Annotated in this window: 55 protein-coding genes (1 of these 55 running past the window's edge); 24 read left to right on the top strand and 31 right to left on the bottom strand. The window is 70.4% G+C overall.

Annotated elements, in window-relative coordinates:
• On the top strand, positions 1-36 hold the end of the coding sequence (locus CF165_RS03800) for a type II toxin-antitoxin system VapC family toxin (RefSeq protein WP_093946007.1). 369 nt of this gene lie to the left of the window's left edge; 36 of the gene's 405 nt are visible here — the last part of the coding sequence; its start codon lies beyond the left edge, outside the window; its stop codon occupies positions 34-36.
• A gap of 46 nt (positions 37-82) precedes the next feature.
• Here CF165_RS03800 and fbaA read toward each other — a convergent pair whose 3' ends face one another.
• The gene (gene fbaA / locus CF165_RS03795; protein ID WP_093946006.1) at positions 83-1,114 is read right to left on the bottom strand and encodes a class II fructose-bisphosphate aldolase; all 1,032 of its coding nucleotides are present in this window, start codon (positions 1,112-1,114) and stop codon (positions 83-85) included.
• Positions 1,115-1,323: 209 nt separating this feature from the next.
• A complete protein-coding gene (locus CF165_RS03790; protein ID WP_093946005.1) occupies positions 1,324-2,145 on the bottom strand; it encodes an LLM class F420-dependent oxidoreductase in 822 nt (273 codons plus the stop codon).
• 63 nt (positions 2,146-2,208) lie between these two features.
• On the opposite strand from CF165_RS03790, the gene CF165_RS03785 reads away from it, so the two are divergent.
• The 4 genes from CF165_RS03785 to CF165_RS03770 all read left to right on the top strand — a co-directional run bounded on the left by CF165_RS03785 (position 2,209) and on the right by CF165_RS03770 (position 6,136).
• Positions 2,209-3,123: an aldo/keto reductase gene (locus tag CF165_RS03785; RefSeq protein WP_093946004.1), complete on the top strand. Its 915-nt coding sequence runs from the start codon at positions 2,209-2,211 to the stop codon at positions 3,121-3,123.
• A gap of 71 nt (positions 3,124-3,194) precedes the next feature.
• The gene (locus CF165_RS03780) at positions 3,195-4,106 is read left to right on the top strand and encodes an SDR family oxidoreductase (RefSeq protein ID WP_093946003.1); all 912 of its coding nucleotides are present in this window, start codon (positions 3,195-3,197) and stop codon (positions 4,104-4,106) included.
• 2 nt (positions 4,107-4,108) lie between these two features.
• Positions 4,109-4,582 carry a pyridoxamine 5'-phosphate oxidase family protein gene (locus CF165_RS03775; protein ID WP_093946387.1) on the top strand — a complete coding sequence of 158 codons (474 nt, stop codon included), beginning with the start codon at positions 4,109-4,111 and terminating at the stop codon, positions 4,580-4,582.
• A gap of 81 nt (positions 4,583-4,663) precedes the next feature.
• Entirely contained in the window at positions 4,664-6,136 is a 1,473-nt protein-coding gene (locus tag CF165_RS03770; protein WP_093946002.1) for a flavin-containing monooxygenase, read from the top strand.
• Positions 6,137-6,706: 570 nt separating this feature from the next.
• Here the strand turns inward: CF165_RS03770 and CF165_RS03755 are convergent.
• Positions 6,707-6,985 carry a YciI family protein gene (locus CF165_RS03755; RefSeq protein WP_093946001.1) on the bottom strand — a complete coding sequence of 93 codons (279 nt, stop codon included), beginning with the start codon at positions 6,983-6,985 and terminating at the stop codon, positions 6,707-6,709.
• 200 nt (positions 6,986-7,185) lie between these two features.
• Between CF165_RS03755 and CF165_RS03750 the strand changes: the two genes are divergently transcribed.
• From CF165_RS03750 to CF165_RS03735, 4 genes are all read left to right on the top strand, one after another.
• Complete coding sequence (locus tag CF165_RS03750; RefSeq protein ID WP_167441363.1) at positions 7,186-7,758, top strand: SigE family RNA polymerase sigma factor; 573 nt, start codon at positions 7,186-7,188, stop codon at positions 7,756-7,758.
• 91 nt (positions 7,759-7,849) lie between these two features.
• Positions 7,850-9,001 carry an N-acetylglucosamine-6-phosphate deacetylase gene (gene nagA / locus CF165_RS03745; RefSeq protein WP_093945999.1) on the top strand — a complete coding sequence of 384 codons (1,152 nt, stop codon included), beginning with the start codon at positions 7,850-7,852 and terminating at the stop codon, positions 8,999-9,001.
• 25 nt (positions 9,002-9,026) lie between these two features.
• Positions 9,027-9,386: a hypothetical protein gene (locus CF165_RS03740; RefSeq protein WP_093945998.1), complete on the top strand. Its 360-nt coding sequence runs from the start codon at positions 9,027-9,029 to the stop codon at positions 9,384-9,386.
• 44 nt (positions 9,387-9,430) lie between these two features.
• Positions 9,431-10,132, top strand: a complete 702-nt coding sequence (locus CF165_RS03735) for a DedA family protein (protein WP_093945997.1) — start codon at positions 9,431-9,433, stop codon at positions 10,130-10,132.
• A gap of 92 nt (positions 10,133-10,224) precedes the next feature.
• On the opposite strand, the gene CF165_RS03730 is transcribed toward CF165_RS03735, so the two are convergent.
• Complete coding sequence (locus CF165_RS03730) at positions 10,225-11,616, bottom strand: FAD-binding oxidoreductase (protein ID WP_167441345.1); 1,392 nt, start codon at positions 11,614-11,616, stop codon at positions 10,225-10,227.
• Positions 11,617-11,697: 81 nt separating this feature from the next.
• Positions 11,698-12,123, bottom strand: coding sequence for a PPOX class F420-dependent oxidoreductase (locus CF165_RS03725; protein WP_093945995.1), 426 nt, complete (start codon positions 12,121-12,123; stop codon positions 11,698-11,700).
• A gap of 189 nt (positions 12,124-12,312) precedes the next feature.
• On the opposite strand from CF165_RS03725, the gene CF165_RS03720 reads away from it, so the two are divergent.
• From CF165_RS03720 to CF165_RS03705, 4 genes are all read left to right on the top strand, one after another.
• Entirely contained in the window at positions 12,313-12,843 is a 531-nt protein-coding gene (locus CF165_RS03720; RefSeq protein ID WP_093945994.1) for a MarR family winged helix-turn-helix transcriptional regulator, read from the top strand.
• Entirely contained in the window at positions 12,840-15,428 is a 2,589-nt protein-coding gene (locus tag CF165_RS03715; protein WP_093945993.1) for an MFS transporter, read from the top strand. Before CF165_RS03720 ends, CF165_RS03715 begins: the two co-directional genes overlap by 4 nt.
• Positions 15,425-16,246: a YceI family protein gene (locus CF165_RS03710; RefSeq protein WP_093945992.1), complete on the top strand. Its 822-nt coding sequence runs from the start codon at positions 15,425-15,427 to the stop codon at positions 16,244-16,246. The genes CF165_RS03715 and CF165_RS03710 overlap by 4 nt, the downstream gene beginning before the upstream one ends.
• Positions 16,247-16,376: 130 nt before the next feature.
• Complete coding sequence (locus tag CF165_RS03705) at positions 16,377-17,045, top strand: DedA family protein (RefSeq protein WP_093945991.1); 669 nt, start codon at positions 16,377-16,379, stop codon at positions 17,043-17,045.
• 9 nt (positions 17,046-17,054) lie between these two features.
• On the opposite strand, the gene CF165_RS03700 is transcribed toward CF165_RS03705, so the two are convergent.
• From CF165_RS03700 to CF165_RS03665, 8 genes are all read right to left on the bottom strand, one after another.
• A complete protein-coding gene (locus CF165_RS03700) occupies positions 17,055-17,468 on the bottom strand; it encodes a VOC family protein (protein ID WP_020642322.1) in 414 nt (137 codons plus the stop codon).
• A 181-nt stretch (positions 17,469-17,649) separates the two neighbouring features.
• Positions 17,650-18,669, bottom strand: coding sequence for an isopenicillin N synthase family dioxygenase (locus CF165_RS03695; protein WP_167441344.1), 1,020 nt, complete (start codon positions 18,667-18,669; stop codon positions 17,650-17,652).
• Positions 18,670-18,741: 72 nt separating this feature from the next.
• Positions 18,742-19,482: an SDR family oxidoreductase gene (locus CF165_RS03690; RefSeq protein ID WP_093945990.1), complete on the bottom strand. Its 741-nt coding sequence runs from the start codon at positions 19,480-19,482 to the stop codon at positions 18,742-18,744.
• Positions 19,479-20,114, bottom strand: coding sequence for a nucleoside/nucleotide kinase family protein (locus CF165_RS03685; protein ID WP_093945989.1), 636 nt, complete (start codon positions 20,112-20,114; stop codon positions 19,479-19,481). Before CF165_RS03685 ends, CF165_RS03690 begins: the two co-directional genes overlap by 4 nt.
• Complete coding sequence (locus CF165_RS03680; RefSeq protein ID WP_093945988.1) at positions 20,111-20,938, bottom strand: PfkB family carbohydrate kinase; 828 nt, start codon at positions 20,936-20,938, stop codon at positions 20,111-20,113. Before CF165_RS03680 ends, CF165_RS03685 begins: the two co-directional genes overlap by 4 nt.
• A gap of 2 nt (positions 20,939-20,940) precedes the next feature.
• Complete coding sequence (locus CF165_RS03675; protein ID WP_013230844.1) at positions 20,941-21,750, bottom strand: ATP-binding cassette domain-containing protein; 810 nt, start codon at positions 21,748-21,750, stop codon at positions 20,941-20,943.
• The gene (locus tag CF165_RS03670; RefSeq protein WP_093945987.1) at positions 21,747-22,748 is read right to left on the bottom strand and encodes an ABC transporter permease; all 1,002 of its coding nucleotides are present in this window, start codon (positions 22,746-22,748) and stop codon (positions 21,747-21,749) included. Before CF165_RS03670 ends, CF165_RS03675 begins: the two co-directional genes overlap by 4 nt.
• Positions 22,745-23,761, bottom strand: coding sequence for a substrate-binding domain-containing protein (locus tag CF165_RS03665; protein WP_093945986.1), 1,017 nt, complete (start codon positions 23,759-23,761; stop codon positions 22,745-22,747). The genes CF165_RS03670 and CF165_RS03665 overlap by 4 nt, the downstream gene beginning before the upstream one ends.
• Before the next feature lie 106 nt (positions 23,762-23,867).
• Here CF165_RS03665 and CF165_RS03660 point away from each other — a divergent pair, with 106 nt between their 5' ends.
• Together CF165_RS03660 and CF165_RS03655 are read left to right on the top strand one after the other, a co-directional pair.
• Positions 23,868-24,905: a LacI family DNA-binding transcriptional regulator gene (locus CF165_RS03660; protein ID WP_093945985.1), complete on the top strand. Its 1,038-nt coding sequence runs from the start codon at positions 23,868-23,870 to the stop codon at positions 24,903-24,905.
• Positions 24,906-24,974: 69 nt separating this feature from the next.
• Positions 24,975-25,841: a LacI family DNA-binding transcriptional regulator gene (locus tag CF165_RS03655; protein WP_093945984.1), complete on the top strand. Its 867-nt coding sequence runs from the start codon at positions 24,975-24,977 to the stop codon at positions 25,839-25,841.
• 57 nt (positions 25,842-25,898) lie between these two features.
• Here the strand turns inward: CF165_RS03655 and CF165_RS03650 are convergent, their stop codons facing one another.
• Entirely contained in the window at positions 25,899-26,903 is a 1,005-nt protein-coding gene (locus CF165_RS03650; protein ID WP_093945983.1) for a glycoside hydrolase family 76 protein, read from the bottom strand.
• Between the two features lie 71 nt (positions 26,904-26,974).
• Between CF165_RS03650 and CF165_RS03645 the strand changes: the two genes are divergently transcribed.
• Positions 26,975-29,119, top strand: coding sequence for a molybdopterin-dependent oxidoreductase (locus CF165_RS03645; RefSeq protein ID WP_167441342.1), 2,145 nt, complete (start codon positions 26,975-26,977; stop codon positions 29,117-29,119).
• A 133-nt stretch (positions 29,120-29,252) separates the two neighbouring features.
• Positions 29,253-30,200 (top strand): cellulase family glycosylhydrolase, encoded by a 948-nt coding sequence (locus CF165_RS03640; protein WP_240521439.1) that lies wholly within the window; start codon positions 29,253-29,255, stop codon positions 30,198-30,200.
• A 3-nt stretch (positions 30,201-30,203) separates the two neighbouring features.
• On the opposite strand, the gene CF165_RS03635 is transcribed toward CF165_RS03640, so the two are convergent.
• The 6 genes from CF165_RS03635 to CF165_RS03605 form a co-directional block, all read right to left on the bottom strand.
• On the bottom strand, positions 30,204-30,854 hold the full coding sequence (locus tag CF165_RS03635; RefSeq protein ID WP_093945981.1) for a TrmH family RNA methyltransferase: 651 nt from the start codon (positions 30,852-30,854) through the stop codon (positions 30,204-30,206).
• 14 nt (positions 30,855-30,868) lie between these two features.
• On the bottom strand, positions 30,869-31,261 hold the full coding sequence (locus tag CF165_RS03630) for a DUF2784 domain-containing protein (protein ID WP_093945980.1): 393 nt from the start codon (positions 31,259-31,261) through the stop codon (positions 30,869-30,871).
• A gap of 348 nt (positions 31,262-31,609) precedes the next feature.
• A complete protein-coding gene (gene pyrE / locus CF165_RS03620) occupies positions 31,610-32,173 on the bottom strand; it encodes an orotate phosphoribosyltransferase (RefSeq protein ID WP_093945978.1) in 564 nt (187 codons plus the stop codon).
• A gap of 27 nt (positions 32,174-32,200) precedes the next feature.
• Positions 32,201-34,648: an FtsX-like permease family protein gene (locus tag CF165_RS03615; protein WP_093945977.1), complete on the bottom strand. Its 2,448-nt coding sequence runs from the start codon at positions 34,646-34,648 to the stop codon at positions 32,201-32,203.
• A complete protein-coding gene (locus CF165_RS03610; RefSeq protein WP_167441341.1) occupies positions 34,648-35,388 on the bottom strand; it encodes an ABC transporter ATP-binding protein in 741 nt (246 codons plus the stop codon). Before CF165_RS03610 ends, CF165_RS03615 begins: the two co-directional genes overlap by 1 nt.
• Positions 35,389-35,466: 78 nt before the next feature.
• Positions 35,467-36,234, bottom strand: a complete 768-nt coding sequence (locus tag CF165_RS03605) for an SDR family NAD(P)-dependent oxidoreductase (protein ID WP_093945976.1) — start codon at positions 36,232-36,234, stop codon at positions 35,467-35,469.
• Between the two features lie 70 nt (positions 36,235-36,304).
• On the opposite strand from CF165_RS03605, the gene CF165_RS03600 reads away from it, so the two are divergent.
• Positions 36,305-37,234 carry a hypothetical protein gene (locus tag CF165_RS03600; protein ID WP_093945975.1) on the top strand — a complete coding sequence of 310 codons (930 nt, stop codon included), beginning with the start codon at positions 36,305-36,307 and terminating at the stop codon, positions 37,232-37,234.
• Here the strand turns inward: CF165_RS03600 and CF165_RS03595 are convergent.
• The 4 genes from CF165_RS03595 to CF165_RS03580 form a co-directional block, all read right to left on the bottom strand.
• Positions 37,231-38,016, bottom strand: a complete 786-nt coding sequence (locus CF165_RS03595) for a TtfA family protein (RefSeq protein WP_093945974.1) — start codon at positions 38,014-38,016, stop codon at positions 37,231-37,233. The genes CF165_RS03600 and CF165_RS03595 overlap by 4 nt on opposite strands.
• Positions 38,017-38,180: 164 nt before the next feature.
• Positions 38,181-40,775, bottom strand: coding sequence for an ATP-dependent chaperone ClpB (gene clpB / locus CF165_RS03590; RefSeq protein WP_093945973.1), 2,595 nt, complete (start codon positions 40,773-40,775; stop codon positions 38,181-38,183).
• Between the two features lie 111 nt (positions 40,776-40,886).
• Positions 40,887-42,074, bottom strand: coding sequence for an MFS transporter (locus CF165_RS03585; protein ID WP_093945972.1), 1,188 nt, complete (start codon positions 42,072-42,074; stop codon positions 40,887-40,889).
• Positions 42,075-42,175: 101 nt separating this feature from the next.
• Positions 42,176-42,661: a MarR family winged helix-turn-helix transcriptional regulator gene (locus CF165_RS03580; protein WP_093945971.1), complete on the bottom strand. Its 486-nt coding sequence runs from the start codon at positions 42,659-42,661 to the stop codon at positions 42,176-42,178.
• A gap of 308 nt (positions 42,662-42,969) precedes the next feature.
• Between CF165_RS03580 and CF165_RS03575 the strand changes: the two genes are divergently transcribed.
• The 5 genes from CF165_RS03575 (at position 42,970) to CF165_RS03555 (ending at position 47,811) form a co-directional block, all read left to right on the top strand.
• Positions 42,970-44,145 (top strand): globin domain-containing protein, encoded by a 1,176-nt coding sequence (locus CF165_RS03575; RefSeq protein ID WP_205660756.1) that lies wholly within the window; start codon positions 42,970-42,972, stop codon positions 44,143-44,145.
• Positions 44,146-44,502: 357 nt separating this feature from the next.
• Positions 44,503-45,606: a globin domain-containing protein gene (locus tag CF165_RS03570; RefSeq protein ID WP_093946383.1), complete on the top strand. Its 1,104-nt coding sequence runs from the start codon at positions 44,503-44,505 to the stop codon at positions 45,604-45,606.
• Positions 45,607-45,680: 74 nt separating this feature from the next.
• The gene (locus tag CF165_RS03565) at positions 45,681-46,376 is read left to right on the top strand and encodes a dienelactone hydrolase family protein (RefSeq protein ID WP_093945969.1); all 696 of its coding nucleotides are present in this window, start codon (positions 45,681-45,683) and stop codon (positions 46,374-46,376) included.
• A gap of 167 nt (positions 46,377-46,543) precedes the next feature.
• Positions 46,544-47,290, top strand: a complete 747-nt coding sequence (locus CF165_RS03560) for a lytic polysaccharide monooxygenase (protein WP_093945968.1) — start codon at positions 46,544-46,546, stop codon at positions 47,288-47,290.
• The gene (locus CF165_RS03555; protein ID WP_240521438.1) at positions 47,287-47,811 is read left to right on the top strand and encodes a DUF305 domain-containing protein; all 525 of its coding nucleotides are present in this window, start codon (positions 47,287-47,289) and stop codon (positions 47,809-47,811) included. Before CF165_RS03560 ends, CF165_RS03555 begins: the two co-directional genes overlap by 4 nt.
• Positions 47,812-47,882: 71 nt before the next feature.
• On the opposite strand, the gene CF165_RS03550 is transcribed toward CF165_RS03555, so the two are convergent.
• The 7 genes from CF165_RS03550 to CF165_RS03520 form a co-directional block, all read right to left on the bottom strand.
• On the bottom strand, positions 47,883-48,308 hold the full coding sequence (locus tag CF165_RS03550) for a heat shock protein transcriptional repressor HspR (protein WP_093945967.1): 426 nt from the start codon (positions 48,306-48,308) through the stop codon (positions 47,883-47,885).
• Between the two features lie 5 nt (positions 48,309-48,313).
• A complete protein-coding gene (gene dnaJ, locus CF165_RS03545) occupies positions 48,314-49,483 on the bottom strand; it encodes a molecular chaperone DnaJ (RefSeq protein WP_093945966.1) in 1,170 nt (389 codons plus the stop codon).
• A 36-nt stretch (positions 49,484-49,519) separates the two neighbouring features.
• On the bottom strand, positions 49,520-50,227 hold the full coding sequence (grpE, locus tag CF165_RS03540; protein ID WP_093945965.1) for a nucleotide exchange factor GrpE: 708 nt from the start codon (positions 50,225-50,227) through the stop codon (positions 49,520-49,522).
• The gene (gene dnaK, locus CF165_RS03535; RefSeq protein ID WP_093945964.1) at positions 50,224-52,104 is read right to left on the bottom strand and encodes a molecular chaperone DnaK; all 1,881 of its coding nucleotides are present in this window, start codon (positions 52,102-52,104) and stop codon (positions 50,224-50,226) included. The genes grpE and dnaK overlap by 4 nt, the downstream gene beginning before the upstream one ends.
• 242 nt (positions 52,105-52,346) lie before the next feature.
• The gene (locus CF165_RS03530) at positions 52,347-53,789 is read right to left on the bottom strand and encodes an alpha/beta hydrolase (RefSeq protein WP_093945963.1); all 1,443 of its coding nucleotides are present in this window, start codon (positions 53,787-53,789) and stop codon (positions 52,347-52,349) included.
• A 66-nt stretch (positions 53,790-53,855) separates the two neighbouring features.
• A complete protein-coding gene (locus CF165_RS03525) occupies positions 53,856-54,089 on the bottom strand; it encodes a hypothetical protein (RefSeq protein ID WP_143268432.1) in 234 nt (77 codons plus the stop codon).
• A gap of 28 nt (positions 54,090-54,117) precedes the next feature.
• A complete protein-coding gene (locus CF165_RS03520) occupies positions 54,118-54,888 on the bottom strand; it encodes a DUF4097 family beta strand repeat-containing protein (protein WP_093945961.1) in 771 nt (256 codons plus the stop codon).
• A gap of 173 nt (positions 54,889-55,061) precedes the next feature.
• On the opposite strand from CF165_RS03520, the gene CF165_RS03515 reads away from it, so the two are divergent.
• A complete protein-coding gene (locus tag CF165_RS03515; RefSeq protein ID WP_093945960.1) occupies positions 55,062-55,595 on the top strand; it encodes a YbhB/YbcL family Raf kinase inhibitor-like protein in 534 nt (177 codons plus the stop codon).
• The last annotated feature ends 3 nt before the right edge of the window (positions 55,596-55,598 follow it).

The following is a 55,598-nucleotide window of genomic DNA, read 5'->3' as shown; positions in this document are numbered from 1 at the left end:
GGTCTCGGGAGCCTGCTGGAAGTCGTCGAGGTCTGAACACGACGAAGGGCCGCCACGAGAAGTGGCGGCCCTTCGCGCGTGACTACTTGAGCTTCGTACCCGCCGAGCCCAGCGCCTGGCAAGCCTCGACCACGCGAGCCGCCATGCCGGCTTCCGCGGCCTTCAGGTACGACCGCGGGTCGTAGACCTTCTTGTTGCCGACCTCGCCGTCGATCTTCAGCACGCCGTCGTAGTTCTTGAAGAAGTGGTCCACGATCGGGCGCGTGAACGCGTACTGCGTGTCCGTGTCGACGTTCATCTTCACCACGCCGTACGACACCGCCTCGCGGATCTCCTCCGGGAGCGAGCCCGAGCCGCCGTGGAAGACCAGCTCGAACGGCTTCGCGCCGCTGTCCAGGCCGAGCTTCTTCGCCGCCGCCTCCTGGCCGCCCTTCAGGACGTCCGGGCGCAGCTTCACGTTGCCCGGCTTGTACACGCCGTGGACGTTGCCGAACGTCGCGGCCAGCAGGTAGCGGCCCCTCTCGCCCGCACCCAGCGCGTCGATCGTCTTCAGGAAGTCGCCTTCGGCGGTGTACAGCTTCTCGTTGATCTCCGCCTCGACGCCGTCCTCTTCGCCGCCGACGACGCCGATCTCGACCTCGAGGACGATCTTCGCGGCCGCCGTCTTGGCCAGCAGCTCCGCGGCGATCTCGAGGTTCTCGTCGAGGTCGATCGCCGAGCCGTCCCACATGTGGGACTGGAACAGCGGGTTCTGGCCGTTCTTCACGCGCTCGGCCGAGATCTCGATGAGCGGGCGGACGAAGCCGTCCAGCTTGTCCTTCGGGCAGTGGTCGGTGTGCAGCGCGACGTTCACGCCGTACTTCGCCGCCACGACCTGGGCGAACTCCGCGAGCGCGGTCGCGCCGGTCACCATGTCCTTGACCTTCTGGCCCGACGCGAACTCCGCGCCGCCGGTGGAGAACTGGATGATGCCGTCGCTCTCCGCCTCGGCGAAGCCGCGGATGGCGGCGTTCACGGTCTCGGACGAGGTCACGTTGATGGCCGGGTAGGCGAACTCGTTCGCCTTGGCCCGATCGAGCATCTCCGCGTAGACCTCGGGGGTGGCGATGGGCATCGTTACTCCTCCTTGGCACAGGGTGGTCCCGACCGCATCGTACGAGGTCGGCCGCCGCCGCACACCGGTCCCCGGGCAGAAACTCGGACAGCGCAGCTCCGCTGCTCCGTTGAGGGTGGCGGCGGGGGCATGGATGGACTTCTCCGCACGTGGAATCGGTTCAGAAGAGAGGTGTCCGGCCGCCGGGCGCACCGGCGGCCGGACCGGGATCACAGCAGCTCGGAGGCCAGCGCGCGGTACGCCGGCCACGGGTCCTCGTTCAGCACCTGGACCACCACCTGGTCCGCCCCCGCTTCGAGGTGGGCCGACAGCCCTCGCGCCACCGTCGCGGCGTCGCCGTGCAACGCCAGCGCGTCGATCAGGCGGTCGCTTCCCTCGCCTTCCAGGTCGGAGTCCGTGAAGCCGAGCTTGCGCAGGTTGGCGACGTAGTTCGAGAGGCCGAGGTAGTACTTCACCGTCTGGCGGCCGATGCCGCGGGCCTTCTCGGTGTCGGTCTCGACGACGACCTTGTGCTCCGGGGCCAGCAGCTTGCCCGCGCCGAGGATCTCCCGGGTGCCGCGGGTGTGCTCCGGCGTGGTCAGGTACGGGTGCGCGCCCGCCGTGCGATCGCCGGCCAGCTTGACAACCTTCGGGCCGAGCGCGGCCAGCGCCCGGCCTTCGACGGGCACCCCCGCCTTGTCGAGGCCGTCGAGGTAGTCGACCAAGGCCTCGTACGGCTTCTTGTACTCCTTCGTCGCTTCGCGGTGGCCCGCGCCGACGCCGAGCAGGAAGCGGTCCGGGTACTTCCCCGCGATCCGCTCGTACGCCTTCGCGATCGAAGCCGGTTCGTCCTGCCAGATGTTCACGATGCCGGTCGCGATGACCAGCGAGTCCGTCGCCGCGAGCAGGTCGTCCACGGGCGCCAGGTCGCCGCTGGGCGAGCCGCCCAGCCAGATCGCGCCGTAGCCGAGCTTCTCCGCGTCGGCCGCGAACTTCGCGTCGACGTTTGCGTGGTACCGCCAGATTCCGAGTTTGCCCAGTTCGATTGCCATGGAACACTCCAACGCGTGGGACGGCGATTTTCCTCCCGGGATCGGCGAATTAGTGTCGGAGTCATGACCAAGCTCGGCAACACCGACCTCGACGTGTACGGACTCAACCTCGGCGGCAACGTCTTCGGCTGGACGGCGGACGAGCCGCAGTCCTTCGCCGTGCTGGACGCCTACGCCGCGGCGGGCGGCAACTTCGTGGACTCCGCCGACCTCTACGGCGGCGGCGGGGGCTCGGAGGAGATCCTGGGCAACTGGCTCGAAGCACGCGGCCGCCGTGACGACTTCGTCATCGCCACCAAGGTCGGCTTGTGGGAGGGCCGGCCGGGCCTGTCCGCGAAGAACATCCAGGCCGCCGCGGAGGACTCCCTGCGCCGCCTGAAGACCGACCACATCGACCTCTACTACGCCCATCGGGACGATCCGGACACCCCGCTCGAAGAGACCCTCGAAGCGTTCGACGCACTGGTCCGCGCGGGCAAGGTGCGCTACCTCGGCGCCTCGAACTACAGCGCCGAACGGCTCGCCGACGCACTGTCCATTTCGGACCGCAACGGGCTCGCGCGGTACGCCGTGCTGCAGCCGCACTACAACCTCGTCGAGCGGGACTACGAGCGCGACCTCGCCCCGCTCGTCGAGCGGGAAGGCCTGGCCACCCTGCCGTACTTCTCCCTCGCGAAGGGTTTCCTGACCGGCAAGTACCGCACGAAGGACGAGACCGGCGACAGCCCGCGCGCCGCCCGCGCCGCGTCCTATTTGGACAGCCGAGGCGAGCGCGTGCTGGCGGCGCTCGACGAAGTGGCGCGGGCGCACGGCGTTTCGGTCGCCACGGTGTCGCTCGCGTGGCTGCGCGTACAGCCGACGGTCGCCGCCCCGATCGCCAGCGCCCGGACGACCGAACAGCTCACCGACCTGATCGCCTCCGTGTCGCTCGACCTCACCGAAGCCGAGGTCACCGCCCTGGGTGACGCCGCGAGCTGAACATACCGACGGGTAGCTTACTGCGGGTAAGTTGAGGTACGGTGCCTCCGAAGCGACGTCTAGGAGGCACCGTGGCCAACCCATTTTCGCTGCTGAGCGGCACCAAGAAGGTCGACGGCAAGGTCGTGCTGATCACCGGCGCGGCCCGCGGCATCGGCGCCGGGCTGGCCGAGCGGCTCGCCGCCCGCGGCGCGAAGGTCGCCCTGGTCGGGCTCGAAGCCGAGGAGCAGCGGAAGGTCGCCGACCGGATCGGGCCGGACGCGAAATCCTGGGAAGCCGACGTCACCAGCTGGGACGCGCTCGAGCGCGCCACCGCCGGTGTCGTCGAGCACTTCGGCGGGATCGACATCGTCATCGCGAACGCCGGCATCGCCACCGCGGGCTTCGTCCGCTCGGTCGACCGGGCCGCGTTCGAGAAGGTCATCGAAGTCGACCTGCTCGGCGTCTGGCGCACGTTCCGCGTCACGCTCCCGCACGTCATCGAGCGCAAGGGCTACCTGCTGGCCATCTCGAGCATGGCGGCGATCGCGCACGCACCGGGCATGGCGAACTACGCCGCCGCCAAGGCCGGCGTCGAAGCCTTCTCGAACAGCCTCCGCGCCGAGGTCGCCCACCTGGGCGTCAAGGTCGGCGTAGCGCACCCGACGTGGATCCGCACCGACCTCGTCGAGAGCGCCGACGCGCACCCCGTGTTCGGCAAGCTCCGCGCGTCGATGCCCGGCCTGATCGGCAAGACCTACCCGCTTGACGTCGCCCTCGACGACCTCGAAGCCGGCATCCTCAAGCGCGCCCGGACCATCCACGTGCCGCGCTGGGTCGGCGGGCTCAAGCTGTTCCGCGCGTTCCTGCCGCCGGTCATCGAGCTCGGCTCGCGCGCCCGGGTACCGTCGGCGGACAAGGCCGCGCTGGCCGACATCGAGGCGCGCGGCGCGTTCGAATCGGCGGTCACCGGGCACGGCGGACGGGCCGCCACCAAGGGGTGAAGATGTCCCGTCGCGGCCAGATCACGATGACCGACGACGAGGTGCGGGCGTACCTGGCCGGGCAGAAGGTCATCAACGTCGCCAGCATCGGCCCGAACGGCCGCCCGCACCTCGCGCCGCTCTGGTACTTCCCGCACGAAGACGGCGTCGCGACCTGGACGTACGGCACGTCGCAGAAAGCGAAGAACTTCCGGCGGCTCCCTGAAGCGACCGTGCTGGTCGAGGACGGCGACAGCTACGAAAAGCTGCGCGGCGTCTCGTTCGAGGCCGACGTCGAGATCGTCGAGGACCTCGACGAGGTCACCCGGATCGGTACCGCGCTCCTGCAGCGGTACGCCGGAGCCAAGCCCGGCGACCCGGCGACCGCCGAGCTGGAGGCCTTCATCGCAGGCCAGGCCGCCAAACGCATCGGGCTGGTCTTCCGCCCGACCAAGGTCGTCAGCTGGGACCACAGCAAGCTCGGTGGGACGTACTAGCCAGTAAGGGGTACTTCCAAGTAACTGTTACTTGAGGTAACGTCATCTGGGCAGCACCCTCGACGCAGCGGAGGCCGACAGATGACCGAGCGGTTCAAGGTCGTGATCGTGGGCACCGGGTTTTCCGGGCTCGGCCAGGCGATCCAGCTCGAAAAGGCCGGCATCCGGGACTACGTGATCCTGGAGAAGGCCACCGAGGTGGGCGGCACCTGGCGCGACAACTCCTACCCCGGGTGCGCCTGCGACGTGCAGTCGCACATGTACTCGTTCTCGTACGAGCAGAACCCGGACTGGTCGCGGTCGTTCTCGCCGCAGCCGGAGATCTTCGGCTACCTCAAGGGCGTCGCGGACAAGTACCGCCTGCGCGAGAAGATCCGGTTCGGTGTCGAGCTGACCGGCGCCCACTGGGACGAGCAGGAGCGCCGCTGGACGGCGACGACCAGGGACGGCCGCGAATTCGTCGCGCAGTTCCTCGTCTCCGGCGTCGGCGGCCTGCACATCCCGCAGATCCCCGGCCTGTCCGGCATCGCGAACTTCCGGGGGCAGACTTGGCACTCCGCGCGGTGGAACCACGAGTACGACCTGCGCGGCAAGCGGGTCGCCGTGGTCGGGACGGGTGCCAGCGCCGTCCAGTTCGTCCCGCGGATCGCCCCCGAGGTCGCCGAGCTGACGCTGTTCCAGCGCACGCCGCCGTGGATCATGCCGAAGCCCGACCACGCCATGCCGTCGTGGGCGCAGACGCTGTTCAAGCGCGTCCCGGGCACCCAGCGGGCCTACCGCAACGCGCTGTACTGGTTCTTGGAGGCGCGGGCGATCGGCTTCAACGGCCACCCGGCGATCATGAAGGCCGGCGAGCTGATCGCGAAGCGGAACATCGCGAAGGGCATCAAGGATCCCGCGCTGCGCAAGAAGGTCACGCCGGACTACACGATGGGCTGCAAGCGCGTCCTGATCTCCAACGACTACTACCCGGCGCTGAACCGCCCCAACGTCGACGTCGTCACGGCCGGGATCAAAGAGGTCAAGGCGCACTCGATCGTCGACTCCGCCGGCGTCGAGCACGAAGTCGACGCCATCGTCTACGGCACCGGTTTCAAGGTCACCGACGCGCTGGAGTACCTCGACATCACCGGCGTCGACGGCCGCAACCTCGCCAAGGAGTGGGCGGCCGAGGGCATGCGGACCCACAAGGGCATCACCGTGTCCGGCTACCCGAACCTGTTCTTCCTCCTCGGCCCGAACACCGCGCTCGGCCACAACTCCGTGGTGTTCATGATCGAGTCCCAGGCGCGGTACGTCGTCGACGCCATCAGGCTCGCCGATTCGCGGGGCGCCGCGGCGCTCGACGTCCGGCCCGGGGTGCAGGACGAGTTCCAGCGCGAGATCCAGGACAAGCTGGTCAAGGGCGTCTGGACGCAGGGCGGCTGCAAGAGCTGGTACCTCGACGCCCAGGGCGTGAACCGGACGATCTGGCCCGGGTTCACCTGGCGCTACTGGCTCCAGACGCGGAAGGTGAACCCGGCCGACTACGAGCTTTCCGGACGGGCGTCGTGACCGACGAGCAGCTCGTCCTGCACGCCCGGGACGTCAAGTTCGGCTGGACCGAGCGGCTCGGGATCATCGCCGCGATCGAGCACTACACCGCTATCTGATGCGCAACGACCCGGCACGCCCGGGCCGTGCGTCGCCGCGCTCGTATCGCCGGGCCGCCAAGCGCGGGTTGCTGCCGACCCCGCGTCAGCCGGCGAGGGCCGACCCGGCTGGACGGCAGCGAGCGCACCGACCTCCTCATGTCCACTTTGGTCGGCGTCGTGGGGGTTTACCGGCGTTTGTCGCGATTCAGCGGGAAGCGGCGGCCCGCCGTGCGCGCCGTGGGCCGTGAGCTTTCGCTCCTGGTCGAAACCATCCGGTCCGAGGCCTAGGACGTCGTGAGCCTGCGCCCCGCTGCCGAGCTGGCGACCGGGCGCGCACCTCGACCTCGTGCTGCCCTCCGGCCTGGTCAGGCAGTACTCGCTCTGCGGCGACCCCGGGCGCCGCCAGGGCTTCTGCAGGACCTGCGCGGTGCCGACGGCAGGCGGCGGGTCGACGCGGCTCCGCGTCAACCGCGGCCCCGCCGTGCTCGACCTATGACGGCAGCCAGGCGCCGATCACCGGCTTGAACTCGCGGACGGTCCGCTCGGCGACGACCCCCTCCAGGAAGTACGGGTCCTGGTCGATCGTCTCCTTCAGGTGCGCCTCGTCTTCGGCCTGGTAGAGCGTGATGCCGCCGGTGCCGTCGCCCAGCGGCCCGGCGACCGCGACGCGGCCCTGCTCGGCCAGCTTGACCAGGAATTCGCGGTGGCGGGGCCGCACCTCCTGCAGCTTCTCCTGGACGTAGGTGATTTCGACGAGGAACCAGGCCATGTGGATCTCCGGGGTGGACGCGGGCGGGACGGACCCGACGCTACCCGTGTCACGGTTGTGTCCCGGCATCCGATCTGTGGCGGGGGCAGGTGAACCGGATAGGCTGGGGATGCGTCAGTACCTGTGTGAGCGCTGTGAATACCGTGAACCTGCTGACGCGGCACACCGTGCAAGCCGGGGTCGAGAACAGGCAGGGGTTCATGCTCGAGGGCAATGCGGAACGCAGCGTCGAGGCGACCCTCGGCCAGCTGCGGGTCATGGACGGTCCGGCCCCGGCGCAGACGCCGGCGCCACTGACCCTCGAAGACCTCTACCGCCAGCACCGGATGCGGCTGGTCCGGCTGGCGATCCTGCTGGTCGACGAGCCCGCGACGGCGGAAGACGTCGTCCAGGAGGCCTTCACCGGCCTGCACCGCAACTGGGGCAGGCTCCGGGACGCCGCGGCCGCGGTCGGCTACCTGCGCACCGCGGTGGTCAACGGGTCGCGCAGCGTGCTGCGCCGCCGCAAGACCGCCCGCGAGTACGTGCCGCCGCACGCGGTGAACGCGCGGTCCGCCGAGAGCCTCGCGATGCTCTCCAGCGAGCACCAGGCGGTGGTCAGCGCGCTGTCCAAGCTGCCGCCCCGCCAGCGCGAAGTGCTGGTGCTGCGTTACTACGGTGGGCTGAGCGAGGCCGAAATCTCTGAGGCCGCGGGTATCTCCAAGGGTACCGTTAAATCGACCGCCAGCCGGGCGCTCGAGGCACTCCAGAAGGCCATGCAGACTCCACAGTGACCCGGGTGGACCACTCCGATCACTGAGTCGTATCACCATGCTTGGTCCAGACCAATATATGCTTGAGCGCGTGAGAGGCGCCGGAGATTTCGTGATCATGGGCGGCCGGGTGGCCGCCCCGGACCGTGTACTCGACGACGGCTGGGTAGCCGTCACCGACGGGCGGATCGCCGGCGTGGGTTCCGGGACCCCGCCGTCCGGCGAGCACGTGGACGTCGGAGGGGCGCTGGTCGTCCCCGGGTTCATCGACACCCACTGCCACGGCGGGGGAGGTGCTTCGTTCACCTCCCTCGATCCCGGGGAACTCCTGACGGCGGTGCGAGCGCACCGCCGTCACGGCACCACGACCATGCTCGCCAGCCTGGTCTCCGACCCGGTCGACATCCTGCGTGAGCAGGTCGCCGCGCTGCGTGAGCTCGTCCAGGACGGCGAGGTCGCGGGCATCCACCTGGAAGGGCCGTTCATCTCGAAGGCCCGGTGCGGGGCGCACGACCCGGAGACGCTGCTCGAGCCGGACACCGGCACGGTCGAGAAGCTCCTGCGCGCGGGCCAGGGCGCGATCCGGATGGTCACCATCGCCCCCGAGCTGCACGGCGGTGTGAAGGCCGTCCGGCAGCTGGCCGAGTCCGGCGTCATCGCCGCCATCGGGCACACCGACGGCGTCGAAGAGCAGCTCCTGCCCGCCATCGACGCGGGCGCGACCGTCGCGACCCACCTGTTCAACGGCATGCGGCCGCTGCACCACCGCGAGCCCGGGCCGATCGGGGCCCTGCTGGACGACGAGCGCATCACCATCGAGCTCATCTGCGACCTGGTGCACCTGCACCCGACCGTGGTGCGCCTGGCCGCGAAGCACGCGGGCCGCGACCGGACGGTGCTCATCACCGACGCGATGTCGGCCACCGACGCCGCCGACGGCCGCTACACGCTGGGCCGGCTCGAGGTCGACGTGCACGACGGCGTCGCCACCCTCGCCGACAACGGCTCCTTGGCCGGCAGCACCCTGACGATGGACACCGCCTTCCGCAATCTGGTCCGGGGTGCGAAACTCGGCATTCTCGACGCGGTGCACGCGACGTCGCAGCGGCCCGCCGAGCTGCTCGGCATCGCCGGCCACACGGGGATGCTGTGCTCCGGCTACGCGGCCGACCTCGTGGTCCTCGACCAGGACCTGCGGCCCGCGAAGGTGCTGCGCCGGGGTGAATGGGTCGCCGAGGTGGGTACGGCTACCTTGAGTACGTAGGTACCTACGAGTGAGACGGGCGGAGATGAGCGAGCCGAAGGACCCCGAGCAGCTGCTGGCGGACGCCCTTCGCGCGCAAGCCGTCTTCGCCCCTTCAGCGTCACCGGCCCCGGCACCCGAGCCGGCCACGGACGCGGTCCCCACCACCGGGATCAACGAGCTGCCGTCGGCGTACGGCCTGCTGTCGGGGGCGAGCGCGGACTCCCTGGAGCGCGAGCGGGCGGCCCTCGACGCCGCGTCCAGCGCGCCGACGGCGTTCGCTCCGCCACCGCCACCACCGCCTCCGCGCACGTCGGCGCAGCTGCCCGCGTACTGGATCTTGCTGCTGGCCGTGCTGCTGGGGCTCGCCGCGGGGTCCGTGGTCGGCCTGCTCACCCTGGTCTGACGGGTCTCAGTCACGACTCAGGGTGACCCTGTACCGTTTTTGGGGTGATTCTCGCCCAGAGCACGGTCAACACGATGTCGCTCCTGCCGTCATGGCTGGACCCGCAGCACCTGCTGAGCGGCCTGACGGCGCCGGTCCTCGCGGTGCTGTGCCTGATCATCTTCATCGAGAGCAGCATCTTCCCGGTGCTGCCTGGTGATTCCCTGCTCTTCACGGCGGGCCTGTTCATCGCGAACGGCACCCTCGACGCGCCGTTGTGGCTGGTCTGCGTGCTGGTGACGGCCGCGGCGCTGCTCGGCAACGTCGTCGGCTACTACATCGGCTACTTCGCCGGGCCCAAGCTGTTCAACCGGCCGGACTCGAAGTTCTTCAAGCGCGAGTACGTCGACAAGACGCACGAGTTCCTCGAGAAGCACGGCCCGAAGGCGGTCGTCCTGGCCCGGTTCGTGCCCTTCGTCCGGACGTTCATCACGTGGATCGCGGGCATCGGCCGCATGGACCCGAAGCGCTACTTCACGTACACGGTGATCGGCGGCATCCTGTGGGCCGCAGGCATCACGATCCTCGGCTCGCTGCTGGGCAACATCGGGTTCATCCGCAACAACGTCGACGCGATCTTCGTGCTGATCGTGCTCGTGTCGGTCGTCCCGATCGGGCTCGAGTACCTCAAGTCCCGCCGCGAGAAGAAGGCCGTGGCGGAGACCGACCCCGAGGTCACGCAGCGGATCCCGCGCATCAAGGACTGAGTACCGAGGACTGACCGGCCCGGAACTGTCGTACCCCCGGAGTAACGTGAAATCCGGGGGTCCCCCAGGCCGGGGACCTCTCTTAGCGCAGGTCAGGGCATCGAGAACATCGAACCCGGGTTGAACAGGTTCTCCGGGTCGAGGGCCTGCTTGATCTGCCGGTGCACCCGCATGGCGATCGGCCCGATCTCCCGCTCCAGCCACTCGCGCTTGATCTTGCCGATGCCGTGCTCGCCGGTCACCGTGCCGCCGAGGGAGAGCGCGACCTCGAGGATGTCGTCGAACGCGCGGCGGGCGCGGGCGAACTCGTCCTGGTCGCCGGGCTGGTAGACGATCGTCGGGTGCATGTTGCCGTCGCCCGCGTGGCCGACCACGGCGATCCGCAGGCCGACCTCTTCGCTGATCTTCTCGCAGCCGTGGATCAACTCGGCGATCCGCGTCCGCGGGACGCAGACGTCGTCGGTCAGCCAGACCCCGTACATCTCCAGCGCGGTCAGCACGACCCGGCGGACCTGCAGCAGCATCCGGCCTTCTTCGAGGTCCTCGGTCGTGTAGGCCAGGTCCGCGCCGCAGTCGACGCAGATCTGCTCCAGCTTGGCCAGCTCACGGCGGGCGACCTCGCCACCGGCGTCCGACTGGCCGAGCAGCAGGGCCCGGCAGTCCGAACCCGCGCCGAGGTCGGTCTTGAGGTACGTCTCGGCCGCCTTGATCGACGACGCGTCCATGATCTCCAGCAGTGACGGCACGAGCCCCTCGCGGACGACCCGGGCGACCGCCTCCCCGGCGGCCTCGGTGGTGCTGAAGCCCGCGACGAGCGTCGCCGGTACCTGCGGCAGCGGCTTGAGCTGGACGGTCGCCTGTGTGATGACCCCGAGGGTGCCCTCGCTGCCGACGAACAGCCGCGCGAGGTCGTACCCGGCGACACCCTTGACCGTGCGCCGCCCGGTCTTGAGCAGCGAGCCGTCGGCCAGCACGACCTCGAGGCCGAGGACGGAGTCGGTGGTCACGCCGTACTTCACGCAGCAGAGGCCGCCGGCGTTGGTGGAGAGGTTGCCGCCGATCGTGCACCAGTCGTAGCTGGACGGGTCCGGCGGGTAGAACAGGCCCTGCTTCTCGACGGCGTTGCGGAAGTCCAGGTTGACGACGCCGGGCTGCACGACGGCGAGCCGGTTGCCCGGGTCGATCTCGACGATCCGGTCCAGCTTGGCCAGCGACAGCGTGACGCACCCGTCGATGGCGTTCGCCGCGCCGGAGAGCCCGCTGCCCGCCCCGCGCGGCACGATCGGCACCTTGGCCTCGGCGCACGCCTTGACGACGGCCTGCACCTGCTCGACGTTCGCCGGCAGCACCACCGCCAGCGGCTTGCCCGACGGCGCCAGCGGCATCATGTCGCGGGCGTAGGAGGCGGTGACGTCGGAATCGGTGAGCACGGCGCTCTTGCCGAGCAAGTCGCGGAGCCGGCTGACAAAAGCTTCGTTGCCCATGACTCGATGGTAAGCCCGCGGAGTCCGCACTGCGGAAAGTTTGTTTCGAATCCAATCTTGCGGAGCAGCGCCGGGCCGAGGTCAGCGGACCAGGCCGAGCAGCTTCTCGACGTGGATGGTCAGCAGAACCCGCTGGTCGGTGACCATGGCCGCGCGGTACTCGGCCCAGTCGGGGTGCTCGCCCGACGCCCGCCGGTAGTAGTCGACGAGCGCCTCCACCGTCGCGTCGTCCGGCGCGGCCGCGGGAGGCGTCAGCTCCGCACGTCCCTCCACGACCGCGTAGCTCCAGCCGTCCTCGCTGCCCACGTGGTAGGTCACCCGCGGGTCGCGCCGCATGTTCCTGGTCTTCGCCCTGGTCTCGGTCACCGACGCGATGATCGTGCCCGCCTTCGCGTCGTAGAGGTGCGTGATCGTGGAGAGCTGGGGCCGCCCGTCGCGGCGGATCGTGGCCAGGACGCCGTGGCTGCGCGCGCCGATGAAGTCCTTCAACGCTGTGTCGTCCGTCATATCCCTTCCAACCCGCGGCCGCCGCCGTTGTTCCGGACCGCGGCCCCGCAGAAATGTGCTTGCATACGACAACTAAAGTGTGTTGCACCACAACCCGAGGTACTCCGCTTGCGTAACCACCACTGAAGGCACATCCTTGCCTGAGGCAACTAGTTGCAGCCGCCAACCAACGCCTTCGAAGGATCACCCATGGCACCGAACACCGCCACCGCCCGGCCCACGGCCGAACTCGACCTCGCCGACCAGCTCGGTCATGAGCTCGTCCGCCTGGTCCGCCTGATCAACAAGGCGAAATCGCAGGTGGCGAAGCAGGGGCCGGACGGCATCGAGCGGGCGGCCTACGCGATCCTCTTCACCCTCATCCACGAGGGCCCGCAGCGGACCAGCCGGCTCGCCGAGTCGCTCCACTCCGAGATCTCCACGATCAGCAGGCAGTCGAGCTCGCTCGTCCAGCACGGCCTGGTCGAGCGCCAGGCCGACCCGGAAGACGGGCGGGCCTGCCTCCTCGCGCCGACGGCCGAGGGCATGCGGGTGTTCGAAGAGAACCGCAAGCAGCGCAACCAGTGGCTGGCCGAAGTGCTCGGGGACTGGACCGAAGGGGAGATCCAGACCCTCAACCGGCTTTTCGGCCGGCTCAACACAGGTATCGAGAACCACTCTCCACAGCTGGCCGACGCGCAGCCGTCCGCCAGTGCACCGGCCAAGGGGGCCAACGCATGAGTTCCACCACAGAAGCACCGCTGCGACCCGAGGTGAAGGAACCACCCCGGTTGAGCCACCGCCAGATCGTCACGATCCTGAGCGGCCTGATGTGCGGCATGTTCCTCGCCGCACTGGACCAGACGATCGTGGGTACCTCGATCGTCAAGATCGCCAACGACCTGCACGGCTTCGACCTGCAGGCCTGGGCGACCACGGCGTACCTGATCACCTCGACGATCGTCACGCCGATCTACGGCAAGCTGTCCGACATCTACGGCCGCAAGCCGTTCTACCTGGCCGCGATCGGCATCTTCGTCGCCGGTTCGCTGGCTTCGGCCTTCGCACAGTCGATGTACCAGCTGGCCGCGTTCCGCGCGGTGCAGGGCCTCGGCGCCGGCGGCCTGATGTCGCTGGCCATGACGATCCTCGGCGACATCGTGCCGCCGCGTGAACGCGCGAAGTACCAGGGTTACATCCTCGCCGTGTTCGGCCTGTCCACCGTGCTGGGCCCGGTGCTCGGCGGCTTCTTCGCCGGCATCGACCACGCGGGCAGCATCTTCGGCTACGACATCCACGGCTGGCGCTGGGTCTTCCTGATCAACGTCCCGATCGGCATCCTCGCGCTGTTCGTCGTCGCCCGGGTGCTGAACGTGCCGCACGAGCGCCACGACCACAAGATCGACTGGTGGGGCGCGCTCGCTCTCGTCGTCGCCGTGGTGCCGTTCCTGATCGTCGCCGAGCAGGGCCAGAAGTGGGGCTGGGGCGACGGCAAGGCGATCCTCTGCTACGTCGTCGGCGCCATCGGCGTGGTCGCCTTCATCGCGATCGAACGCTGGATGAAGGACGCCGCGCTGATCCCGCTGCGGCTGTTCAAGAACTCGACGTTCACCGTGGCGATCATCGGCGGCATCATCGTCGGTGTCGCGATGTTCGGCGCGATCACGATGATCCCGCAGTTCCTGCAGGTCGTGCAGGGCAAGACGCCGACCGAGTCCGGGCTGCTGATGCTGCCCCTGATGGCGGGCATCATGCTCAGCTCGATCGTGTCCGGCCGGCTCACCGGGAAGACCGGGCGCTACAAGATCTTCCCGATCATCGGCACCGTTCTGATCGCCGCGGGCGCGTTCTTCTTCGCGCAGGTCGAGTACAACTCGCCGCTGTGGCACCCGCTGGTCGCGGCCGCCATCATCGGCCTCGGCCTCGGCCAGTGCATGCAGACGCTGATCATCGCGGTGCAGAACGCGGGCCCGCGCAGCGACATGGGCGTCTCGACCGCGTCGGCGACGTTCTTCCGCCAGATCGGTGGTACCGCGGGTGTCGCGATCTTCCTGACGGTCCTGTTCAACACCCTGATGCCCAACATCACGAAGGCGTTCGGCGGTCAGCTGCCCGCCGGTGCCGGGGCGAGCGTGGGCAACCTGTCCGAAAACACCAGCGTGATCCAGACGCTGCCGGAGCAGATCAAGACGCCGATCCTGATCGGCTTCACCGACTCGATCACCACGGTGTTCTACATCGCCGGCGCGGTGGCACTGCTGGCCACGCTGGTGCTGCTGTTCATGAAGGAGATCCCGCTGACCAACGCGGCCCCGGCCGCGGCGGCCATGGAGGGTGGCGAGGCGCTGCTCGAGGACGACCACGCGGACGCGCCGACCGAGATCGTCGAGCCGGTCAAGCTGAACGACCGCGAGCCGGCCCTGGTCGGCGGCGGCAAGCACGCGATGAACGGGAACGGGCACGGCGACTACCAGGCCGTCTCGGGCGCGCTGCCCATCACGAACTCCGTTTCGGACTCCGAGATCGACGTCCCCGTCAGCACCGGCGTGCCGGTGACCGGGCACGTCCGGCGTCAGGACGGCAGCCACGTGCCGGGTGCGGCCCTGACCCTGATCGACCAGCGCGGCCGCCAGGTCGCGCGGGCCACCGGGGCCGCGGACGGCAGCTACTCGGTGCCCAGCCAGGGCCCGGGCGCGTACGTGCTCATCGTGTCGGCCCACGGTCACCAGCCGCAGGCCTCCAGCGTCGTGATCAGCAACGGTCCTGCCACGGTCGACGTCACGCTCACCGGGTCCGGCGAGCTGACCGGCACCGTGCGGGCGGCCACGACCGGGCAGCCGCTGCCGAACGTGACCGTGACGCTGACCGACGGCCGGGGCGAGGTGAACGGCGCGTTCATCACGACCGCGGACGGCACCTACGCCTTCGTCGGGGTCGGCGCCGGGGCCTACACCCTGGTCGCCAGCGGGGCGGGCTACCGGCCCTTCGCGGTGACGCTGACCGTGCCGGACAGCGGCGTGCTGCGCCACGACGTCGAGCTCGCCAGCTCGGTGCTGCTGACCGGCACCGCGCGGACCGAGGGCGACCGGGTGGTGCCGGACGCGCGGATCACCGTGCTCGACGCCGAAGGCAACGTGGCCGCGGTCGCGCGGACCGACGGCGAAGGCCGGTACGTGGTCAGCGACCTGCCCGCGGGTGCGTACACCGTGGTCGCGAGCGGCTACCCGCCGGCGACCAGCCAGGTGGAGCTGACCGGCGGCGAGGCCGGCCACGACGTCCGGCTCAGCTACGACCAGGCCCTCGACGAGCTGGTCGACCGGTCATGACCGGCTTGCGCGCGACCTTCCGCACGGCCGAGGGCTGGGTGGTGGAGCACGCGGTGCTCACCGTCACCGACCCGGCCGGGCGGCAGGTCGCCCGCGAGGCGGCGGACGTCCGCGGCGAGGTCGTCACCGATGCGCTCGCGCCGGGCGTGTACACCGCTGTCGTCACCGCGGCCGGGTACACCCCGGTCGCGCGGACGACGCACATCGCCTCGGACGGCAGCGGCTCGCTCGGCGACGTCGTGCTGGTCCCGGTCGCCGAGGCGGTCGACCTGCCGCCCGCCGGGCCGTGGGTGATCGACCCGGTGCACTCGTCGGTCGTCGCGACCGCGCGGCACATGGGGATCGCGAGCATCAAGGCGCGGTTCCCGGACCTGTCCGGCCGGATCGAGATCGGCAGGCCCGCCGAACGGTCGTCGGTGCACGCCGAGATCAAGGCGGCGAGCGTCGAGACCGGCATCAAGATGCGCGACGACCACCTGCGCTCGCCGGACTTCCTCGACGTCGACGTGCACCCGGTGATCACGTTCACCAGCACGGGAATGCGGCAGCGCGGCGTCGACTCGTGGACGATGAGCGGCGAGCTGACGCTGCACGGCGAGCACCGGGAGATCGAGCTGGAACTCACCTACGGCGGCTGGGGCTCGGACCCGTGGGGTGGCGTGCGCGCCGCGTTCCACGCCGAGACGACCCTGCACCGCAACGACTTCGCGATCAACTACAGCGCGCTGGCCCGCGCCGGCGTCGCGGTGGTCGGCACGACGGTCAAGGTCGAGCTGGACATCGAAGCGGTGCAAGGCGAGTCCCTGCCGCAGTTCTGAGCCCCCCGTTCGCAGAGGCCCTCTCACCGCAGGTGAGGGGGCCTTTACGGTTCGTGAAAGCTGAAACTCCCGCCGGCCCGATTCGACCGTTCGCGGCGGATAGTTCACCTGGGCCACGTAGGCTCCGGGTGTGAACGTCGTGAGCATCGAGGCCGCGGGCGTCGGCGTGAGCTGGCTGGACACCGCCGGGCCGCTGCTCGTCTGGGTGATCGTGCTGAGCTTCGTGCTGGTCGAATGCGCGTTGATCATCGGGCTGTTCCTGCCCGGCGACTCGCTGCTGTTCGGGGCCGGCGTGGTGCTGGCGCAGCACGGTTCGGACGCGAACGCGTGGTTCCTGTCGGGGGCCGCGCTGATCGTCGCCGTCCTCGGCAACCAGATCGGCTACTACATCGGGCGCGGCAGCGGCACCAAGCTCATCGCGCGGCGCGACGGGAAGGTGCTGAACCGGCACAACCTCGAGCGCGCGCAGCGGTTCCTGGACCGCCGGGGCTTCTTCGCGATCGTGGCGGCCCGGTGGATCCCGTGGATCCGCACGCTCGCCCCGCTGTTCGCCGGCGCCGCCCGGATGGACCCGCGCCGGTTCCTGCTGGCCACGACGCTCGGCGGGCTGCTCTGGGTGCCGACGCTCGTGCTGCTGGGCTACTACGGCGCCGGATTGCTCGACGCGCTGCCGTGGGTGAAGACGGCCGCGCTGTGGCTCAGCATCGCGTTCTTCGTGTTCGGCACCGGGTACGGCGTGCTGCGCTACCGCCAGGAGATGCGCCGCCCGGTCGACGAGCGGGACGACGCGCGAGCCTGACTCCCCGGCTCAGAGCTGGGGGTCGGCCCAGATCTCGAGCTGGATGCCGTCGGGGTCGCGGAACACGATGACGCGCGAGCCTTCGAAGGTGCGCGACGGCGCGACCGGCAGGTAGGAGACGCCGAACTCGGCGAGCCTGCTCTCCCATTCGGCCAGCTCGGCGGCCGTGTGCACCCGGAACGCGACGTGGTCGAGCCCGGTCCGGCGTTCGTCGAACCCGCGCCTGCCGGTGTCCGCGTGCTGCACCAGCACCACCGAAAACTCGTCACCGGCGGACCGCAGCACGACCTTCCGCAGTCCCGTGTCCGGCTCTTCGCGCCGGGTGACCTCCTCGAGGTCGAGGACACGCACGTACCACGGCACGCTGCGGTCCACATCGGTCACGGTGAGCGCCAGATGGTGCACGGACATGAGTTTGGCCATGGCTTCCGAAGCCGTCCTTTCGTGTGGCGGCTTCCCAGAGTTGCACAGCGCCCGGCCGCCGAAACGGAGGTGACCAAGTTCCCCGTCCGATCGTGATCTCGTCGTCTCCGGCCGTCCCAGCACGCGGACAGAACCCACCGGTGGTCACCCCCCTCTCACGGATGGTGACCACCGGTGACTTCTACTGGCTGAGGGCCCGCAACCGGTCGAGGCGCCCCTCCTCGTGGATGCGCTGGGTCGTCACCCGGTCGGGGTAGCAGCGGGTGAACATGTTCGTGAAGTGCGTGCCGTAGTGGATGCGGTCGTCCCGGCCGTCCAATGGGCGGACGGTGGTGCTGAACGACGGCTCGTGGAAGTACGCGAGCGTGTAGCGCTCCCGCGTCGCGAGCCGGACCTTGTGCGGGGTCGACAGCAGCCTGCCGCCGGTGAGGAACTGGAGGATGTCGCCGGGGAAGACGGTGAACACCCGCGGCTCGGGTTCGACGAAGTGCCACGGCTCGTCGTCCTGGTACATCCCGGCGGTGCTCTCCTCCGGCAACCAGTTGCGGCGGCGGGGTTCCCCGGGCACCGGCGGCCGGATGAAGAGCCCGCCGACGTCGTCCTGCGCGGCGATCACGAGCAGGCCGTAGTCGGTGTGGGCGCCGATGCCGCGTTCGGTCGTCGCGGACCGGGCGGGGAACCGCAGCACGCGCAGGTGGTGCCAGCCGTCGCGGGTGAGCCGGGTCAGCCGGTCGATCTCCACCTCCAGCCCGAGCGCGACGAGCCGCAGGAGCTTCTCGCCTGCTTCGCCGACTTCGCGGAGGTAGGCACGCATCGCCGTCCGGTAGCCGTCGTCCGGCCACGGGACCGGCCCGTGGCACGGCCAGCCTTCGGTGACGCGGGTGTCGGTGAGCGGGACGTCCGGGCAGACCGTGAAGATCTCGGAGAAGTCGGCTTCGCCCGCGGTTACTTCTTCCCCGGAAGCGATGTAGCCGCTGTAGGTCAGGTCGCTGACGAATTTCGCCTTTTCCGGCACGGATTTGCCGAAGAATCGACGGCTTTCGGTAAGCGCTTCCTGAGTGATCCGCTCCTGCTCTGCCGTGGCGGCGACCTGGAAGATCCCGTCGGTCTCCCAGGTACGGACCAGCTGGCGGCCCAGAATTCGATCAACTGTCGTCCCGCTCACCGAATCAGGGAGCTCGAACGTACGCAACTCGGTCATTTCCCGTTCACCTTTCGCGCGGTTTGCCGAACGTGCACCACACGAATAGCAGGAATTGCCGGTTCAAAGGGATCAGCGGCCGCCGCCGACGTCGAGCACCGCGCCCGTCGTGAACGACGACGCCGGGGACAGCAGGAAGAGCACGGCTTCGGCGATTTCGGCGGGTTGCCCGGCGCGGCCCATCGGGATCTGCGGCGCGTACTTCGCCATCCGGTCCGGCAGGCCGGCGGCCGCGTGCAGGCCGGTGTGGATCATGCCCGGCCGGACGGCGTTGACCCGGATTCCCTCCGCCGCGACCTCTTGCGCGAGCCCGAAGGTCAGCGTGTCGACCGCCGCCTTCGACGCGGCGTAGTGCACCCACTCCCCGGCGGATCCGGTGCGCGCGGCGGTCGAGGAGATGTTGACGATGGCGCCGCCGTCGCCGCCGTGGCGGGTCGACATCCGGCGGACCGCCTCGCGGCAGCAGAGGAACACCCCGGTGACGTTCACGTCGAGGGTGCGCCGGACGACGTCGACCTCGTAGTCCTCGAGCCGGCCCGGGGTGTTGCCGACGGTCGCCGCGTTGTTGACCAAGCCGGTCACCGGGCCCAGCTCCGCCGCCGCGTCGAACAGCGCGCGGACGTCGTCTTCGCTGGAGACGTCCGCGCGGAAGGCCAGCGCCCGGCGACCTTGCGCGCGTAGGCGCTCGGCGACGGCTTCGGCGGGCGCGGGATCGCCGGAGAAGTTGACGACGACGTCGTGATCGCGTCCGGCGGCCAGCTCGCAGATCGCCGCGCCGATCCCGCGGCTGCCGCCCGTGACGATGAGGGTCAAATCGCGAAGTTCGCCAGCGGCAGGTTCTCCAGCACCAGGTCCGCCCGGTCCCGCGTCTGCGAGATCAGGTCGGCGTTGCGCTGGTCCGAGCCGAGGGCGCGCTGCCGGGCCTCGACCAGGGAACGGCCGTAACGGCGGTGGCGCGACACCAGGCGTTCGATCCGCTCGGGCTCGTCCGGCGCGAGGAACCAGGCCTCGGTGAGCAGCGGCCGGATCCCGCTCCACGGGTCGTCCGGGAGCAGCAGGTAGTTGCCCTCGGTGATGACCAGCTGGACCTCCGGCGGCACCGGGACCGCGCCGGCGATCGGCTCCTCGATCTCGCGGCGGAACTCCGGCGCGTACACCGTTTCGCGGCCCTCGGCGAGCCGGCGGATCAGGTGGTAGTACCCCGCCGCGTCGAACGTGTCCGGGGCGCCCTTGCGCTCGGTGCGCCCGAGGCGGCGCAGCTCGACCTGCGCGAGGTGGAAGCCGTCCATGCCGACCACCGCGGCGCGCGAGCCGAGTGCACTGGCCAGCGCCCAGGCGAGGGTGGTCTTGCCGGACGCGGGTGCGCCCACGATGCCGAGCACGTTGCGCTGCCCGCGCACGGTCAGGCCCTCGGCCCGGGCCAGCAGGTCGTCGAACGCCGTCATGTCCTGTTCCTTCCTGCGATCGCGGTCGTCCACGACCGCGGTCCCACATGCCGCACCCGTTCGGCGGCCACCTCGTTGGCGAAGCGGATCCGGTCCGTCACCGTCCGTTCGCGTGTCACGGCCACGGCGAGCGCGCCGTGCCAGACGTCGCCCGCCCCTAGTGTGTCCCGCGCCGCGACCGCGGGAACAGCCACCTCACCCGAGCCGCCGTCCGCAGTGGACCAGCGCACCGGGCCGGGCCCGGCGGTGGTGATCACGGTGCCGACGCCACGCTCGTGGAGGCCGGGCTCCGGCGCCGTGAAGTGCGCGGAGCAGGCGGCCACGTCGACCAGCGGGAGGAGGTCGTCGAGCACGGGTTTCCAGCTCCCGGCGTCGAGCACGACCGGGATGTCCCCGGCCGCCCGGGCGACGGAGAGCGCGAGACCGGGGTGGTGGCCGTCGACGAGCACCACGTCCGCGTCGACCGTGCCGTTCCAAGTGGCTTCGGAACCCGCCGCGTTGCGCGAGACGACCGTGCGCTCGCCGTCGCGGTCGCGGACCGCCACCGCGCTGACCGGGGGTGGATCGGAGCCTTCGGGGGCCAGGTCGACGACCCGGACCCCGTGCGCTTCGAGGTCGGCGCGGGCGAGCGCCGCCAGCGGGTGTGCACCGAGGACGGTCAGCAGGGTCGCCTCGGCGCCGAGCGCGGCCGCCGTCACCGCGGCGTTCGTCGCGGGCCCACCGGCCGCGACGTCCACCTGCAGCGACTGCACCTTCTCGCCCGGCGCCGGAAGCTCGTCGACCCGCTGGACGACGTCCACGGTGCACAAGCCCGCCAGCAGCACTCTCACTTCAAACCGGCCACGTGCGTCGCGGCGGCCGCCTCTTCCACTTCGCCGTTCTCGTTGAGCCGCAGGGCACCGGTGAGCAGGCCGACGACCTGGTTCATCGAGTGCGTCTTCGGCGAGACGACCGCGACGCGCTTGCCGAGGCGGTGCACGTGGATGCGGTCGGCGATGTCGAACACGTGCGGCATGTTGTGGCTGATCAGCACCACCGGCAGGCCGCGGTCGCGGATCCGGCCGATCAGGTCGAGCACCTTGCCGGACTCGGCGACGCCGAGCGCGGCGGTGGGCTCGTCCATGATCACGGCCTTGGTGCCGAACGCGGCCGCGCGGGCCACCGCGACACCCTGGCGCTGACCACCGGAGAGCGTCTCGACGGGCTGGCTGATCGACTTGATGTTGATGCCCAGCTCGTCGAGGATCCGCTGCGCCTCGGACCGCATGGTGGCGGTGTCGAGCTTGCGGAACAGCCCGAGCGGCCCCTTGAGCCGCTTTTCCCGGCCGAGGAACATGTTCGACGCGATGTCGAGCGCGGGTGCGACGGCGAGGTCCTGGTACACCGTCTCGATCCCGTAGTGCCGAGCATCCAAAGGGGACTTGAAGTGGACGGTCTTGCCGTCCACTTTGATCTCGCCTTCGTCCGGGATCACCGCCCCGGAAAGGGTTTTGATGAGCGACGACTTCCCGGCGCCGTTGTCGCCGACCACGGCGAGCACCTCGCCGGGCAGCAGGTCGAAGTCGGCGCCGTCGATGGCGGTGACCCGGCCGTAGCGTTTCACCAGCCCACGGGCTTGCAGGATCGGTTCGGTCATGACTGCTGCTGCCTCCTCGCGATCCGGTCCACCACGACGGCGGCGATGAGCAGGGCGCCGGTGGCGAGGTCCTGGTAGTTGCCGTCGACGTTCATCTGCGTCAGCCCCGACCGCAGCACCGCCACGACCAGCGCGCCCATCAGCGTCCCGAGCACCGAGCCGCGGCCGCCGAAGAGGCTCGTCCCGCCGAGGACGACGGCGGTGATCGAGTCGAGGTTGCCGAGCTGGAACTGGTTCGGGTCGGCGTTCGGCGTCCGGCCGAGCGCCTGCCAGGCCGCGATGCCGAAGGTCAGCCCGGCCACGATGTACACCGAAAGCACCGTGCGGTTGACCTTGATGCCGGACAGCCGCGCGGACTCCGGCGCGTTGCCGACCGCGTAGACGTGCTTGCCCCACGCGGTTTTCGTCAGCGCGTACCAGACGCCGAGGTACATCAGCAGCGCCAGCGTCATGCCGTAGGTGATCGGGATGCCGCCGAAGAGGTAGCGCTTGGTGCCGAGCCACTGCAGCAGCCCGTCGGTCACCGGCACGGCCTGGCCGCCGGCGATCAGCTTCGACACCGCGGTGAGCATGGTGAACGTGCCGAGCGTGATGATGAACGCCGGCAGCTTGATCCGTGTCGCGAGACCGCCGATGAAGATGCCCACGATGATCGTCAGCACCACCCCGGCGAGCAGCGCCACGAAGCCGTTCGTGCCCGCCGCGGCGAGTTTCGCCATGATCAGCGTCGCGACGACCATCGACGCGGCGTTCGACAGGTCGATGCCCGCGATGAGGATGACGAGCGTCTGGCCCAGCGCGAGCGTCCCGACGACGAGGGACTGCTGGACGACCGTCGAGAGGTTGTCGAGGTCGAAGAACGTGTCCGTGGCCAGCGAGAACACCACGATCGCGACGATCAGCGCGAGCGCCGGGCCGACCGCGGGGGCGCGGAGGAGGAAGTCGCCGAGGGACTCACGGTCTTTTGTGTCCCTTGTGGACACTGTCGCGGTCGTCACTTCGTGCCTCCCCAGCAGTTCTGCAGGCCCCAGGCGGTGTCGTGGCTCTCGATGCCCGGCAGGGGCTTGTCGGTGATCACGGCGGACCCGGTGTTGACGAACCCGCTCGGCTTCTTGCCGGTCTTGGCGTACTCGACGGCGGCGAGCACCCCCTGTTCGGCCATCTTCTTGGGGAACTGCATGACGGTCGCCGCGTAGAGGCCGTCCTTGACGTTCTGGACGCCTTCGCAGCCGCCGTCGATCGAGCCCATGACGATCTGCCCGGTGAGCCCGCGCGCCTTGAGCGCCGCGTACGCGCCGCGGCCCATCGGCTCGTTCATCGAGTAGACGGCGTTGATGTCGGTGCTGCGCTGCAGCAGGTTCTCCATGCCCTGCTGGGCGAGGCTCTGGTCGCCGTTGGCCGCGGTGTGGCCCTTGATCTCCGGCGAGCCGTCGGTCAGCCCGATGCCCTTGAGGAACCCGGTGTGCCGTTGCGTGTCGACCGAGCTGCCGGCCGTGCCGTCGACCATGAGCAGCTTGGGCGGGACGCCCTTGAGCGCGGCCTTGACGTAGGCGCCCTGCTGCTCGCCGGCCGCGAAGTTGTCGGTGGCGAAGGTGGCGTCGACGGCGTCCGGCGGGTCGGTGGCGGTGTCGAGGGCGATGACCAGGACCCCGGCGTCGCGGGCGTCCTTGATCGCCTTGAGCACGCCGGTGGACGAGCTGGGCGTGATCAGGATGGTGTTCGCGCCCTGCTGACGGAGGTTTTCGATGGCGCGGACCTGGCCGTCGTTGTCGCCGTCGAACTGGCCGGCGAGCGCGCTGAAGTCGGCGCCGTTGGCCTGCGCGGCCGCTCTTGCGGAGTTGCGGAGTTCCACGAAGTAGGGGTTGGTGTCGGTTTTGGTGACCAGGCCGACCTTCGCCTTGCCGCTCCCGCCCGTGTTGGTGTTGCCGCCCCAATGCCGTTCGACCGTGCAGCCGGTCGTCGCGGCGAGGACGGCGGCCAGCACGACTGCGGTGAGACTTCGCTGTCTCATGGTTCCTGTCCTTTTGTGGGTCCGAGGCTTGCCGATGGTCGGGAAGGTAGACAGACTGCTCCGTGCACGCAAGCGTTTGCGCAAACGCTTGCCGGAAAGGATGGGTATGCCCCAGTCGAGATCATCGCGGCCGACCCAGCGGGACATCGCCGAACTCGCCGGCGTGTCGATCACGACCGTCTCGCACGTCGTGAACGGGACCCGCGCGGTCGCGGAGGACACGAAAGCGGCCGTCCTGCGGGCGATCGAGGCGACCGGCTACACCGGCGACGCGATCGCGCGATCGCTGGTCACGGGCGGGACGCGGTCGATCGGGATGGCGATCTCGCTGGTGGCGAACCCGTACTTCGCGGTGCTGATGCAGGCGATCGAGCGGGAGGCGTCGGCGCACGGGTACACCGTCCTGCTCGCCGACACGCACGACACCGCGGACACGGAGCGTGACACGGTACGCGCGCTGCGCTCCCGCCGTGTCGACGGCCTGCTCATCACCCCGGCGCCCGGCGACGGGCCGGTGATCGGCGAGCTGGTGTCGCTGGACGTGCCGACGGTCCTGATCGACCGGCTGTCCACCCGCACCGACGTCGACCAGGTCGGCTCGGAGAACATCCAGGCGACGTCGGCGCTGACCGCGCACCTGGCGACGCTCGGGCACCGGCGGATCGGGATGATCAGCGGCGCGCCCGGGCTGTCGACGAGCGAGGAGCGCGTGCTGGGCTACCGGCTGGGGCTGGGCCGGTCCGGGCTCACGTGGTCGTCCGAGCTCGTGGCCTGCGGAAACTCTTCGCGCGAGGGCGGCGCGCTGGCGTTGAGCACGCTGCTGGCGCTGCCGGAGCCGCCGTCGGCGCTGGTGGTCGGCAACGACAGCATGATGGTCGGGGTGCTGCACGAGGCGCGCCGGCGCGGGCTGCGGATCGGGCGAGACCTGCCGGTCGTGGTCTACGACGACGTCGAGTGGGCGGACCTGGTCGACCCGCCGCTGACGACGATGGCGCAGCCGATCGAGGAGATCGGGCGCCAGGCGGTGCGGCTGCTGCTGGCCCGGATCAACGACCCGGCACGCAAGGCCGAAACCGTACGGCTCGCACCCACTCTGCGTCACCGTGAGTCGTGCGGCTGCCCGCCGGTTCACTCACTTCAGTGAATCTGGGTTCCTGATACCCCCGCGGGGCCCTTCAGCGGATACCGTTCCGCTGAGCGTCTGCGAGGGCTTATGACCGCACTTTCGCCGGACCTCCGGTTGTGGGACCCCCCGGTCACCTACCGGATCGGCGTCGCGATGGGTGTGCAAGCGAACCCCTACTCCGGCGAGCTGCTGCGCGCGATCCGCGGCGCCGCGGCGCAGGCGGGATGCGACGTCGTGCTGGCCGAAACCGAGAACACCGCAGGCGAAGAAGCCGCGGTGGTGCGCGCTCTGCGCGCGGACCTGGTGGACGGCGTGCTGCTGGTTCCGGCGACCGGCGACGAAGCGGTGATCAACGGCCTGGTCCGGATGGGCGTGCCGACGGTGCTGGTGGACCGGCTGGCCGCGCGCAACGACGTCGACCAGGTCGGCACGGAGAACGTGCACGCGGTGGCGTCGCTGGTTCGCCATCTGACGTCCCGCCGCCACCGGAAGATCGGCCTGGTTTCGGGCGACGAGAGCATGGAGGTCAGCCGCGAGCGCGTCCGCGGCTACCGGCTGGGGCTGGAGCAGGCGGGCCTGCGGTTCAACCGCGAGCTGGTGGAGTGCGGGCTGTCGACCCCGGGCGGCGCGGCCCGGGCGACGGCCAAGCTCCTGGACGGCTGGCCCTCCCCGACGGCGCTGGTCGTCGCGGACGAGTCGATGCTGGTGGGCGTCCAGTACGAGGCCCACCGCCGCGGCATCAAGATCGGGTCGGAGCTGGCGGTGGTCGGCTACGGCGACATGGACTGGGCCCGCCGCGTGAGCCCGGCGGTGACGACGCTGGCCCAGCCGGTGGCGGACATCGGACGTCGCGCGGTGCAGCTGCTGACGTCCCGCATGGCGGACCCGGACCGCCCCCCGGAGTCGGTGCTCCTGACGCCCCGCTTGCTGCACGGCGCCTCCTGCGGCTGCTGACCGGTTTCTGTCAGACCCCCTCGGTACCTTGGGACATCGGGGGGTCTTCAGCGCCTTCTACGGGGACAGCGTCGCGGCGGCTTCGAGGAGCATCCAGCCGCCCACCTGGACCGACAGGTCCCGTTCCGGTGCGTCGTCCGGGAGGGGCGGTGCAGGCGCCGGACGGTCCCAGAACGCGCTGAACAACGGGCCCTCCGGCGTAGAGGCGGCGCCTGACCAGCAGGCGTCCGCCGACGTCAGCACCAGCGTCCGGGCTGTCGCCGCTTCCGGGCCCGGCAGCGCACGAGCCGCCAAGGCCAGGTACCGCGCCAGGATCGCCGCGAACAACCCGCCGTCGCCGCCGCCCTGGCCGCGGATCACGCCACCCGGTGCGCAATGCTCCGCGACCGCCCGCACCGTCCGAGCCGCATTGTCCATTTCGGACAATTCGAGGCACGCACCGAGGTAGACACCTTGGCAGTACGTGTAAATGTGCTTCACCAGCTCGCCCGTAGAGGCCCGGATGCCGTCCCAGACCAAGCCGGACGCCGGATCGACCAAAGTGGACGACAGCCAGTCCGTCATCGCCCGGGCCCGCGGCAGGTTCCCCGACCGGGCGTGGAAGATCGCCGCCGGGCCGTTGGCCGGGGCGTTCTTGAAGTCGTCCCCGCGGCGCCACCAGATCCCGCCGCCCGCCGCCGGCGTCCAACCCGACAGGAGCTGCGCGTCGATCGCCGCCAGTGCCGGGCCCACGTCGATGCCCCACGACGAAACCCGTTGCAGCGCAAGGCCGAGCCACGCGATGTCGTCGTAGTAGTCGTTGGTCCAGCGCCCGAAGTTGCGCAACCGCACCGAACGCACGAAACCGCGGATCAGAGCCAAGCGCGCGGGCGAAGGTGCGCGCAGCTGGGCGTCGGCCAAGGTGTCCAGCAGGTGCGCCTGCCACCAGTAGTTCCAGTGCCAGTGCACCCGCTGGCCGGTCGAAGCCGGCCAGCCGCTGCGGCCCAGGAGCGTGCCGGGCAGGGCCCACACCCGGCGCAGGTGGCGCGCGGTCACCGCGCGTTCGGCAGCCGAGACGTCCATGGTGCGATCCTGCCTTGCCCACCGACATACCGCTCGGTATGTTGAGGGTCCCGACGGCCTGCGAGGTGCCCATGACCACAGCACACGTCACCTGCCCGCTGTGCGAAGCCACCTGCGGCCTCGAGGTCACCCTCGACGAGAACCAGCAGGTCACGCGCGTGAAAGGCGACGAGCAGGACGTCTTCTCGAAGGGCTACATCTGCCCGAAGGGCGCGTCGCTCGGCGCACTGCACCACGACCCCGACCGGCTGACCGCGCCGTTGCTCAAGCGCGACGGCGAATTCGTCGAAGTCAGCTGGCAGGAGGCGTACGACGAGATCGCCCGGCGGCTTCCGCCGATCCTCGAGGAGCACGGCCGGGACGCCGTCGCCGTCTACGCGGGCAACCCCGGAGTGCACAACATCGCGCTGACGCTCTACGGCGGCCCGCTCTACAAAGCGTTGGGCACCAAGAACTTCTACAGCGCGTCGTCCGTCGACCAGATGCCGAAGCACTACTCCGCCGGCACCATGTTCGGCGACCCGCTCGCCATCCCCGTGCCCGACCTCGACCGGACGAAGCACCTGCTGATCCTCGGCGCCAACCCGCTCGTCTCGAACGGCAGCCTGATGACGGCGCCGGACATCCGCGGACGGCTGCGCGGGATCCGCGACCGCGGCGGCAAGATCGTCGTCGTCGATCCGCGCCGCACGCGTACCGCCCAGTTCGCCGACGAGCACCACGCCATCCGCCCGGGCACCGACGCGCTGCTGCTGTTCGCACTGGTCAACGTCCTGTTCGCGGAGAACCGGGTCCAGCCGAAGAGGCTCACCGAACACCTCAACGGCCTCGACGACGTCCGCGCGCTGGCCGAGCCGTTCACGCCGGAAGCCGTCGCGCCACGCACCGGCATCGACGCCGCCGGGATCCGCCGGATGGCCCGGGAACTGGCCGACGCCGAAAACGCCGTGGTCTACGGCCGGATCGGCACCACGACGCAGACCTTCGGCACCATCGCGAGCTGGCTGGTCGACGTCCTCAACGTGCTCACCGGCCACCTCGACGCGCCGGGCGGCGCGATGTTCCCGCTGGCCGCGTGCCGGCCCACCGGGAACCGGCGGCCGTTCGCCGTCGGGCGCTGGCGCAGCCGCGTGCGCGGCTACCCCGAGGTCCTCGGCGAACTGCCGGTCGCGACGCTCGCCGACGAGATCGAAACCCCCGGCGAGGGCCAGGTCCGCGCGCTGGTCACCGTCAGCGGCAACCCCTGCCTGAGCACGCCGAACGCCGGCCGCCTGGCCGCGGCGCTGGAAACCCTCGACTTCATGATCTCGGTCGACGTCTACCTGAACGAGACGTCGCGGCACGCCGACGTCATCCTGCCCGGCCCGTCGCCGCTCGAGCGCCCGCACTTCGACCTGGCCTTCTACCAGCTGTCGGTCCGCAACATCGCCAACTGGACACCGGCCACGCTGCCGTCCGAGCTACCGCAGGAGTGGGAGACCATGCTCCGGCTCACCGGCATCGTCACCGGTCAGGGCCCGGAAGCCGACGTCGCGGCGCTCGACGATTTCGTCGCCGCGGAGACCGCGCGCCGCAGCGGGCTCGACGTCGCCGTCGCCGGGGACCGCACCGGCCCCGCGCGCCTGGTCGACCTGCTGCTGCGCGCGGGACCCTACGACGTCACGCTGGCCGACCTCGAAGCGGCGCCGCACGGGATGGACTTCGGGCCGCTGAAGCCGCGGATCCCGGAGGTGCTGTGCACCGCGTCCGGCCGGATCGAATTGGCGCCCGGACCGGTCGTCGCGGACGTTCCGCGATTGACGGAAGAACTGGCGAAAACCGCGGAAGACGGCCTCGTGCTGATCGGGCGGCGGCACCTGAGTTCGAACAACTCGTGGATGCACAACCTCGCACCGCTGATCCGCGGCGGCAACCGGTGCACGGTGCAGGTCCACCCCGCCGACGCGACGCGCCTGGGACTCACCGACGGCGGCCTGGCGTCGGTGACGTCCCGCGCCGGAAAACTGCAGGTCCCGGTGGAGGTGACCGACGAGGTCCGGCCGGGCGTCGTCAGCATTCCGCACGGTTGGGGCCACGACGTCGACGGCTCGCGGACGCGGGTGGCCCGCGCGAACCCCGGCGTCAATTCGAACCTCGTAGCCGACGAGACACTTCTGGACGTTCCGTCCGGAACGTCGGTGTTGAACGGGATTCCGGTCGAAGTCGCTCCGGCCTGAGTCTTGACAGGGGCGCGGAGCTGACGCATTCTCGGCTCGGATGTTGACGTAAACATCGATCTTCCCTCGCGCCCCCTCGGACATCGGAGTTCGTATGAAGCGCTCTGGTACTCGTATTTGGCTACGCGCCGCGATGGCCGCCGTACTCGCTGTTCCCCTGCTCGCGGTCCCGCAGAGCGCCTCCGCCGCCACCAACGCGTTCCGGGGCGTCAACTGGGCGGACGCCCGCGACAACTACGTGGACGGCTGGGTGATCCCGACCGGCCTCACCGCCGGGGACAGCTACGCGAGCGTCCGCAGCAAGGCCGACGGCATCATCAGCGGCTTCCAGGACAAGCTGGGCGCGAACACCGTGCGGCTGCCGATCAACCCGCAGAGCGTCAACTCGGACTGGTGGGGGCGGTACAAGGGCGCCGCCGACTCGGCGCTGGCCCACGGCATGAAGGTCATCTTCGGCTACTGGGAAGCGAACAAGGACGGCTTCGTCGACGACACGTCCGCGTGGAACACCATGTGGGACAAGGTGACCGCCGACTACGGCGGCAACGGCAACGTCTACTTCGAACCGATGAACGAGCCGTTCGGCTACAGCCTGAACGACTGGGTTTCGCTCTGCTCGTCGTGGCTGTCCCGGCACTCGAACATCCCCCGCGGCCGGGTCGTGGTCAGCGGCACCGGCTACAACGACAACGTCACCGGCGTCGGCGCGGCGAGCGCGTTGGACGGCACGCTGCTTTCGCTGCACTTCTACGGCTACTGGGCCTCGGACACGACGCGCTCGGCGTGGACGACCAACCTCAGCAACCGGCTCGGGTCGTACTCCTCGCGCACGATCATCGACGAAGCCGGCGCCCCGATGACGACCGGGTTGAACTACTCCGCGGGGCACCAGGACGGCAACAACTTCACCGCGTACTTCGCGGCCACCACCGACCTGGCGCGGTCGCGGCAGATGGGCGTCGTCTACTGGCCCGGCCTGCGGTCCGGCGACACGTACTCGATCACGCGGCAGAGCGGCAGCGGCCTCGAGATCAACAACGCGACGGGCGTGGCGCAGCTGCGCTGGGGCTGGGGCATGTAGCGGCTACCAGGCGCGGCCGAGATCGGCGTGCTGCCGGATCCAGGCGTGCATGACGATCCCGGCCGCGACCCCCGCGTTGATCGAGCGGGTTGTGCCGAACTGGGCGATCGACACCACCAGCGACGCGGCTTCCTGCGCCTGCGGGGAAAGCCCCGGCCCTTCCTGGCCGAACAGCAGCACGCACTCGCGCGGGATCTCGGCCGTCTCGACCGGCCGGGACCCGGGCGTGTTGTCCACCGCGACGACGGCGAGGCCGCGCTCGGCCGCGAAGGCGACCAAGGTCTCGACGTCGTCGTGGTGGCGAAGGTGCTGGTAGCGGTCGGTCACCATGGCGCCGCGCCGGTTCCACCGACGGCGGCCGACGATGTGCACCTCGGCGGCGGCGAACGCGTTGGCCGTGCGGACCACGGTGCCGATGTTGTGGTCGTGCTGGAAGTTCTCGATCGCGACGTGGAACGGGTGCCGCCGGCTGTCCACATCGGACACGATGGCCTCGCGGCGCCAGTAGCGGTAGGCGTCGACGACGTTGCGCCGGTCGCCTTCCCGCAGCAGCTCCGGGTCGTACCGCTCGTCCGAAGGCCACTCACCGGCCCAAGGACCGACGCCGACCTCTTCGCGGCTCACCCACTCCGTGGGGCCGGGCACTGTGTTCACCCGTGGATTGTCGCCTAGCCGAGGTGAACCGGACGCGCGTGGGTTTCCTGGGCGTCGTGACGGTGGCGCCAGCGGTGGTACACGCCGACGTAGGAGTAGGCGACGAGCACGATCGCGATGATGCCGATGGCCGGCAGCCACGAGTGCGGGAACACGGTGCCGTAGAGGTAGTAGGAGTTGAACCCGCCGGGCAGGTCACCGAGGCCCTGCTGGTGGCGGAAGTAGTTCTCCAGCCCGGTGAGCGGGCACGGCACGGGCGTCACGTTGACGAGGACACCCCAGGCCGCGGCGAAGATGTGGATGAAGATCAGCTTCGGCCAGCGCCAGGCGAGAAAGCCGCCCAAGCCGATGAGCACGAGGGCCAGAATGTGCACCGCGACGGTCACGTCGGCCAGGAACTTCGCCATCCGCACCCCCTCCACCGATCCCCCCACCAGCGACTTTACTCCGCTGATGGGGTTCGGCCGCCCCTGAGAGTGCCCCGCCGTGTGATTTTTAACCCAGCGGAGCAACCTGTTCACCTGGGCGGTGACGGAGGCGTCACACCGGGTGGAAATTCCGGCGGGCGCTTGCCGGGGTACTGGGTGGGTTCCTCGTGCGGGTACTGATCCGGGGCCCCGTCCGGCTTCTTCCGGTGGGGGAAGGTCGGCTGGTGCCCGGGCCGGTCCGGCGGCTCGTCGGGCGTCGACGGCTCGTCCATGCCTTCGACGGTACGCCGGAACAGCGGCACTGGGCGTTCGCCTTCGGCCGAACGCTCAGTTCAGGCCGAGGTCGTCCTTGCCGAGGACGTACCGGTACTCCAGGCCTTCCTTCTCGATGGCCTCGCGCGCCCCGGTGTCGCGGTCGACGACCGTGACGACGCCGACCACGTTCGCGCCCGCTTCGCGCAGGGCCTCGACCGCGGTCAGCACGCTGCCGCCCGTGGTGGAGGTGTCCTCGACCGCCAGCACGCGCTGGCCGCGGACCTCCATGCCCTCGATGCGCCGCTGCATGCCGTGTTCCTTGACCGCCTTGCGGACCACGAACGCGTCCAGGACCACGCCGTCGGACGCCGCCGAGTGCAGCATCGCCAGCGCTACCGGGTCGGCGCCGAGGGTCAGGCCGCCCGCGGCGACGTAGTTCCAGTCCGCCGTCAGCTGGCGCAGCAGCTTGCCGATCAGGGGCGCGGCCGCGTGGTGCAGGGTCGCCCGCCGGAGGTCGATGTAGTAGTCGGCTTCCTTGCCGGATGCCAGGGTCACTTTTCCGTGCACCACGGAAAGATCGGTGACCAGCCTGGCCAGTTCGAGTTTCGCCGCTTGATCCAACCCGGGGTTCGCCACGGCGGTGAGTCTTACACACTAGCCCGCTCACTCACCGATGGATGTGGCGTCGACCGCACGCCCGCGCGTCGCCGCCCAGGCCGGGACCAGAATCGCCACGAGCGAGAGCACCACGGCGATCGCGAGCACGGTGAGGTAGATCGTCACCGGCCCCGACGGCAGCGGCGACCCCGTCACCACGAGGCAGAACGGCACGATCGCGCCCGCCGCCACCAGCGTGCCGAGCAGCACCGCGATCGCCGCGATCAGCCCGCCTTCGATGCCGGCCATGCGCAGTACCTGGCCGCGGGTGAACCCGCTCAGGCGCTGCAGCCCGAACTCGCGGCGCCGCCGGGCCGTGGCCATCACCAGCGTGTTCGCCACCGAGATCACCGTGTACGCGATGATCATGCCGACCAGCAGGTAGTTGACCCACGCGCCGATCTCGTCGCCCTTCGCGTGCGCCGCGATCAGCGTGTCGCGATCACCGACGAACACCGGCAACCCGGCTGTCGCGTCGCGAAGACGCGAAGTCAGCGAGGCCGTGTCGACGCCGGGAGCCGCGCGGACCAGCAGCTGCGGAGCGAGCCCGAGCGTCGTGTGCGGGGCCAGCAGCCCGGCGGGCAGCACGAGCCGTTCGAACCCGGGGCGCTGGCTCACGACGGCCGCTACCCGCACCTCCACCGGCGTGCTGTCGCCGAGCCGCAGCGACAGCGTGTCGCCGACGTTGCGGCCGAGCTTCGCGGGCACCTCGACGGCGTTCCCGGTCAGCTCGCTGACGCCGAGCGCGGGCCAGCCGTCCTTGTCCTGGTTGGAGTCGAACGGCCGCTCGACGAACACCGTGCTCGTGACGTACTCCGAGGCACCCGCGACCCCCGGAACGGCGGAAACCCGCTCCCGCACCGAGGGATCGAGCCCGGACGGCCCGGCGACGACCGCGTCCGCGCGCAGGTCCTCGGTGTACGCCTGGTTCGAGACGGCTTCCTGGGTGGTCTGCAGGTAGATGTTGGCCGTCGCGATGCCGACGGCGAGCATGATCGGGGTGACCGCGCCGGCCGTCCGCACCGCGCCGACGCGGGTGTTGCGCAGCGCGACCCGGCCGTTGACGCCGGTGACCGCCTGGACCGGCCACCGCAGCAGTGACGCCGTCAGCTTCGTGACGCCCGGGCTGATCGCCGCCAGGCCGAACGCCCACAGCATCACCGCCGGGCCCGCCGTGCTGGCCGCGACCGGGCCGGTCATCACGGCGACCGTGACGACGGCCAGCGCCGTCCCGCCCGCGAAGCACAGGACCGCGGTGATCACCCGGATCGGCGTCAGCCAGCGCCGCTCGACGGCGGCTTCGGCGAGCGCCTCGGTCGGGCGGACCTTCGACGCCCGCCGTCCCGCCACGAACGAAGCCGCCACGACCGCCAGCAGGGACGCGCCCGCGGCGACCGTCGCCGGGAGCCAGCCCTGCTCGAACCGCAGCACGTCGGGCACGACCTGGTGAGCCGCGAGCTGGCCGAACAGCCAGTTCCCGAGCACCGGACCCAAGACGACCGCGACGCCGACGGCGAGCAGCCCGACGACGAGCGCCTCGCCGAGCACCATCCGCCGCAGCTGGCGCGGGCTCGTGCCGATCGCGCGCAGCAGCGCGAGTTCGCGCTGACGCTGCTGGGTCGACAACGTGAGCGTGCCCGCGACGACGAACACCATCACCATCGCCGACAGCCCGCCCGACACCGCGGCCAGCACGATCAGGTCCTCGCCGCTCTTGCCGACCTCGGGAAACTCCAGGGCACCGCGGTCGACGCCGGTCGTCACGACCCCGGCGTCCCCGACGGCCGCCGACACCGCGGCGACGTCGCCGCCGAAGACGCCGATGGTGTCGAAGCGACCCGGGTGGCCGGACAGCCGTGAAGCATCCGGCGCCGCGAAGAACAGCGCCGAGTCCCGCATGGCCTGCGGTGCTTCGGCGATCCCCGAGACGCGGTACTGGCCGATGCCACCGTGCGCCGCGACGGGCACTGTGGTGCCGACGGAGATCCCCAGCCCGGCGTCGACGACGACCTCGCCGGGCTTCGGGGCCTGACCGCTGAGCGAGTACGGCGTCAGGACCGCGGAATCCCAGGCGTGCCCCAGCGCGCTCGCGGAGCCGATCTGCGCCGGGAAGCTGACCTCGCCGACGACTTGGGTGACGCCGGGGACCGCGCGCAGCCGGTCGGCCAGCGCCGCGTCGGGCCGGACGCGCTCGGCCAGGGTCGCGTTCTCGAACTTGTGCTTGTCCTCGGGGTCGAGGGTGGCCGGGTCGTCCTCCGGCAGCTTGAGCGTCTGCTGGCCGCCGACGACGATCGGCGCCGCCGCCAGCCGCTGCACCGGCGTCTCGGACCGGATGCCGGTCTCCATCAGGCCACCGCACGCCGAAACGATCAGCGCGCCGAAGAACACGGCGACGAACGTCGCCAGGAAGCCGCCTTTGCGCAGGCGGAGCGTGCGCAGCGCGAGGGAGAACATCAGACGCCGACCGCCATCCGGTCCCAGGCGCCCAGGTGGGTCATCCGCTCGGCGACGGCCTCCGCGGTCGGCCGGGCCAGCCGGCCGGCGATCCGGCCGTCGGCCAGGAACACGACGTCTTCGGCGTAGGACGCGGCGACCGGGTCGTGCGTCACCATGATCACCGTCTGGCCCGACGACCGGACGGACTCGCGCAGCAGGCCGAGGACGTCGGCGGCGGTGCGGGTGTCGAGTGCGCCGGTCGGCTCGTCGGCGAACAGCACGGCCGGGTCCGTGACCAGGGCCCGCGCGATCGCGACGCGCTGCTGCTGGCCGCCGGACAGCTGCCCGGGCAGGTGCTTGCGGCGCCCGTCGAGGCCGACGTGCGCGAGGATCCGCGCCACGAGCCGCTTGTCCGGGCGCTTCCCGGCCAGCTGCAGCGGCAGCACGACGTTCTGCTCGACCGTCAGCGCCGGCAGCAGGTTGAACGCCTGGAACACGAACCCGACGCGGTCGCGCCGCAGCTTCGTCAGGTACGTCTCGTTCTTGCCGTCGAGGTCCTGGCCGTCGAGCACGACGCGGCCCGACGTCGGCCGGTCGAGACCGGCCGCGCAGTGCAGGAACGTGCTCTTGCCCGAGCCGGACGGCCCCATCACCGCGGTGAAGCCGCCGCGCGGGAACGAGATCGAAACCCCGTCCAGCGCGACCACTCCGCCGTACTCCTTGCGCACGGCCTCGAGCCGAACCGCCTCAGTCGTCATGGGAACAACGCTAGGCAGCCGCGGCCGCCGGCACATTGAGGAGCACATCCGTTTTCATGGTGAGGAAAACCCCACCTTTCAGGTGCGGCCTTTGCCGCCGAAGCCGCCACTGATCCGGCGCAGCACCGCGCGCGGCAGCAGGCCGCCGATCGCGACGACGGCCTTGTACTGGAGGCTCGGCACGGAGATCACCTTGCCGCGGCGGAGATCCGCGAGCGCCTCGCCGACCACCTGTTCGACACCCAGCCAGGCGATTTTCGGGCCGGGTTTGCCGATGCCGGCCCGCTCGTGGAACTCGGTCGCCGTGAAACCGGGGCAGAGCGCCATCATCCGGACACCCTTCGGCAGCGACGCGGCGATGCCTTCGGTGAACGACGTGACCCAGTTCTTGCTCGCCGTGTACGTCGAGCCGCGGCCGCTGAAGAAGCCCGCCACGCTGCTGACCTGGATGATTTCGCCGTGACCGCGCTCGATCATGCCGGGCAGCACGGCCCGGGTGAGCCGCAGAACGGCGGTGACGTTGACGTCGAGCTGGCGCTGCAGCGCGTCCGGCGGGATGGTCCAGAAATCGCCGTTCAACCCGAACCCGGCGTTGTTCACGAGCAGGTCGACCGGGCCGGCGGCGAGCCGCTCCTCGACGGCGGCTCGTCCGTCCACTTCGGACAAATCGGCGGGCAGCACCTCGACCGCGACGCCGTGCTTTTCGCGCAGCTCAGCGGCATACGCCTCCAGTCGCGCGGTATCGCGGGCGACGAGCACCAGATCGTATTTCTCGGCGGCGAGCGCGCGTGCGAACTGCGCGCCGATACCCGCGGTGGCTCCGGTGATGAGAGCGGTGGTGGTCATGTGGGTGAACCATACCCGCTGGTCAGGGCCGGACGTGCGCGGCGATTCGGCGGGAAGTATCGTCCGGCGCATGGGTAAGCACAGCAGGCGCAAAAGCGGCTATCTGCCCAAAGTCGCCGTTGGCGCGGCCCCCGTCGCGCTCCTTTTCGCGGCGCCCGCGGCCGCGCTCGCGAGCCCGGCCGAGCTGACCCTGCCGCTCGACCACCGCGAGGACAGCACGTTCGGGCGCGACGTCTCGACTTCGGGCCAGGACGACTCGTCGGTGGTGCGCGAGACGCTGACCGCGACCCGCCACGACTTCCTGGCGAAGGAGGTCGCCGGCGCGGTTCTCACCACCGACTTGGCCGAGTCCGCGATCACCCGCCGCGAGGAGCGGCAGACGGAGACGTCGGCCGCGTCGCGGGAAACCGAGGCGCTCACCCGCAACGGCCGCCACACCTTGCGGCTCGGTGCGGTCCGCGCGGTCACCGCGAACTACCAGCGGCTCGGCCAAGGTGATTCGCGCACCCTGTCGCTCTCCCCGATCGCCGGCGGCACCGAGCGCCGGACCGGCCTCGGCGAAGGCACCACCCACGGTGTCTGGCTGGCCGACGGCGTCGACGTGCTGAGCCAGAACGCGGAACAGCTCGACACCGGCCTGCACGGCAGTTTCGCCGGCGACCTCCAGGGCGCGCTGTCGGCCAACCGGTCATCCGGCCAGGCGGTCGACCTCGGCAGCCTGGGCGCGGTCGGCACGACGTCCGAGCAGCACGCGACCGGCCAGATCGCGGGCGTCCTCGACCTGGACCAGGAGCACGAGCTGGGTGGTCAGCTCGGCCCGGCCTGGGGCTGGACGAAGACGACCCAGTCCGTCGGCCCGGACGGCCCGGCCGGTTCGATCCGCGGCGACCTCGGCGTGGACCACGTGGTCCACGCCGAAGGCGGCACGACGACGGTGCGCGGCACGCTCGACCGGTCCGGGTCGCTCAGCGTGCTCGACCGGCCGGTGCTCGGCTTCTAGCTCTCGCTCGGTTTCGGCGGCGCATCCGCGGGCGGCTGCTGGACCGGTGTCCCGGCGGCCGGGGTGCCCGGGGCGGCGGCTTCGGACGGGACGGGAGTCTCGGCCGGGATCGGGGCGCTCGCCTGGTGACGGCCGGCGTCGTAGTCCTCGTCGAACGGGTCGACGATGTCCGCGATCTCGCCCAGATCCCGGAGCAGCCGCTCGAGCCGCGACGGCCCCGCGGTCGGGACGACGCTGGCGAGCACCCACTCGTTCTCCAGCCAGGCCACGCCGACGTCGCCGCCGAGCTGGTCCGCGGCGTCGACGAGCTCCTGGGTGATCACGACGCGGGCGCCGTCGGCGTCGTCCGCGAAGGCGTAGCGCGAGCCGATCGGGCCCAGCATCTCGGGCATGTCGGCGCGCTGGAACGGCACGCTGGACAGCCACATCTCGATCGGGATCCGGTGCTTCTTGTTGCAGCGCACGGCGACCACGACCGCGGGGATCTGGCCCTCGGTCTCGATGTCGAAGATGAACACCGGGCGGCGGCCGTCGGAGGTGAACGTCGAGCCCGCGACGACGTTGACGGCGGTGTCCGCGCCGAAGTAGCCGATCGCGCCGCCGGTCCACTGCTGCGGCAGCCGCTCGTCCTCCTCGACGAACTGCCAGCCGCGCAACTGTGCCCAGCGCATTCGCTCGCGGTTGCGCGAGCCCTCCTTCGCCCGGTCGGCCGCGAGCAGCCCCAGCCCCGCCACCAGCGCGACGGCGGCGATGACGAACCAGATCCACGCCGGAATACCCACGACCGCCAGAGTATCGCCTGTTACACCGGAGGGATGATCGCCGGTACCCGTGTCGCCGCGCCCATTTGAACCAATTTGGGCGGCGCCGGGTCGACATGTCGCCACTGTGGACGGTGTCGTGAGTGGCAAGACGGGTTCCAACCCGCCTTGCCACTCACGACCGGTCAGACGCGGGTGACGGTCAGCGAGTCACCGGCTTCCAGCTCCGGGATGTCGACGCGCACTGTGTCGCCGTCCCGGACTTCGCCCGACAGCAGCTCCTTCGCCAGCTTGTCGCCGATCGCCGACTGGACCAGCCGCCGCAGCGGCCGGGCGCCGTAGATCGGGTCGAAGCCGTTCAGCGCGAGCCACTCGCGGGCGCCGTCGGTGACCTCCAGGTTCAGTCGCCGCTGGGCCAGCCGCTTGGCGAGCCGGGCGACCTGGATGTCCACAATGGACGTCAGCTGCTCGGTGCCGAGCGAGTGGAACACGACGATGTCGTCGAGCCGGTTGAGGAACTCCGGCTTGAACTGCCGCTGCACCACGTCCAGCACGGCGTCCCGCCGCTGCCGCTCGTCGAGCGACGGGTCGGCGATGGCCTGCGAGCCGAGGTTCGACGTCAGGATCAGGATGGTGTTCCGGAAGTCCACCGTCCGGCCCTGGCCGTCGGTCAGCCGCCCGTCGTCGAGGACCTGCAGCAGCACGTCGAAGACGTCCGGGTGGGCCTTCTCCACCTCGTCGAGCAGCACCACCGAGTACGGGCGGCGCCGCACGGCCTCGGTCAGCTGGCCGCCCTGGTCGTAGCCGACGTACCCCGGCGGGGCGCCGACCAGGCGTGCCACCGAGTGCTTCTCGGCGTACTCGCTCATGTCGATGCGCTGCATCGCGCGCTCGTCGTCGAACAGGAACTCGGCCAGCGCCTTCGCCAGCTCGGTCTTGCCGACACCGGTCGGGCCGAGGAACAGGAACGAGCCGGTCGGGCGGTCGGGGTCGGCGACGCCGGCCCGGGCGCGGCGGACCGCGTCCGCGACGACCTGCACCGCCTCGGCCTGCCCGATGACCCGCCGGGTCAGCTCCTCTTCCATCCGGAGCAGCTTGCCGGTCTCGCCCTCCAGGAGCCGTCCCGCCGGGATGCCGGTCCACGCGCTGACCACGTCCGCGACGTCGTCCGCGCCGACCTCTTCCTTGAGCATGACGTTCTGCTGGCTGGCCTCGCTCGCCGCGGTGGCCGCTTCGAACTCCTTCTCCAGCGCCGGGATCCGGCCGTAGCGCAGCTCGGCGGCCTTGCCGAGGTCGCCGTCGCGCTCGGCGCGCTCGGACTCGCCGCGCAGCTGTTCGAGCTGCTCCTTGAGCTCGCGGACGCGCTCGATCGAGCCCTTCTCGTTCTGCCAGCGCGCGGTCAGCGCCGTCAGCGTCTCGCGCTTCTCGGCCAGCTCCGCACGCAACGCGGCGAGACGGTCCTTCGAAGCGGCGTCGCTCTCCTTGGCCAGCGCCATCTCTTCGATCTCGAGGCGGCGCACGGCCCGCTCGACCTCGTCGATCTCCACCGGCCGCGAGTCGATCTCCATGCGCAGCTTGGACGCGGCTTCGTCGACCAGGTCGATGGCCTTGTCCGGCAGGAAGCGCGCGGTGATGTAGCGGTCGGACAGCGTCGCGGCGGCGACCAGCGCGGCGTCCGTGATCCGGACACCGTGGTGCACCTCGTAGCGCTCCTTCAAGCCGCGCAGGATCGCGATCGTGTCCTCCGGCGACGGCTCGCCGACGAGCACCTGCTGGAAGCGCCGCTCGAGGGCGGCGTCCTTCTCGATGTGCTGGCGGTACTCGTCGAGGGTGGTCGCGCCGACCATCCGCAGCTCGCCGCGGGCGAGCATCGGCTTGATCATGTTGCCCGCGTCCATCGCGCCTTCGCCGGTCGCGCCCGCGCCGACGATGGTGTGCAGCTCGTCGATGAAGGTGATGACCTCGCCCGCGGACTCGGTGATCTCCTTGAGCACGGCCTTCAGCCGCTCTTCGAACTCGCCGCGGTACTTCGCGCCGGCCACCATCGACCCGAGGTCGAGGGCGACCACGCGCTTGCCGCGCAGCGACTCCGGCACGTCGCCGGCGACGATGCGCTGGGCCAGCCCCTCGACGATGGCCGTCTTGCCGACACCCGGCTCGCCGATCAGGACCGGGTTGTTCTTCGTGCGCCGCGACAGCACCTGCACGACGCGGCGGATCTCGGTGTCACGCCCGATGACCGGGTCGAGCTCGCCGGCGCGGGCGCGCCCGGTGAGGTCCACGCCGTACTTTTCGAGCGCCTTGAACGTGCTCTCGGGGTCGGGGCTGGTGATCCGGGCGGAGCCGCGGACCTTGGCGAACGCCTCCTGCAGCGCGTCCGGCGTCGCGCCGTGGCGCTTGAGCAGGTCGGCGACCTGCCCGCCCTCGGTGGCGAGCCCGACGAGCAGGTGCTCGGTCGAGACGTACTCGTCGCCCAGCTCGGTGGCGAGCTTCTGGGCGCGCGTCAGCGACTTGACGGCGAAGGTGTCGAACTGCGGGCTCGACACGGTCGCGCCGGTCGCGGACGGCAGCGCCGCGATGAGCGGCTCGAGCTCCTTGTGCACCACCTCCGGGTCGGCCCCGACCGCGGTCAGCAGCGGCGCGGTGAGCCCCTCGCCCTGCGCCAGCAGGGCACCCAGCAGGTGGGGCGCCGAGACGTGCGGGTTGCCGGCCATCGTGGCCGCCTGCGCCGCCGACGAGATCGCCTGCTGGGTCTTCGTGGTCGGGTTGAAAGCGTCCATCCCTCACCTCATGCTCGGTACTTCCGGCTGAAACACTCAAAAACGCCTGGTGACAGGCCTGACCGTGACCTGACACTATCCCTAACGCTCGAAAACTTGAGTCTGTTCCGCTCAACTCTGTCCGGGAGCGACCGCGCTGGCCGGCAACCGCGAGCCCAGCATCCCCAGCCCGGCCACGGCGAGGCCGGCGCACGCCCCCACCAGCACCCAGGGTAACCAGTTCGCGACGGAGAACAACGACACCACGACCGGCGCGATCACCTGCGCCACGGTGAACGCGTACTGGTACGCGGCGAGATAACGTCCGCGGGCGACCGGAGGTGCCGCGGCCTCGGCCAGCGCCCCCGACCGCGGCCCGAAGACCAGGTCACCCGCGGCGAACACCAGCGTCGACGCCAGCAGGTAGACCACGATCCACTCGTCGGGCACGACCAGCACGCCCAGGCTGACCAGGCACCACGCGGCGAACAACGCCGAACCGGCCCGCATCGCGGCGATCCGGTTCAGCCGGGCGGTGAGCCGCAGCGCGAGCGTGCCGCCGACGCTGGTCACCACGGTCAGCAGCGCGAGGATCGCGCCCGGCAGCCAGGCCGGGCCGTGCAGCCGGTCGAGCACGAACACCGGCGTCCCGATCAGGAAGAAGTCGAGCGAAAGCCCGAAGAGCCCGCTGAAGAGGATCAACGCGAGGTAGGGGCGGTCGCGCAGCACCCGGGCCGTCGGCGTGCAGGTCTGCCGGTGCGGCCGCGAGAGCTGGACGAAGGCGGTGAGGATCGACGCGGCCACGAAGAACGTCACGACGTCGACGGCGAGTGCGATGCGGTAGCCGGCGGTGCCGAGCCACGTCAGGAGCGCACCCGCCGTGAGACCGCCGAGGCCGAAGCAGGCGGCCCGCACCATCCCCACTTCGGCGAACGGCCGATCCTTCGGGACGTCGCCCGCGACGTCGGCGATGAGCACGAACAGGGAGCTGTAGAAGAGCTGCTGCCCGGCGGCGAGCAGGACCGCCGCGACCACCACCGGGCCGGGGCCGTCGGCGAGGAGGTAGGCGCCGGCGCCCGCGGCCTGCAGCAACTGGGCGACGATCACCACGGCGCGCGGCCCGACGCGGTCCACCAGCCGCCCGGCCAGCGGCGGCACGACGAGGCCGCCGACCGCACCGAGGGTGACGGCGGTACCCGCCATCGCCAGCGGCACGCCGACCACCTGTGTCACGTAGACCAGTGCCAACGGGAGGAACAAACCTGAGCCGAAGTTGTCGATCCCCAACGCGCACAGCAGTGCGACCCGGCTACGCGTCACCCACCGACGTTAACCCTGACGAATGGCCCTGAGTCAGGACCGAACGGCCACTTTCCGGAGAGGAAAAAGCCACTTCCGGTATGCCTCTTCGCCGCGGGCGTTCACTTGTTCGTGTCAGCCAGGAAAGCGGCGCTGCCGAGCGCCCGGCGGAGGTCGGTGTTCATCTCCGCGAGCCGCGCGGTGAGGTCGGTCACGCGCTCGTCGTCCCAGCCGCCGAGCGCCTTCTCCATGAACTCGAGGTAGTTGGCGCGCCAGCGGGCGAGCTCGGCCCGGCCCTTCTCGGACACGCTCACCAGCGACGCCCGGCCGTCCTCGGGCGCGGGACGGCGATCGATCAGCCCGGCGGCGGAGAGCTGGGTGATCTGCCTGCTCACGACCGACAGGTCGACGAACCGGCGTTTCGCGAGCTCGGACGGCCGCGCTTCGCCGTTCTTCAGCAGGTCCGAGAGCAGCATCGCGGCCGCCGGGTGCAACCCCGGCTCGCTTTGCCAGGCTTGCATGATCCAGGCGTGCTGGAGCTGGGAAGCGGTCTTCAGCTCGCGCATGAGCTCGACCCGGACGTCGTCGTCGGTTTCGCCGGAGCCCATCTCGGCACCTCCCTTAGTTGTGCAATACAAGTTTATTGCCGGACGCTTGCCGAGGACAACCATCGGCGCGGTGAGGTCGCCCACGCCGTGACCGGGGCGGATACACCCGGTCGGAGCAACAATGCGGGCAAAAGGCTGCCCGGCCGCTACCCTGCGGACGGGCCGTGCGAGCGGCACGTTCGAGTGACGAGGTGGACGCAGTGGCGATGGACCCAGGAGGCGGCGGTGAGCGGAAGAGCCGTCGCCGCGCCCAGGCCGGCGGTGCGTGACGGGGTGTCGCAGCTCAACCGACCCGTGAACACCGGCCCATGACAGCCGACTCGGTCAGCCCCCTCCCCAGGTCTTCGGCGCCGCGCGAAGCTCCCGCGGCCGTCACGGCGATGGTCCGGCTCATCCGGGACAGCTGGGCCAAGTCCGAGCCGTACATCGCCGACATTTCGCAGTTCTTCTACGGGATGCTGTTCACCCTGGCCCCGACCACGCGCGACTTCTTCCCGATCAACATGGAGATCCAGCGCGGCAGGCTGGTGCGCGCGCTCGTGCACATCGTGCAGATGGTGGACCGGCCCGACGACCTCGCGCCGTTCCTGCGCCAGCTCGGGCGCGACCACCGCAAGTTCGGCGTCGTGCCCCGCCACTACGAAGCGGTCGGCACCGCGCTGCTGGCGTCCCTCAAGAACCACCTCGGCCCCGAGTGGACGCCCGAGGTCGAACGGGCCTGGGCCGAGGCGTTCACCATCGCCGCCCGTGCCATGCAGGACGCCGCCGCGGCCGACACGAACCCGCCGTCGTGGCAGGCCACCGTCGTCGAGCACCGGCGGCTGACCTGGGACCTCGCCCTGGTCCGGCTGATGCCCGACCAGCCGGTGCCTTACCACCCCGGCCAGTACGTGAGCGTCGAAGTACCCCAGCGGCCGCGGTTGTGGCGGTACCTCTCGCCGGCGAACGCGCCGCGCGAGGACGGCGGCATCGAGTTCCACGTCCGCGCGATCGACGGCGGCTGGGTCTCCCGCGCCATCGTCAGCCACACGCAGCCCGGCGACGTCTGGCGCCTCGGCCCGCCGCTGGGCCGGATGGTGGTCGACCGGCAGTCGTCGCGGGGCGTGCTGATGATCGCCGGCGGGACGGGCGTCGCGCCGCTGCGGGCGATCCTCGACCACCTGGCGTTGTGGGGCGAGAACCCGAAGACGCGCCTGTTCTACGGCGGGCCGACCCGCGAGGACCTCTACGACCTCGAAGAACTGCGGGCGCTCGCGGCCATCAACCCGTGGCTGACCATCACGCCGGTGGTGGAGCGCGGCGGCGACGTCCCCGGGTTCGAACAGGGCACGCTGGCGGAAGCCGTCACGCGGTACGGCGCCTGGCCCGGCCACGACATCCTCGTGTCCGGCTCACCGGCGATGATCCGTGCGACGGTGTCGCGCATGCTGGTCGCGGGCAGCGCACTGGACCAGATCCAGTACGACCCGTTCACGATCGACTAGCCGCCACCGGCCACGGCAATCCGCCGTCCGGTGAATGATTTCGTTACGCTTCGGAAATCGGCAACCAGTAACGGATGAATCCGAGGGCGTGATCATTTTTACGCTGTGGCAGACGGGGTTTACCGGGCGTACCTGAATTGCTCCGTTCGAGCGGGAACGCGCGGAATCACGCGCATCTGCACGGGAATTCGCCTACAGTCGGGAACCCTCGGGGGCGGCACCGCCACAGCGACGCCGCATGCACAGCGTGAAAAGCCTTTGCACGACTGGAGATTACCGTTCCCGATGAGTGCTGAATCCGTGAAGATCTCCGCCATGCCCGAGACGCTTCCCGTTTCGGCCGTGGACGGACGAGAGATGGCCCGGTTGATTCGTGAAAGTTTTGCGGAGATCGAGCCGAAAGCCGACGAACTGGCGCAGTACTTCTACGGCGCGTTGTTCGTGGTCGCCCCCGATTGCCGCGATCTGTTCCCGGTCACCATGGCGAACCAGCGAAGCAGGCTGCTGCGCGCGCTCGTGTACGTGGTGCAGATGGTCGACCGGCCCGACGAGCTGGTCACCTTCCTCGGCCAGCTGGGCCGCGACCACCGCAAGTTCGGCGTCGTCGCCCGCCACTACGACGCCGTCGGGGTGGCGCTGATCGCGGCGCTGAAACGGTTTCTGAAGGAGAAGTGGACCACCGAGGTGGAGTCCGCGTGGACCACGGCGTACGGGCTCATCGCCAAGACCATGCGCGAGGCCGCCCAGGCGGAGACCGGCCCGGCGGCGTGGGCGGCGACCGTGCTGGAACACCGGAAGCTCGCCCGCGACGTCGCACTGGTGAAGGTGCGCACCGAAGGTCTCCTGCCGTACCGCCCCGGGGGCTACGTCAGCGTGGAAGTACCGCAGCGGCCTCGGTTCTGGCGGTACCTTTCGCCGGCCAACGCGCCCCGCGGCGACGGCCAGCTCACCTTCCACGTGCGCGCGGTGCCCGGCGGCTGGGTCAGCGGAAGCATCGTCAACCACACCAAGCCGGGTGACGTCTGGCGCCTCGGCCCGGCGATGGGCGTGCTGAACGTGCGGCCGACCACGGCGAAACGGCCGTTGCTCCTGATCGGCGGCGGCACCGGGATCACGCCGTTGCTGGCGATCCTCGACGACCTCTCGCACTGGAAGCGGAACCCGCCGGTGCACCTGTTCTTCGGGGGCCGAAGACCGGAAGACCTGTACGCGCTGGAGGACCTGCGCCGGCTGCGCGCGATGTCCAGGTGGCTGACGGTCACGCCGGTCACGGAGGAGGGCGCCGTGACCGGCGGCGACCGGGGCACGCTCGCCCACGCCGTGACCCAGCGGGGCACGTGGCGGGACCACGACGTCCTCGTTTCCGGTTCGCCGGCGATGATCCAGGCGACGGTGGCGAAACTGCTGGCCGGCGGGATCGATCTGGAACGAATATCCTACGACCCGTTCACCCTGGACTGAGTTTTGCCCGGAATGTACTGAGAAACTCTCAGCCTCCCGCGCGGAGCCGGTGAATTCTCGCTATCTTCGCCGATATGGAGATGACCATTCCGGTTGCGGACGGCACCATCGGCGGCTACCTGGCGGAACCCGGCGGCGAGGGACCGCACCCGGGGGTGGTGCTCATCCACGACGCGTTCGGGCTGAGCCAGGACACGAAAAACATCACCGACCGCTTCGCCCGCGAGGGATATCTGGCGCTCAGCCCGGACCTGTATTCACGCGGGGGCATGCGCCGCTGCGTGCGGCGGGTGTTCTCGGACATGTTCGCCCACCGCGGCCAGGCGTTCGACGACATCGAGGCGTCCCGCGCGATCCTGGCCGGGCGGGAAGACTGCTCGGGCCGGATCGGCGTCGCCGGGTTCTGCATGGGCGGCGGCTTCGCCCTCGTCGCGGCGACGCGTGGGTTCTCCGCGTCCGCGCCGTACTACGGGCAGCTGCCGAAGAACCTGTCGGTGCTGGACGAGGCCTGTCCGATCGTCGCGAGCTTCGGAAAGAAGGACTTCGGGCTGCGGGGCGCCGCGGCGAAACTCGAGACGGCGCTCACCGAGCGTGGCATCCCGCACGACGTCAAGGAGTACCCGGACGCCAGCCACGGGTTCGCCAACAAGATCGACACCGCGGCCCCGGTGAACCTGCTGCTCAAGGTCGTCGGGTTCACCTACCACCACGAGTCCGCCGAAGACGCGTGGCGCCGGGTGACGTCGTTCTTCGGCGAACACCTGCAGTAGCCGGACCGACCTTCGCACTGGGCCGAGCGGAGGACCGAAACCGTCGAATGGCGGTACTTCGTTGACCGTTGTGCCCGAATCATCTTATGGTCTAGACCACATCGTCCCCTCCGATGTGCTCGTTCGCCCTCCCCCGGAACAACGGTGTTCCCTCTCGAGGAGCCGAAATGACCTGGAACAGAAAGCTTTTCGCGGCCGCTGCCGGTGTCCTGCTCGCGCCGGTGCTGGTCGTCGTCCTCCCCGCCACCACCGCGAGTGCCCACGGGTACATCTCGGACCCGCCCAGCCGGCAGGCCAACTGCGCGGCCGGGAAGGTCCCCGACTGCGGCAGCATCGTCTACGAACCCCAGAGCGTCGAAGGCCCCAAGGGCCTGCGCAGCTGCGACGGCGGCAACTCGCGCTTCTCGCAGCTCTCCGACGAGTCGAAGCCGTGGCCCGCCAAGTCCGTCGGCACGACGGTGACGTTCAACTGGGTGTTCACCGCCCGGCACGCCACGAAGGACTACCAGTACTTCGTCGGCAACACCCTCGTCGCGTCGTTCGACGGCAACGGCCAGCAGCCACCGGCGACGGTGTCGCACACGGTGAACCTGGCCGGTCATTCGGGCCGGGTGAAGGTACTCGCGATCTGGAACATCTCCGACACGGTCAACGCGTTCTACAGCTGCGTCGACCTCCAGATCGGCGGCGGCGGGACGCCACCGCCGACCACGACGACGTCCCCGCCACCGACCACGACCCGGCCTCCCACGACGACCACGCCTCCTTCGAGTGGCACGTGGGCGGCGGGCACGGCGTACAAGGTCGGTGACGTCGTCACCTACGGCGGCGCGAGCTACCGCTGCATCCAGCCGCACACGGCGATCGCGGGCTGGGAGCCGCCGAACACCCCGGCACTCTGGCAGCGTCAGTGAGGCTGGTCCTGGCCGTCGCGCTGCTGCTGACCGGCTGCGGCGCGACGGCCGTCCCACCCGCGTACAACGCGGCCGACGTGATGTTCCTGCAGATGCTGATCCCGCAGAACCAGCAGGGCATCGAAATCGTCCGGCTGGCCGCCGACCGGCCGTTGCCGGCCTCGCTGAAGGAACTGGCGGCGGCGATCGGGGCGACCCAGCAGACCGAGATCGACGCCATGAAGGGCTGGCTCCACGGCTGGGCCGCGCCCGAGACGATGGACACGGATCCGCAGGCCCACGCCGGCCACGGCGGCATGAAGATGACGTCACCGGATCTCGTGGCCGCGTTGAAGGCCGCCCCGGACGCCGAGTTCGGCCGCGAGTTCCGGGACGTGCTGACCGGGCAGCAGCAGGGCGCGGTCGAGCTGGCCCGGACCGAGACCGGTGGCGGGGTCAACGCCCAGGCCCGCGACCTGGCCCGGCGGGTCATCGAGTCGCGGACGGCGGAGGTCGCGCAGCTGCTGAACTTCAAGGTGTGACCTCCGGCGGCACGCCTTGAACGCGAGAAGGCCTCCCCGGTCACCTCGGGGAGGCCTTCATCGCTCAGTCGTCAGCGGCGCTTGGGCCGCCACACCACCATCGCCGTCTGCTGGTTGAGGGGCACCAGGTCCCGGCGGTAGGACGCGTGCGCCGCCGCCGCGGCCTGATCCGCCGCCAGGTAGGCCGCGGCCAGTTCTTCGGTCAGCTCGGTGATCCGGGCCCGCAGCGCGTCGACCTGGTTCTCCAGCTCGATGATGCGCTTGATGCCGGCCAGGTTGACGCCGTCCTCCTGCGACAGGCGCTGGACCTCGCGCAGCAGCGCGATGTCCCGCATCGAGTAGCGCCGGCCGCCGCCGGGGGTGCGGCCCGGTGACACCAGGCCCTGCCGGTCGTAGGTGCGCAACGTCTGCGCGTGCATCCCGGCGAGCTGGGCCGCCACCGAGATGACGAACACCGGGGTCTCCTCGTCCCCCTCAGGGGGCATCCCGCCGAACATCTGTCTCACCTACCTTGCAGCAGCTCGGTGATCTCCGGCCGGGGGTCGTGCCCCGCCATCGCCTCGGCGTACGCCTGCAGTGCCTCGCGCGCCTTGTCGTCCAGTTTGGCGGGGATCGCCGCCTGGAGGGTGACGAGCAGGTCACCCTGCGAACCGTCGCGCTTGGCGATGCCCTTGCCGCGCACGCGCAGCACCCGTCCGCTCGCCGTGCCCGGCGGCACCTTGAGCGAGACCTTGCCCTCGAGCGTCGGCACCGTGATCGTGGTGCCGAGGGCCAGTTCGGTGAAGTCCACCGGCACGGTGATCGTCAGGTCGAGCCCCTTGCGGCCGAACAGCGCGTGCGGGGCCACGTGCACCCGGACGTACAGGTCGCCCGCCTGCGCCCCGCCCCGGCCCGGCTCGCCCTGGGCGGCCAGCCGGATGCGCTGGTCGTCGTCGACGCCCGGCGGGATCCGGACGGTCAGCGTGCGGGTCCGCGTGCTGATGCCTTCGCCGCCGCACTCGGGACACGGGTCGTCGATGATCGTCCCGCGGCCGCGGCAGTCGCGGCACGGCTCGGAGAACGCGAACGCGCCCTGGCTGCGGCTGACCAGACCCGAACCGGAACAGGTCGGGCAGGTCCGCGGTGACGTCCCCGGCCGCGCGCCGTTGCCGCCGCACGTCGCACAGCTCGCCGGGCTCGACAGCCGCAGCGGCAGGGTCGCGCCCTTGACCGCCTCGGCGAAGTCGATCCGGACGTCCGTCTCGACGTCGGCACCGCGCTGCGGCCGGTTCGCCGTCGCACCCGCCGACGCCCGGCCACGGCCGAACAGGCCGCCGAGGATGTCGCCGAGCCCGCCGAAACCGCCCTGCTGGTTGGCGCCGGCCTGGCCGAAGATGTCGCCCATGTCGAAGCTGCCGGTGCCCCCGCCGCCAGGGAAGTTGAAGCCGCCCCCGCCGCCGAAGAGCCGCCGCGCCTCGTCGTACTCCTTGCGCTTGCTCGCGTCGGAGAGCACGCCGTAGGCCTCGGAGACCGCCTTGAACTTCTGCTCCGCCTGCGCGTTGCCGGCGTTCGCGTCCGGGTGGTTCTCCTTGGCCAGCTTCCGGTAGGCCTTCTTGATCTCGTCCGCGGTGGCGTCGGAGGAGACGCCCAGCTCACGGTAGAAGTCCTTACCGATCCATTCCCGTGCGCTCATCGGGCGTCTCCTCCTTCCACTTGAACCGGACAGTGCTTACTGCTGCTGCTCATCGACTCCGCCGCCGAGTGGCCGCTCGCCACCGACGGACGGGTCCCCCGGGGCCGCACCGGGCTCGTGGTCGGTCACGCCGACCAGCGCCGCCCGCAGTACGCGGTCCCCGAAGCGGTAGCCGCGGCGCATGACCACGGTGACCGTCGGGCCCGCCACGTCCGGCGAGGTGTTGTGCTGCACGGCCTCGTGCACGCTTGGGTCGAAGGGCTCGCCCTCGGCGCCGAACGACTCGAGACCCGCCCGCTGCAGGCCGCTGATCAGCTTGTCGCCGACCGCCTTGAACGCCCCGGTGAGGTCACCGTGCTGCTCGGCCCGCTCGAGGTCGTCGAGCAGCGGCAGCAGGTCGTTCACGACGGTCGCCTTCGCCCCGATCACGACCGCCTCGCGGTCGCGCTCCACCCGCTTGCGGTAGTTGGCGTACTCCGCCTGCAGGCGCTGGAGGTCGGCGGTGCGCTCGGCCAGCTCCTTCTCCACGTCGGAGACGACCGACACCGAGTCGTCCACAATGGACTCGCCGAGCGAGGGACCCGCGTGCTCCACGGGCGTCTCGTCCGGCTCCGGCGCGGCGTGGGCCGGACCGGGCGGGCGGACCTGCCCGGTCTGGGGGTCCACCCGACGCCGATCCCGCACGACCACCGGCTCCTCGGGGCCTCGGCCCTGGTTCTCGGATTCGTCGTAGCTGTGGGTCACTTCTTCTCGTCCTCTTCGACGATCTCGGCGTCCACCACGTCATCGGCCTTGGCCTGGCCACCAGCCGCACCGGCGTCGCCGCCGGCCGCCCCCGCCGAGCCTCCAGCGCCGGCCGCACCGGCCGCCGCGTCGGCGTTCGCGTTGGCGTACAGGGCGGTGCCCAGCTCCTGCGAAGCGGTGTTCAGCTTCTCGATCGACTCGCGGATCTTGGTCGAGTCGGTGCCCTTCAGCGCCTCGTTGGCCTCGTCGATCGCGGTCTTGACCTTGCCCTTGAGGTCCTCGGGCAGCTTGTCGTCGTTGTCCTTGACGAACTTCTCGGTCTGGTAGACCAGCGTCTCCGCCTGGTTGCGGGTCTCCGCCTCCTCGCGGCGCTTCTTGTCCTCCTCGGCGTGGGCCTCGGCGTCCTTGACCATGCGCTCGATGTCGTCCTTCGGCAGCGCGGAGCCACCGGTGATCGTCATCGACTGTTCCTTGTTCGTGCCCAGGTCCTTCGCGGTCACGTGCACGATGCCGTTGGCGTCGATGTCGAAGGTGACCTCGATCTGCGGCACGCCACGCGGGGCGGGCGGGAGACCGGTCAGCTCGAACATGCCGAGCTTCTTGTTGTGCGCGGCGATCTCGCGCTCACCCTGGAACACCTGGATCTGCACCGACGGCTGGTTGTCGTCCGCGGTGGAGAAGATCTCCGAGCGCTTGGTCGGGATCGTGGTGTTGCGCTCGATGAGCTTGGTGAACACGCCACCCTTGGTCTCGATGCCCAGCGACAGCGGGGTGACGTCCAGCAGCAGGACGTCCTTGACCTCGCCCTTCAGCACACCGGCCTGCAGCGCCGCGCCGACCGCGACGACCTCGTCCGGGTTCACGCCCTTGTTCGGCTCGCGACCGCCGGTCAGCTCCTTGACCAGCTCGGCGACGGCCGGCATGCGGGTGGAACCACCGACGAGCACGACGTGGTCGATGTCGCCGACGGAGATGCCCGCGTCCCGGATGACGTTGTTGAACGGCGCCTTGGTGCGGTCGAGCAGGTCCGAGGTGATCTTCTGGAACTCGGCGCGCGAGAGCTGCTCGTCGAGGAACAGCGGGTTCTTGTCCGCGTCCACGGTGATGTACGGCAGGTTGATGCCGGCCGAGTTCGAGCTCGACAGCTCGATCTTCGCCTTCTCCGCGGCCTCACGGATGCGCTGCAGCGCCATCTTGTCCTTGGTCAGGTCGATGCCGTTCGTGGCCTTGAACTTGTCGACCAGCCACTTGACGATGCGCTCGTCCCAGTCGTCACCACCGAGGTGGTTGTCACCGGAGGTCGCGCGGACCTCGACGACGCCTTCGCCGATCTCCAGCAGCGAGACGTCGAAGGTGCCACCACCGAGGTCGAAGACCAGGATGGTCTGTTCCTTCTCGCCCTTGTCCAGGCCGTACGCCAGCGCGGCGGCGGTCGGCTCGTTGACGATGCGGAGCACGTTCAGGCCGGCGATCTGCCCGGCCTCCTTGGTGGCCTGCCGCTGGGCGTCCTCGAAGTACGCCGGGACGGTGATCACCGCGTCGGTGATCGTCTCGCCCAGGTACGCCTCGGCGTCGCGCTTGAGCTTCATCAGCACGCGTGCGCTGATCTCCTGCGACGTGTAGTTCTTGCCGTCGATCTCGGTCTTCCAGTCGGTGCCGATGTGCCGCTTCACGGACCGGATCGTCCGGTCGACGTTCGTCACGGCCTGGTTCTTCGCCGGCTGACCGGTCAGCACTTCGCCGTTCTTGGCGAAGGCGACGATCGAGGGGGTGGTCCGGGAGCCTTCCGAGTTGGCGATGACCGTCGGCTCGCCGCCCTCAAGGACGGCGACGACCGAGTTGGTCGTGCCGAGGTCGATGCCGACCGCTCGCGCCATGGTGCTTTCCTCCTGTGTAAGCAGCTCGCCTGCTATGGTTCGTGACCTGCACGTTCGCCCCCATCTTGAGCGGGGCTCTGGCAAGTTCTATCGGGCCTCCGCGCATCCCGTCAAGCCAGACTTGAGTCGGCTGCGCTCAACCTTCGTACCCAGCCTAACGAGCCGGTTCGGGTTCTTGTTCCCGGGTCCGGCGGCCGTCTGCCCAGCAATGGGGTGTGACGCCGCTCACGACCTCGGCAGGTTCACCGGCAGACCAGGTCACGGCCCGGCGTGACCCCGCTCACCAGGTACTTCACCTCGGCCGCGCGGGCGCAGGCGGAGTTGAACAGCCCGGTGTGGCCGTCGTCGGCCCGGGTGAGCAGATCCGCGCTGTCGATGCTCGCGGCCAGCCCACGGGCCCAGGACAGCGGTGTCGCCGGGTCGTGCGCGCCGCCGACGACCAGGATCGGCGGGGCGCCGTGCACCGGGTGGGGTTGCGGTGGGTTCTTCGCCGGGACGGGCCAGCCGGCGCACCCGCTCGTGAGGTCCCAGAACTCGGAGTACCGCCAGCTGTGCGGGGCCACCGTGCGGACCAGTCCGGCCATCACGCCCATGTCCACCGGCCCGGTGAACGGCGACGGGAAGTCGTGGCAGCCGATCGCCCGGTAGGCCCCGTAGATCGGGGACAGGAACTGGTTCCGCTCGGTCAGCCCCTTCGCGTCGGGGAACTCCCCGCCGGCCGCGGCCAGCGCCTTCCCCAGCAGCGGCCATTCCTCCCGGATGTAGAGGTGGTTGTAGACGCCGGCCGAGACCTCGTCGGCCGTCGCCTTGCGGCCGAGGTCGCTCGACCAGATCGCCCCCTGCGCCGCCCTGGCCACGACGTCGTCGTAGAAGCGGAGGACGTCCTGCCCGTGCAGGACGCACTCCGCCGAGCCACGGCACCAGCCCGCGAACCGGACCAGCGCGTCCTCGGTCGCCGCGGCCTCCTCGAGAATCGCCTGACGCAGCGGCCGCGTGTGGTCGACAGCCCCGTCGAGCACCATCGTGCGCACCCGCCCGGGGTGTTTCGACGCGTAGATCGCGCCCAGTTCCGTGCCGTAGGAGAGACCCAGCCAGGAGATCCTCGGCTCGCCGAGCGCGGCGCGGATCGTCTCGACGTCCTCGGCCGCGCTCTGCGTGTCCGCGTTCGCCAGCAACGGCCCGGTTCTGGCCAGGCAGTCCTGGCCCGCCGCCCGGTTGTGCGCCACCAGCGCGTCGAACCCCGCGCGGGTCGACGGGAACCGGTCCAGCGCCGGGTCGAACAGCGTCGCCGCGTCGCAGGTGATGCGCGGGGTGCTGAACCAGTCGCCGCGCGGGTCGAACCCCACGACGTCGAACCGCTGCCGCAGCTGGGCGAGGTCCGGCGAGGCCAGCCCGCCGAACTGCACGAACCCGACGCCGGAGCCACCCGGTCCGCCCGGGTTCACCAGCAGCGAGCCGATCCGGCGACCCGGGTCGAGCGCGGGCAGCCGGGCCAGCGCGAGCTGCGCCGAGCCGAGTTCCGGCCGCCCGCGGTCGATCGGCACGTCGACCGTCGCGCACTCCGCCGCCGGCTCCTGCGTCGTGGCACACGGGCGCCACGACAGCGCCGACGCTTCGGCGACGGCCGGTACCGCCGCCATGACCACGACCGCCGCGATGACCGCGGCGACCCGGCGCACGTCCATGATCCGTTTCCTCCCCTGCACGCCGGCCTTCGGCGTGCTTCCTTCCTAACAGCGACCACCGACAATTCAGGAGCGGCGGACGGTCCAGGAAGAAAGGAAGAAATCGGGATTTCCTTGCTGCACAACGACTTCAGCGGGGGTACCGACCCACGAAGTCACTCGATAGTGGGAATCCGCGGTGACCGGCACCCCCTGCGCCGGAGACACGGCCGCCTCGCCGCGCGCGAAACCCACGACGCCGAACATCGCGACGGCCCCCAAAAGCGCGGCAGCCAGCACCCGCCGTTCGATCTTGCCCATCGGAAAAGCCCCCGTAGTAAGAGAAAGGTCAGGCCGCGCGGACCGTGACGCTGCCGCTTTCGGTCGTCAGGTCCAGCGTGTGCGGCGCGGAGCCGTCGGTCGGGACGTTGATGTCGCGGTGGCCGCTGTCGCTGTTGCCGAGGACGCGATACGGGCCGCCCGGCACCTCGACCTCGACGCTGCCGCTGTCGGCCTTCACCTTGACGTCGTTCGCCTGCGTCAGCGAGAAGTCGACGCTCCCGCTCGACGACGTCACGTCGACCGGGCCACGCACGTCGGTGCCCTTGATGCTGCCCGAGTCCGCCCGCAGCTGGACCTCGCCGACGCCCCGCAGGTCGATCCCGCCGCTGTCCAGCTGCAGCTTCACCAGGCCGGGCACGTCTTCGACCCGGGCGTGGCCGGAGTCGGACCGGACGTCCACACTCGCCACCCCCGCGACGTCCAGGCCGCCCGATTCCATCCGGCCGGTCACCGGGACACCGGGCGGCACGACCACCTCGAAGCCGACCGAGCAGTTGCTCCCGCAGTCGGTGAGCACGAGCTGGTCGCCGTCGACGCGGTAGAACGACCCGCCCGGCTTGCTGCGCCAGTGGTAGCTGACCTTTTCGTGCACCGTCGACGGTCCCGTGCCGGTGCGGATCTTCACCGATCCCGAGTCGCCCTCCAGCTTCACGCTCCGGATGGTCTGCGAGACGGTGCTGGTGTTGTCGAAGTCCGAGCCCCAGCCCCAGCCGAAGGCGGTCGCCAGGCCGACGCCGATCAAGACGATGCCACCCAGGGCCAGAAGCGGGCGCGCCATGGTCGTTGGTCCCCTCAGTATCGTTTCCTCTGCGTGAGAAACGTTATGGCCTGGTGAAGAGGCGGTACATGGGGGTAACCCCCCGAAAGACCCTGAGATCCGTCCCTGACACGCGGGGGCGGCATCGGGGGCCTAACCTGGCGCAGACTCGCAGTTCTTGATCAGGAGGAGCCATGCCGCAAGCACCCGGCCCGTACGAATCCCTGCCCGACGTGCCGTCCTTCACCCTCCGCAGCAGCGATGTCGCCGACGGCGAAACCCTGGCCACGCCCCATTTGTCCGGCATCTTCGGCGCCGGCGGCGAGGACCGTTCGCCGCACCTGGCGTGGGCGGGATTCCCGGCGGAGACGAAGAGCTTCGCGGTGACCTGCTACGACCCGGACGCCCCCACCGGCAGCGGGTTCTGGCACTGGGCCGTGTTCAACGTCCCGGCGTCGGTGACGGAACTGGCCTCCGGCGCGGGCGACGGCTCCGGCCTCCCCGAAGGAGCGGTGACCTTGAAGGGCGACGGCGGGGTCAAGCAGTTCCTCGGCGCGGCGCCCCCGCCCGGGCACGGCCCGCACCGGTATTACTTCGCGGTGCACGCGCTGGACGTCGACAAGCTGGACGTCCCGGAGGACGCGACGCCGGCGTTCCTCGGCTTCAACATGTTCGGGCACACCTTGGCCCGCGCCGTGATCACGCCGGTGTACGAGAACAAGGGCTGAGTT

It is taken from the genome of Amycolatopsis vastitatis, from assembly GCF_002234595.1.
Lineage (GTDB): Bacteria > Actinomycetota > Actinomycetes > Mycobacteriales > Pseudonocardiaceae > Amycolatopsis > Amycolatopsis vastitatis.
Note: the sequence above shows the minus strand (reverse complement) of the source record. Positions and strands in the feature narration are given on the sequence as shown.

What these genes read in the sequence shown, in the direction of transcription:
- fbaA (WP_093946006.1), bottom strand. Translation starts at nt 1,114, where the DNA reads ATGCCCATCGCCACCCCCGAGGTCTACGCGGAGATGCTCGATCGGGCC.
- CF165_RS03790 (WP_093946005.1), bottom strand. Translation starts at nt 2,145, where the DNA reads ATGGCAATCGAACTGGGCAAACTCGGAATCTGGCGGTACCACGCAAAC.
- CF165_RS03785 (WP_093946004.1), top strand. Translation starts at nt 2,209, where the DNA reads ATGACCAAGCTCGGCAACACCGACCTCGACGTGTACGGACTCAACCTC.
- CF165_RS03775 (WP_093946387.1), top strand. Translation starts at nt 4,109, where the DNA reads ATGTCCCGTCGCGGCCAGATCACGATGACCGACGACGAGGTGCGGGCG.
- CF165_RS03770 (WP_093946002.1), top strand. Translation starts at nt 4,664, where the DNA reads ATGACCGAGCGGTTCAAGGTCGTGATCGTGGGCACCGGGTTTTCCGGG.
- CF165_RS03755 (WP_093946001.1), bottom strand. Translation starts at nt 6,985, where the DNA reads ATGGCCTGGTTCCTCGTCGAAATCACCTACGTCCAGGAGAAGCTGCAG.
- CF165_RS03750 (WP_167441363.1), top strand. Translation starts at nt 7,186, where the DNA reads ATGCTCGAGGGCAATGCGGAACGCAGCGTCGAGGCGACCCTCGGCCAG.
- CF165_RS03740 (WP_093945998.1), top strand. Translation starts at nt 9,027, where the DNA reads ATGAGCGAGCCGAAGGACCCCGAGCAGCTGCTGGCGGACGCCCTTCGC.
- CF165_RS03730 (WP_167441345.1), bottom strand. Translation starts at nt 11,616, where the DNA reads ATGGGCAACGAAGCTTTTGTCAGCCGGCTCCGCGACTTGCTCGGCAAG.
- CF165_RS03725 (WP_093945995.1), bottom strand. Translation starts at nt 12,123, where the DNA reads ATGACGGACGACACAGCGTTGAAGGACTTCATCGGCGCGCGCAGCCAC.
- CF165_RS03720 (WP_093945994.1), top strand. Translation starts at nt 12,313, where the DNA reads ATGGCACCGAACACCGCCACCGCCCGGCCCACGGCCGAACTCGACCTC.
- CF165_RS03715 (WP_093945993.1), top strand. Translation starts at nt 12,840, where the DNA reads ATGAGTTCCACCACAGAAGCACCGCTGCGACCCGAGGTGAAGGAACCA.
- CF165_RS03710 (WP_093945992.1), top strand. Translation starts at nt 15,425, where the DNA reads ATGACCGGCTTGCGCGCGACCTTCCGCACGGCCGAGGGCTGGGTGGTG.
- CF165_RS03700 (WP_020642322.1), bottom strand. Translation starts at nt 17,468, where the DNA reads ATGGCCAAACTCATGTCCGTGCACCATCTGGCGCTCACCGTGACCGAT.
- CF165_RS03695 (WP_167441344.1), bottom strand. Translation starts at nt 18,669, where the DNA reads ATGACCGAGTTGCGTACGTTCGAGCTCCCTGATTCGGTGAGCGGGACG.
- CF165_RS03685 (WP_093945989.1), bottom strand. Translation starts at nt 20,114, where the DNA reads ATGACGGCGTTCGACGACCTGCTGGCCCGGGCCGAGGGCCTGACCGTG.
- CF165_RS03675 (WP_013230844.1), bottom strand. Translation starts at nt 21,750, where the DNA reads ATGACCGAACCGATCCTGCAAGCCCGTGGGCTGGTGAAACGCTACGGC.
- CF165_RS03665 (WP_093945986.1), bottom strand. Translation starts at nt 23,761, where the DNA reads ATGAGACAGCGAAGTCTCACCGCAGTCGTGCTGGCCGCCGTCCTCGCC.
- CF165_RS03660 (WP_093945985.1), top strand. Translation starts at nt 23,868, where the DNA reads ATGCCCCAGTCGAGATCATCGCGGCCGACCCAGCGGGACATCGCCGAA.
- CF165_RS03655 (WP_093945984.1), top strand. Translation starts at nt 24,975, where the DNA reads ATGACCGCACTTTCGCCGGACCTCCGGTTGTGGGACCCCCCGGTCACC.
- CF165_RS03650 (WP_093945983.1), bottom strand. Translation starts at nt 26,903, where the DNA reads ATGGACGTCTCGGCTGCCGAACGCGCGGTGACCGCGCGCCACCTGCGC.
- CF165_RS03645 (WP_167441342.1), top strand. Translation starts at nt 26,975, where the DNA reads ATGACCACAGCACACGTCACCTGCCCGCTGTGCGAAGCCACCTGCGGC.
- CF165_RS03640 (WP_240521439.1), top strand. Translation starts at nt 29,253, where the DNA reads ATGGCCGCCGTACTCGCTGTTCCCCTGCTCGCGGTCCCGCAGAGCGCC.
- CF165_RS03630 (WP_093945980.1), bottom strand. Translation starts at nt 31,261, where the DNA reads ATGGCGAAGTTCCTGGCCGACGTGACCGTCGCGGTGCACATTCTGGCC.
- CF165_RS03615 (WP_093945977.1), bottom strand. Translation starts at nt 34,648, where the DNA reads ATGTTCTCCCTCGCGCTGCGCACGCTCCGCCTGCGCAAAGGCGGCTTC.
- CF165_RS03610 (WP_167441341.1), bottom strand. Translation starts at nt 35,388, where the DNA reads ATGACGACTGAGGCGGTTCGGCTCGAGGCCGTGCGCAAGGAGTACGGC.
- CF165_RS03605 (WP_093945976.1), bottom strand. Translation starts at nt 36,234, where the DNA reads ATGACCACCACCGCTCTCATCACCGGAGCCACCGCGGGTATCGGCGCG.
- CF165_RS03600 (WP_093945975.1), top strand. Translation starts at nt 36,305, where the DNA reads ATGGGTAAGCACAGCAGGCGCAAAAGCGGCTATCTGCCCAAAGTCGCC.
- clpB (WP_093945973.1), bottom strand. Translation starts at nt 40,775, where the DNA reads ATGGACGCTTTCAACCCGACCACGAAGACCCAGCAGGCGATCTCGTCG.
- CF165_RS03580 (WP_093945971.1), bottom strand. Translation starts at nt 42,661, where the DNA reads ATGGGCTCCGGCGAAACCGACGACGACGTCCGGGTCGAGCTCATGCGC.
- CF165_RS03575 (WP_205660756.1), top strand. Translation starts at nt 42,970, where the DNA reads ATGACAGCCGACTCGGTCAGCCCCCTCCCCAGGTCTTCGGCGCCGCGC.
- CF165_RS03570 (WP_093946383.1), top strand. Translation starts at nt 44,503, where the DNA reads ATGGCCCGGTTGATTCGTGAAAGTTTTGCGGAGATCGAGCCGAAAGCC.
- CF165_RS03565 (WP_093945969.1), top strand. Translation starts at nt 45,681, where the DNA reads ATGGAGATGACCATTCCGGTTGCGGACGGCACCATCGGCGGCTACCTG.
- CF165_RS03560 (WP_093945968.1), top strand. Translation starts at nt 46,544, where the DNA reads ATGACCTGGAACAGAAAGCTTTTCGCGGCCGCTGCCGGTGTCCTGCTC.
- CF165_RS03550 (WP_093945967.1), bottom strand. Translation starts at nt 48,308, where the DNA reads ATGTTCGGCGGGATGCCCCCTGAGGGGGACGAGGAGACCCCGGTGTTC.
- dnaJ (WP_093945966.1), bottom strand. Translation starts at nt 49,483, where the DNA reads ATGAGCGCACGGGAATGGATCGGTAAGGACTTCTACCGTGAGCTGGGC.
- dnaK (WP_093945964.1), bottom strand. Translation starts at nt 52,104, where the DNA reads ATGGCGCGAGCGGTCGGCATCGACCTCGGCACGACCAACTCGGTCGTC.
- CF165_RS03530 (WP_093945963.1), bottom strand. Translation starts at nt 53,789, where the DNA reads ATGGACGTGCGCCGGGTCGCCGCGGTCATCGCGGCGGTCGTGGTCATG.
- CF165_RS03525 (WP_143268432.1), bottom strand. Translation starts at nt 54,089, where the DNA reads ATGGGCAAGATCGAACGGCGGGTGCTGGCTGCCGCGCTTTTGGGGGCC.
- CF165_RS03520 (WP_093945961.1), bottom strand. Translation starts at nt 54,888, where the DNA reads ATGGCGCGCCCGCTTCTGGCCCTGGGTGGCATCGTCTTGATCGGCGTC.
- CF165_RS03515 (WP_093945960.1), top strand. Translation starts at nt 55,062, where the DNA reads ATGCCGCAAGCACCCGGCCCGTACGAATCCCTGCCCGACGTGCCGTCC.